Genomic DNA, 57671 nt, shown 5'->3' with positions numbered 1-57671 from the left:
GGGCTTGGATGTCTACCTCGCCCGAGGCTGTCTTGGGAATCTCGACCTCGTCGCCTACCGCGGTGCGCTCACCCACCGCGATCGGAAACCACAGGTCGAACAGCCCGTCGAAGGTCGTGCGATGCGTGGTGCGGCGCAGCAACGCACACGCCAGCCCCTCGCGCAGCACGTCACGGTCCATCAGGTCGAGCACGGTCACCGCCCGGCCCGCGTCCACGGTCTCCGACGGACCCACCGGAATACCGCGCGTCCGCAGCGCTTCGACGAATCCGACCAGGTGCCCGGGTAATCCGTGCGGCGCATCCATCAGCGCGGCGTCCGCAGGGATCGATCCCGTAGACATGGCTCAGGCCAGCTTCAGCTCGGCGACCGCACGCTGATGGTCGGCCTGATGCTTGAGCACGACGCCGAGCGTGGCGCGCACGGTCTTGTCGTCCAAGTCGGTCAGCCCGAGCGCGAGCAGCGTGCGACCCCAGTCGATCGATTCGGCGACCGAGGGCAGCTTCTTGAGCTGCATATCGCGCAGCACGTGCACGATTCGCACCAGCTGGGCAGCGACCGCGGCGGACAGCTCCGGCACCCGGCTGGCCAGGATGCGGCGCTCCAGCTCTTCGTCCGGGAAGTCCAGGTGCAGGTAGAGGCAGCGACGCTTGAGTGCCTCGGACAGTTCGCGGGTGGCGTTGGAAGTCAGCACCACGAACGGTTTACGCTCGGCGGTAATGGTCCCCAACTCCGGGACGGTGACCGCGAAATCGCTGAGCACCTCGAGCAGCAGACCCTCGATCTCGACGTCGGCCTTGTCGGTCTCGTCGATCAGCAGCACCGTAGGTTCGGTGCGCCGGATCGCGGTCAGCAGTGGCCGGGTGAGCAGGAACTCCTCGGTGAAAACGTCGGCTTTCGTTTCTTCCCAGTCGTTTTCGCTGGAGGCCTGGATACGCAAAATCTGCTTGGCGTGGTTCCACTCGTACAGTGCGCGGGCCTCGTCGACACCCTCATAGCATTGCAGGCGTACCAATTCGGCGCCTGCGGTCTGCGCGACCGCCCTGGCCAGCTCGGTCTTTCCGACACCGGCCGGACCCTCGATCAACAGCGGCTTGCCGAGCCGGTCGGCCAGGAAAACCGAAGTGGCGGTGGCCTTGTCGGCCAAGTAGCCGGTGGTCGCGAGCTGTTCGATCACATCGTCGACCGACGTAAAAATCGGCTGCTGCGGTGCTTCCGCCACGGGTTGTCCTTCCTCGGGTGAGCGGAACGAGCCGCCGCACTCCTTATCTACAGAGCTCTAAACCGGCCGGATCTGGCCGTCGCCCCACACGATCCACTTGGTGGAGGTCAGTTCCGGCAACGCCATCGGGCCGCGGGCATGCAACTTCTGGGTGGAGATGCCGATCTCCGCGCCGAAGCCGAACTGCTCGCCGTCGGTGAACGCGGTGGACGCGTTCACCATGACCGCGGCGGCGTCGACTCGGCTGGTGAACTCGCGGGCCGCGGCGACCTCGCCGGTGACGATGGCTTCGGTGTGGCCGGTGCCCCAGGTGTTGATGTGCTCGACGGCCGCGTCCAGGTCGTCGACCACCTTCAGCGCGATGTCGAGGGTCAGGTACTCCTCGCCCCAGTCCTTCTCGTTGGCGGGCACCAGACCGGGCAGGTCACCGTGGACGGTGACGCCGTGCCGTTCCAGCGCCTCGATCAGGCGTGGCACCGCGGTGGTGGCGATCGCGTCATCGATGAGCACCGTCTCGATGGCGTTGCACACGCTCGGGCGGCGGGTCTTGCCGTTGATCAGGATGTTCTCGGCCATCTCCAGGTCGGCGGCGGCGTGCACGTAGACGTGGCAGTTGCCGGTGCCGGTCTCGATGGTCGGCACCGTCGCGTCGCGGACCACGGCATTGATCAGACCGGCGCCGCCGCGCGGGATCACCACGTCGACCAGGCCTCGCGCCTGGATAAGGTGCGTCACGCTGGAGCGATCGGCGCTGGGCAGCAGCTGCACGGCGTATTCCGGAATGCCTTGCGTAGCAAGCGCTTCCCGCAGGACGGCGACAAGGGCGCTGTTCGAATGCGCCGCCGAGGACGAGCCGCGCAGCAGCACGGCATTGCCGGACTTCAGCGCCAGCCCGAACGCGTCGACGGTGACATTCGGCCGCGCCTCGTACACCATGCCGACCACGCCGAGCGGCACCCGCACCTGGCGGATCTCCAGCCCGTTGGGCAGCGTCGAACCACGCACCACTGTCCCGATCGGATCCGGCAGCCCGGCGACCTGCCGCAGCCCGGAGGCAATCCCGTCGATCCTGGCCTTGGTCAGCCGCAGCCGGTCCAGCAGCGACTCCTCCACACCCGACGACTTCGCGACCAGCAGATCTTCGAGATTGGCCTCGAGCACCCGGTCTGCGGTGGCGAGCAGCGCATCGGCCGCGGCATGCAGCGCGGCATCCTTCTGCGCAGTGGTCAGGCGAGCCAGCGCACGGGAGGCGACGCGAGCCTTGCGCGCGGCCTCGTGCACCACTTCGCGAGTATCCTGCTCGGTCGTCGTACCTGACGTCATGGGTACAGCCTACGCACCCGGTTTTGCACCGGTTTCACCCACTCGAAGCCCCGGTACAGCTGCGCTGCCACATGTTAGAGGGCGATACAAAGCCGGGGTAGCGCGCGAACGGCAACGCCGTGCTCACCACGTTGAACCCACTGGGACCTCACACCGGCCGGGTCGCCGGTGCCGAGGCTTACGCCGCACCCCCATGTGACACGTAGCTGCGCGGGCTGGGACTACCGTCGCGCGTATGACCGCCGACCCGAGCAAGCCCGCAATCGCCGTGCTTGGCAGCATCAATATGGACCTCGTCACCACCACCGAGCAGCGCCCCGCTCCTGGGGAGACCGTGCTCGGCACCGGGTTCGCCATGGTGCCCGGCGGGAAGGGCGCCAATCAGGCGATCGCGGCTCAGCGAGCAGGCGGGGCTGTCGAATTCCTCGGCGCGGTCGGTGACGATGTCTTCGCCGGAGCGCTGCAGGGCGTGCTGAACGATTCGGGCGTCGGCACCGGGCGATTGCGCACCGTCGCCGGTCCGAGCGGAATCGCCGCGATCGTGGTCGATGCGGGCGGCGAGAACAGCATCATCGTGGTCGGCGGGGCCAATGCCGCCATGACGGCACTCACCGACGCGGATCTGGCAGTGATCGCGGCCGCCGATATTCTGCTGTGCCAGTTGGAGATTCCGGTCGACACCGTGGCAGCCGCGGTCATGCATGCCAGCGCGAACGGGACCGTTGTGGTGCTGAATCCTTCTCCGGCACAACATCTGATGGCCGACCTGTGGGCACATGTCGATGTGGCGGTGGTGAATTCGGGCGAGGCCAAACACCTCGGCTCCGATCTCGAGCCCGTAGCGCATCTGGTGATCACCCACGGCGCGGACGGCGCCACTTACCGCGGACCCAACGGCAGGGAGCTGTCACAGCCCAGCCCCCGAGTCGAGGCGATCGACACCACCGGTGCGGGCGACACCTTCACCGGCGCTCTCGCCGCGGCCTGGCACCGTGGCCCCGAGGCCGCATTGGCATGGGCGAGCACTGCCGGTGCGCTGGCAACGACCACACTCGGCGCGAGTTCTTCGATACCGACACAGGAACGGATCGAGGCGGCGCTCCCGCCGCGGTAACACACCCGAGCTGCCCGATATTGAACACGCTGCCGCCGAGTCTGCGCCGACCGCGACCGTCGCCGACTATCGTTGCGGGTCATGCCAACCATGCCGGAACGCATACCCGCCGACGACGACGCGGAGGCCGTCATCAGCAGGCTGGGCGCCGATATGGTCGTGCTGTCGTTCGTGGACAACGCCGGTATCACCCGAGTCAAGACGGTGCCGAAATCCCAGCTCGCGCATGCGGCGCGTTATGGCGTCGGGGTGTCGCCGTGCTTCGAGACGTTCGCGTTCGACGATCTGATGGCCGTCGGGCGGTATCTCGGCGGCCCGGACGGCGATCTGCGTCTGGTTCCGGATTTGTCGAGGCTCACCGAGCTTGCCTGCCAGACCGGCTGGGCCTGGGCGCCTGTCGATAAGTTCACCCAGGATGGCATGCGGTTCACCGCCTGCCAGCGTGCCTTTGCGGCGCGGCAGACCGAGGCGGCGCAACGGGTGGGTATGCGGTTGTCGATGGCCTTCGAAACCGAGTGGTCGGTCGGACGGGACGATCCCGACGGCCACGGTTTCACTCCCGTCGTAACCGGCCCCGCCTACGGCATCATTCGGTTCGGCCAGGTCGGCGACTACGCAAGAGACCTGGTCAGCGCGCTGCAGCGGCAAGGGGTCATGGTCGAGCAGTTCCATCCCGAATATGCGCTGTCACAATTGGAATTATCGGTCGCGGCGAAGGATCCGGTCGCGGCCGCCGACGACGCGGTGCTGGTCCGGCACACCATCCGGCAGGTCAGCCTGCAACACGGTTGGCGCGCACTGCTCGCGCCCTGCATCGAACCGGGCGGCGCGGGTTCCGGTGCCCACCTCCACCTTTCGGCACACGACGAGGATGGTTCGCTGTTCGTCGGCGGCCATGGCCCGTACGGTATGCGCGGCGCGGGCGAATCGTTCCTGGCCGGTGTGCTGCGTGAACTACCCGCCCTGGTCGCCGTCGGCGCGGGCAATCCGGCGAGCTTCCTGCGTCTGGAACCGTCCCGGTGGGCCGGGGTGTGGCAATGCTGGGGCCGCGAGACACGGGAGGCGGCGCTGCGCTACGTCACCGGGGTGCGCGGCACCGAACCGTGGGCGGCCAACGCCGAGGTCAAATGCTTCGACGCGACCGGAAACCCCTACCTGATCGTCGGCTCGGTCATCGCCGCCGGCCTCGCCGGCATCGCTGACGAACTCCGACTGCCCGCCGAAATCACCGGCGACCCAGCGACATTCGATGCCGAAGCATTGATGATCTCCGGTGTGCGCCGACTGCCGACCGCGCCGTCGGAGGCCGCGGATCGACTTGCGGAGTCGGCCGTGCTCGCCGAGGCCATGGGACCCGAATTGCACGACGCGCTGCTCACCGTGCGCCGCGCCGAGGCCAAGCGCTATCGCGACACCTCCGCGGCAGAACTGGTCGAGCTCACACGCTGGCGGTTCTAGCGATGCTCACCGACGGTGTCCCGCTCACCGACCACCATTGCCACGGCGTGGTCACCGATGACCTGGACCTGCCGCACTTCGAGGAGTTGCTGGGCGAAGGGCAGCGCGGAACGTTCGAGTCATCGATCGGACTCGCGGTGCGGCGCTGGTGTGCGCCCGTGCTCGACCTGCCGCCGCACGCCGAACCGGACGACTATCTGACCCGTCGCGCCGAACTGGGCTGGCGCGAGGTCTCGGCGCGCTTATTGCGTGCGGCCGGCACGACTCGATGGTTCCTCGACACCGGTTTCGGGTCCGATGACCTGGCGGCCTTTGCCGAGCTCGCCGCGGGAGAGGTCGGCGAGGTTGTGCGTCTCGAGCAGGTCGCCGAACAGGTTATTGCCGAGATCGGCACGCCCGCAACACTATTCGATCATGTTGAAGCCGCACTGCGCGAGCGAGCCCGACAGGCTGTCGGCTTCAAGACGATAGTCGCCTACCGGTGCGGCTTGGATTTTCCACTCGTGCACACGGACCCGACTACGGTCACCTCTGAACAACGCCTTACCGATCCGCAGACACTGGGCCGCCTTATCGGACTCGGCGCGCGCCTCGGCGCCGAGCTGGGTCTCCCGCTACAGTTCCACACCGGATTCGGCGACACCGACCTGCGCTCGACACGCGCCGATCCCCTGTTGCTCACCGATTTCCTGCGTTCGACCGCGGATACCGGGCTCACCGTCGTGCTCTTGCACTGCTGGCCCTTCCACCGCAACGCCGCGTATCTCGCGCATGCGTATCCACATGTGCTGATGGACGTCGGACTGGCGATTCCCTATGTGGGACATCGCTCTTCGGCTGTGCTGGCCGAGACGCTCGAGCTCGCGCCGTTCCGATCGCTGTGCTACTCCTCCGACGGCTACGGACTGCCCGAACTGCACTATCTCGGTGCGAAACTCTGGCGCCGCGGTCTCGGCCTACTGCTCGACGAATGGCTGGCCGCGGACGCGATCACCGTCGCCGACGCCGAACGGCTGGTCGCCGCTGTCGCGCACGGCAATGCGAAGCAACACTACCCGCCCATCCCGCATCACGGACCGACGTCGAGCACTCATTCTGGATGAATTCGGCCGTGGTGTTCGACGCACCGGACGCGCGGATGACAACGGGCAATCCGACCGGCACCGACCCGCGCTGGTTCGAGCGGTCGACGAGCCTGCCGCCACCACCGACGCCGCGCGATGGCAGGAGTTCGGTGCGCTGGCACTTCCCGAGGCGTCGGCATCGGTCGACGCGCTGGTCATGCAGTACACAGCGCAATACGACGGGCGGATCGCCCCAGAGCTCGACGACACGGCTTTCACCTACACGATCACCGGACTCACCCGAACCGGCCCGGATCGGCGAGCTTCCTCGCGCACGAGGCATGCATTGATGTGCCGGCAAATACCGGCAGTCTTCAAGGACATCGACTACACCGGGACGAAGGCGCGCCGCGCGGCGGGGCCTGGAAATTATGTGGCCTTGCGCCCTACTTCATGGAGCACTGACGGCGGATAATGGAATGCGAGGCCGACGCAACGACCTCTAGCGTTGGGGGAACAGATCAATCGAGAGAAGGACGTTCCCCATGTTTCCCGTCGAGCTGCGCGGCACCAGGGCGCAGACGCTGATGTGGGCCCACGAGCACGACATCGACCAGGCCGCGCTGCGGCAACTGCGAAATATCGCGCAACTGCCCTGGGTGCACGGCGTCCGCGTGATGCCGGACGTTCATCTCGGTAAAGGCGCGACGGTCGGCTCGGTCATCGCGATGAAGGACGCGGTGGCGCCCGCCGCCGTCGGTGTCGACATCGGCTGCGGCATGGAGAGCGTGAAAACCGACCTCACCGCCGCCGACCTTCCGGACAATCTGCATTCGCTGCGCTCGCGCATCGAAGCGGCGGTGCCGGTCGGTTTCCAGGCGCACAAGGACGCGGTCGATGTCTCCCGGCTCGGCGGGGAGTTCGCCGCATCGCACGGCGACCTCGCGCGGTACAAGACGGGCTGGGATCGGTTCTGGTCGTCCTTCGGGTCGCTGAACCCCGGGGTGCAGGCGCTGGAGTCCAAGGCGCACAGGCAGATCGGTTCGCTCGGCGGCGGCAACCACTTCATCGAGGTATGCCTCGATGAGAACGACTCGGTGTGGATTCTGCTGCACTCCGGCAGCCGGAATATCGGCAAGGAACTCGCCGAGCGGCACATGACAGTCGCGCGGCGGCTGCCGCACAACGCCGACCTGCCGGATCGCGATCTGGCCGTATTCCTTTCCGGCACACCGGAGATGGATGCCTATCGGCGCGATCTGACCTGGGCGCAGGAGTACGCCGCACGTAACCGCGCGGTGATGCTGTCGCTGGTCTGCCGTACGGTCCGGGACGAGTTCGCCGGACGTGTGGTGGGTTTCGACGACCCGATTTCATGCCACCACAACTATGTGGCCGAGGAGACGATCGACGGCGTGCCGATGCTGGTGACCAGGAAGGGCGCGGTGCGCGCCGGGGCGGGCGACCTCGCGTTGATCCCCGGCTCGATGGGCACCCGCTCCTATGTGGTGCGCGGCAAGGGAAATCCCGCCTCGTTCCAGTCGGCCTCGCACGGTGCAGGACGGCGGATGAGCCGCAACGCGGCCAAGAAGCAGTTCACCGTCGCCGACCTGATCGCCCAGACCGAGGGCGTCGAGTCCCGCAAGGACGCGGGCGTGGTCGACGAGATCCCGGCCGCGTACAAGGACATCGACGAGGTCATCGCAGCGCAGCAGGACCTGGTCGATATTGTCGCCACGCTGCGTCAGGTGCTCTGCGTCAAGGGTTGACGGGCGGCCGCGCCCATCGAGTGTGGGCGCGGCCGGCCCGGCTCGCAGGGCAAGCGTGCCGGATTCCGATCGCCGGCTTCTCGTTTCGCCACCGGCAGCAGGCCCGGCTGTCCGAGGCAACCGCGAGGGCAGCCGCGAGCTGGGTGGTGCCGGGTTCAGCGACGTCTCATGGTGGCTGCGATGCCGGAGCCGACCAGCATCATGCCGGTGATGAGGGCGAAGCCGTTCATCAGCCAGGCGTGCAGCGCTTGGTGCATCTCGCCGGACAGACGGGGTAGGTCTTCGACGATTCGCCAGGTGTCGTCCGGGAAGGTCAAGTGTGCGACGCCCGGGATGAGGCCCCAGACGAGGCCGGCGATCACGGTGCCTGCCGGGGAATAGCCCGCCAAGGTTGCCACCAGGAACAGCAGTAGCGCCCCGCCGACCATTTGGAAGGTGGATCCCCACCGCGAGCCCACATCACCGAAGATGACCCATTGCCGGGTGTCCAGTGCCCCGTGTGCGGCAAGCCCGACCCCGATCGGCGTCACCACCAAGCCGATCACGGTGCCGACCACGGTCCGTGAGGCGTTGCCGCTGGTGCGGAACTGGGCGCCGGGCGGCGACCAACCGGGCGGTGGCTGATAGCTGCTCGACATGGTTGCCTCCTGCGCGGTCCCGCGGTGCCGAGGAAATCCTCTCACCCTATTGTCCGGTGTCCAGCGGGATTTCACGTTTCGTAACGGGATCGGCGCAGGACAAAGCAGTGCTCGCGCATGTCCTGACAACCATCCGACAGTCGCCCTGGTCGCCATCGGGCACGCGAGTGCCCGCCGGCACCGGGCAGAGGTGTTTCTTGCGTCGGCGTCGGCGCGCACCGGTTCGCGCGCAGCGACACATGTCGGCTCGGATCACATCCGCGGCGACTACCCCCGGAACGGCGGCCGACGACGCGGCCCGAACCGCTGTCGGTGCCATCCGGCACGATGGAGCCCATGACCACGGCCGCGCACAGCGAAGCGATCGACCTCACCTCGCCACTGCGCGAGCGTGCCGAGGAACTGCTGCGCGAACTCGCGGGGCCGCAAGCGCGGCTACGCGAGGACCAGTGGACGGCAATCGAGGCGCTGGTGGTGCAGCGGCGCCGGGCGCTGGTGGTGCAGCGCACCGGCTGGGGTAAGTCGGCGGTGTATTTCATCGCGGCCAAGCTGCTGCGCAGGGCGGGGCGCGGGCCGACGGTGATCGTGTCGCCGCTGCTCGCGCTGATGCGCAACCAGGTCGCGGCCGCGCAACGGGCCGGCGTGGTGGCGGCGACCATCAACTCGGGCAATGTCACCGAATGGGACGAGATCCACGATCAGGTGGCCTCGGGCGATGTCGACGTGCTGTTGGTCAGCCCCGAACGGCTGAACAACCCGGACTTTCGCGACCAAGTGTTGCCGAAACTCGCCGCCGACGCCGGACTCGTCGTCATCGACGAAGCACATTGCGTCTCCGACTGGGGGCACGACTTCCGGCCCGACTATCGGCGGATCCGCACACTGATCGCCGATCTCGGCTCCGACGTTCCGGTCCTGGCCACCACCGCGACGGCCAACGATCGGGTGGTGACCGATGTGGCCACCCAGATCGGTACCGACACGCTGGTGCTGCGCGGCACCCTGGACCGGGAATCGCTGCACCTGTCGGTGGTGCGTTTCGCCGACGCGGTCGAGCGCACCGCCTGGCTGAGCGGACACCTCGGCGAGCTTTCCGGCTCCGGCATCGTCTACACCCTCACCGTCGCCGCTGCACACGATCTCGCCGACGTCTTGAATTCGCACGGGCACAATGTGGCCGCCTATACCGGGCAGACCGATACCGCTGAACGCGAAGCGCTCGAGACCGCGCTGCTGAACAACGAGGTCAAGGCGCTTATCGCGACCTCCGCGCTCGGGATGGGCTTCGACAAACCGGATCTGGGTTTCGTCGTGCATGTGGGCGCGCCGTCCTCGCCTATCGCCTACTACCAGCAGGTGGGTCGTGCGGGTCGCGGAACCGAGCGCGCCGAGGTGGTGCTGCTGCCCGGCCCAGAGGACGCCAGGATCTGGAGCTACTTCGCCTCGGTCGCTTTTCCACGTGAGCACATCGTGCGTGCCGTGCTGGATGCGCTGGATTTCGATCGGGCCATGTCGACCGCGGCCCTGGAGCCGTTGGTCGAATTGAACCGCTCCAGGCTGGAGATGGTGCTCAAGGTGCTCGACGTGGACGGCGCGGTGCGCCGGGTCCGCGGCGGCTGGATCGCGACCGGTCAGGAATGGGCCTATGACACCGAACGCTACGAGCGCCTCGCCGCGGCTCGCGAGGTCGAGCAGCAGGCCATGATCGACTATCAGTCCACGTCAGGGTGCCGGATGCAGTTTCTGCGCCGTCAGCTCGACGATCCGGGACTCCCTGCTCTGGAAGGGAATTCTCCCGGCTGCGGCCGCTGCGACAACTGCACGGGCACCCGGCCGGACGTCACGGTCGACGCCGCGGCCATCGCCGCGACCCGAGCCCGACTCGACCGCCCCGGCCTCGATCTCGCGCCACGCAAACAGTGGCCGACAGGCATGGCGAAGCTCGGAATTCCGCTGTCCGGCAAGATCTCCGACGGCGCGGAAACCGGCCGCGTCCTGGGCAGGCTCACCGATCTCGGCTGGGGCCAGCGCCTTCGTGCCCTGCTCGACGCCCCCGACGACCCCATCCCCGACGCGGTCTTCGATGCCTGCATCGCCGTGCTGCGCGACTGGAACTGGACCACCCGTCCCACCTCGGTCATGGCCCTGGAATCCCCCCGCTACCCCGTACTGACCGCCACCCTCGCTGCCCGCCTCGCCGAAGTCGGCCGCCTCCGCGACCTCGGCACCCTGCAAACCCGGACCGACAGCCCACCTGTCTCGGCCGCGAACTCCGCCCACCGCGTCGCCGCCCTCTACGACTCCTGGTTGCTCCCCGACCTCAGCTCGGTAGACGGTCCGATCCTCCTGGTGGACACCCTCACCGACACCGGCTGGACCATGACCCTCGCCACCCATGCCCTCCGCACCGCAGGCGCACCCGCAGTACTCCCCTTCGCCCTGGCGACACCCACCTGACAGGCCCAGACGCAAGATCCGCACCTCATCTCAGGCATCCAGATCCTTTCAGCGCAGCCGCAACGAGTACGGGCCCCGACAAGGTGCCGCTGAACTCTGGCCGCTCGAGGACTGCTGGACACGGCCGGGCGAGCGGTGCGGGCTCGCTGTGGTCCAGCCCGAGACAGTTGATCCATGGTCAGCCCTGTCATGGCCGCGTACCGCAACGGCACCTGGTTCTCGTTCTCGGAGTTGGTCTTCGACACGCGATACGGTGGAGCTGTTACTCATTCAGGCCGCCGTATTCTGTGCCGACCCGTCCACGGCTGCGTATGCATTGGCGGAGTTGATTGCCGATCGGGTGCTGCCGTCGCGAGAGTGCTCCCCTGGTACACGCCCAGGTGTGGAACATCGGGCGGATGCAAGAGGAAGAGGGTTGAAATAAACACAGTGGACGCACAGCTGTCGCGGATCGCAGACAAGCTCACGCAGGCAGCAGCAGACCCGAGACTGCTGGAATCCTTCGGTGCACACAAACATGGCTTCCAACTGAACCCACCGCTGTCGGAGTCGACCGTTGCGGCGTTCGAAACCGAACACGGTGTTGCGCTACCCGAAGGCTATCGCCGGTTCCTGCTCGAGGTCGCAGATGGCGGTGCCGGGCCGAGCTATGGGTTGCTCACATTGGCCGATGCACACGATATGTTCGCGGACTGCTTCGCCGGACACCTCACCGAGCCGAGCCCATTCGTGCCCGGAATTGTGTATTCCGATGACTGGTGGGAACGGTTCCAGGGACCACAGGACCGCCCGGACCCGATACAGGGAACGCTGTCCATCGTTCATCACGGCTGCACCAGCTGCACCCAGCTCGTGATATCCGGACCTGGCCGCGGCCGACTGGTTGCCATCGATTTCAACGGTGTCCCGGCTCCCTATGTGCAGGAAGATCCCGACTTCTTGACCTGGTACGAGCGCTGGTTGGATGAACTGCTCGCTGGTTATGACGTGGCCGGGTTCGGATACAAACTTCCTGGAGACGAAGCCACACTGCTCGGGATCCTGGCCACCGATCCGTCGCCCGAGCGACGTGCGCGCGCAGCCACATCACTGCAATGTCTCCCCCAGCTCTCTCCAACAGCTGTTCAGGCCTTGGCGACTGCGGCTGGAGACCCTTCCGCACTGGTGCGGGCCACCGTGCTGGGATGCGCTTGGAGATCCGGGATCCCGATCGATGCGGCGGCGCGAGCGGCATTGAACGATCCGGACGCCTCGGTCCGCGCCGAGGCCATCAGTGTGTTGCGAGTTCTGAGCACACCCGATGTCGCCGAACGAGCCCGCGCCTTACTCGAGGACCACGACCGGGAGGTGACGTGGCGAGCGCTGTGGGCGCTGGCCGACAGCGGGGACCTGACGGTCGCGGACCTTGCCCCGTTGGCCGCACGACCTGATGCACGCGCCCGCGAATTGTCCCTGTACCGCCTTGCCGAAGCACGCGGTGACGCAACGGATCTGATCGCACGTACTCTGGCCGACGAACAACCGCAAGTACGCCGTCAAGCGATCCAGGCGGCAGAGAAACGCGACGACCGGGTACTGCTCCCGATCCTGCAACACATGATCCGGTCCGAAACCGACACCTATGTCCTGATCAACCTTCGCCGCGTCATCTCCGCGTGGACGGATACCCCGTCGATCAATCAGACCAGCTGACCACGCGGGCGACACTGCACGAACCCACTCAGCCTCGTTGTGCTGGCAGCCATCGAGGCAGACGACGAGGTCGCCGACCTTCGGACACCGCTATCCTGTCCGGCGCTGCGCTCGTCCCGGCGCCGATAAGCCACCATCCGACATGCCGCAGCCACCAGCCGCGCGAGCGCAGTGATATGGCGGCTCCCACCCCTCGAACCAACCTCCATTCGATCCAGTTTCGGCTGCCCTCCAAGGGTTTACCGGGCAGTGCTGGGCACGTCAGGTGAGGTACCCGGCTTTCTTTTCCGCAACTCGGGCAGGCAGGCCCACGGCTTCCAGCATGCGGACTGGCTGTGGATGCGTTCTTGGACTGTTCGGCATGACGCTGAGCTCACACCCGCCTTGAAGCCGACATCCGCTGTGCTGGATGGGTAGTTCGAGGACGAGGTGTCCGGTGCGGATTCACAGTGGTCGCGGGATGTCACTGTTGGGGTCCGGCAGGATGATGGTTTTGGGGTCGGGGTCTTGGGTGAAGGGGCGGGTCGCGCTCAATGGGTCTTCCGGTGGGATTGGTCGGCGTGGCTCTCTTACGCCTGCCGTGCCGCCGCTGTCGGGGCCGTCGCGGCCACCGGGGTTTCCGGCCGGTACCTTCCTGCCCATCAGTCTGCGGATCGCCCGCATCAGTTTTTGCTTCATTCCTCCAGTGTGCTCGCGCAACACCGCCGGGCCGAGAGTTTTCGCAGGTAGCGAAGCGGCCAGCAGCCATTGCGACCTGTGTGGGAACGATGGAGATGGGCTCGGCGGCGCGGGACGCGTGATCGCGGGCGACCGCTTCGATGCGGCGAGGCCGAGAGTGCGGCATATCGCGCCCTGATTTCGGGACTGCCGAGTCAGCGAGCCGAGTGTTCCGGCCTGCCCCTCGGCGGTTCAGAGGCTGAGTGTGGCGCGCAGGCGGGCGTCCAGGGAGTCGGTTTCCGTGGGCGTCAGCTCGCCGAGGTGCTCGGCCAACCAGGGGCGGTAGATGCGGTGTAGCTCCAACGCATCGGCCCAGCCGTGTGCGGTCTCGGCGGCCAGGACGTGGCCGGGATCGTCGTCCATCAGCGGGACGGCGCTCAGCCAGCGGTTGGGTGAGGTCATCACCGCGGTATCGGATACCAGCACAACTCTGGTTTGCCGCGGAAAAGGCGTGCCGTCACGCAACGTCGGTGCGTAGCGCCAGATTTCGCCGCGCCTCATGCCGCGCCGCGCGGGCCGCGGTCATCGGACTCGGCCGCCCTGGTGTGGTCCAGCTCGGCGTAGGCGGCCGCCAGCTCGGCGTCATCGTCGACCACCAGCTTCGCCAGGCTGTCGTGCACCAATGCGGTGCGCAGCGCGGAGTTGATCACCGACGACAGGCTGCGTTGCTGCCGGTCGGCCGCTTGTTCGGCCCATACGGCCACCTGCGGGTCCAACGTGACCGTCACGCGCTTCGCCTTGCTCATACCGAAATGCATACCAGTTCGACGCCAGGGTGGATCGGCTATGGTCGGACTCGTGGCCAGCAAATCTGCGACGCCCGCCATCGAGCTGGATGTCGGCGACCGCACGATTCGTATCTCCAACCCGGACCGGGTCTACTTCCCGGAGTCCGGCGCGACCAAGCTCGATTTGGTGCAGTACTACCTGAGTGTCGGGGACGGCATCGTCAACGCGCTGCGCGACCGGCCGTGCATGCTGCACCGGTTCCCGAAGGGGCTCGCGGGTGACAAGGTGCACCAGAAGCGGCTGCCCGCAGGCGCGCCGGACTGGATTCCGACCGTACGAGTCTTCTTCCCGCGTTATGGAAGACAGGCCGACGAGCTGTGCGTGCGCGAGCTCGCCGATGTCATTTGGGCAGTGCAGATGTCGACGGTCGAGTTCCATCCGTGGAATTCGCGGCGCGCCGACACCGAGCTCCCGGACGAATGGCGGATCGATCTCGATCCGATGCCGGATTGTCCGTGGTCGCGGGTCCAGCGCGTGGCGGGTGTCGTGCACGAGGTGCTCGACGAGCTCGGCGCGGTCGGCTGGCCGAAGACTTCCGGGGGCAAGGGTCTGCACGTATATGTCCGCATCGCACCCGAATTCGGTTTCAAGCAGGTGCGCCGGGCCGCGCTGGCGTTCGCGAAAGAGGTCGAGCGGCGGGCGCCCGACGACGTGACAACCACGTGGTGGCGCAAAGACCGCGATCCGAAACTGCTGTTCGTCGACTACAACCAGAATGCCCGCGACCACACCATCGCGGCCGCCTATTCGGTGCGCGGTGTGCCGGAGGCCACCGTGTCCACACCGATCCGCTGGGACGAAATCCCCGATGTCGATCCGCACGACTTCACCATGAAAACGGTGCCCGCCCGCTACGCCGAACTCGGCGATCTACATGCGGGCATCGACGATGCGATATTCCGCATCGAGCCGCTGCTGGACTGGGCGGAACGCGACGGCGTCGATGTCGACTTGGACGAGGAGTAGGGGACCGACCCAACCCGGGACGACCCCAGCGCCGGGACCATCACGATCACGCGGATTCTGTCGCTGAGGTCCGACGGCCTCGGGTGCTACCTTCGCTTCTGGACACCCGCGAATAGTCCGCGGGCCGCCACCCTCACCGCGAACGCACCGTCGTACCTACTGCAGGAGGTCTCGAGATGAGCCGACCCGAGTTCCCGGTGCCAGTCGCGATCGGCCCGGGCGCCCCCGCCCCGACACTGCTGCAGAAGGCAGTCGTCGAAGGCGGGGCCACCCTGACGGAACTGGCGCAGGCCCGAGGATTGATCTGGGTCGGCGGCCCCGGCGAATTCCCCGACGAACTGCCCGAGCGCATCGAATGGGTGCAGCTGCCCGCAGCCGGTATCGAGGACTGGTTCACCGCTGGCATCTTCGCCAGGCACCCGGATATTCGATTCACCTCCGCCGCAGGCGCTTTCGCCGCCAGCGTGGCCGAGCACGCGCTGATGCTGCTGCTGGCCGGCGTGCGCTACCTGCCCGAGCACCTGCATGCGGCGAGCTGGCGGCAGCAGGACTTCTTCCCACACGTCGGCACCTTGCGCGGCAAGACCGTCACCATTGTCGGCGCAGGCGGTATCGGCCGCGCCCTGATTCCCATGCTGGTGCCGCTCGGCGCGCACATCATCGCCGTCAACCGATCCGGCCGCCCGGTGACCGGCCCCGGGATCCCCGACACCATCGAGACTATCGCCGCCGGCCAACTCGGGAAGGTATGGTCGCGCACCGACCATGTCGTGATCGCCGCTCCGGCGACACCTGCCACCGAGCGCCTGGTCGGTGCGGAGGAACTGGCTCGGCTGAAGCCGTCGTCCTGGGTCATCAACGTGGCCCGCGGCAGCCTGATCGACACCGACGCGCTGGTCGCGGCGCTGGCATCGGGCGCGATCGCGGGCGCGGGCCTCGATGTCACCGACCCAGAACCGCTGCCCGACGGCCATCCGCTTTGGGTCCTGCCGAATGCCATTGTCACCCCGCATGATTCGAACCCGCCGCAACTGCGCTTGGCGGCCTTCGCCGACCATGTCGCCGCGAATGTCGCACGGTTCGTCGAGGGCAGAGATCTGCTCGCCCCGATCGATACCGAGCGCGGATACTGAGGCCTACCCGACGGATCGCCCATCACATGGGGATACGTGGTCCGGCCTGGCCGATGAGTGACGGCGACGACCAGGCCTGCTATTCGAGAAGCCGGCGGCCGAACTCTTTCGGCGGCCAACCCGCGGGCCTACGGCAGGTCGGCCGTGCTCGCGGCCTGTGGCCGGTTCGGGAGGGGGCGCACAGGCGGGTGCTGTCGAGCGCCGTCGCCATTGCGGCGGCGAGCCGACTCGACACGTTGATGCCCTGAAGCCGCGCCCAACCGAGGCCGGGCAGCCTCACAGTTGCGCCCCACCACAATCAGCCGTTTTCAAATGTACCATTGACAACTGGCACATTCATAGATGACTCTTAATGCATGACAAGGTCAATGAGGACCTCGGTCCCCGGCGTTCCCTCGGCGCCATCCGCGCGATCCCGGCTCGCTGCCACGGCAGCGGAGATCGGGATGCGGCCACTGAACAATGTGGTGCCGATGAACACCCCCGGCATCTGGTTCGCCCGGAAGCTGATCGCGACCGTCATGGCCGCGGCGGGGCCACCGCTGCGCGGCACCGCCGTCATCCAGGTCCGATCCGGTGCGGTCCGCGGCGAATGGGTGCGAGCGCCCGGCGTCGATTTCGGCAAGCGCGCCATCTACTACATTCACGGCAGCGGATACGTGCTGTGCTCGGCCCGCACCCATCGCGGACTTGCCTCGCAGCTGTCGAAGAAGACCGGGCTGCCGGTCTTCCTCACTGACTACCGGCTTGCGCCGGAGCATCGGTTTCCTGCCGCCGCCGACGATGTCGAGGCAGGATATCGGTGGCTGCTCGACCGCGGCATCGCCCCGCAAGATCTGGTGATCGCGTGCGATTCGGCGGGCGGGCATCTGGCACTCGATCTGCTGATCGAAAACGGCCGCCGGACCAGGCCACAGCCCGCTGCGGTCGCCATGTTCTCCCCACTGATCGATCTCACCCTCGGGCTGGCCGCCGAACAGGAACGGCGCCAACGGGATCCGATCATCTCGGCACGTGCGGCGAGCAGGCTGCCGCACGTCTACACCCGAGGCCTGCCCGCCGACGCACCCCGGCTGCGGTTGCGGGTGCCACCCGGCACGGCGCTGCCACCGATGTTGGTGCAGGCCGGCGGCACCGAAATGCTCAGTGCCGACGCGCAACACCTGCACGACATGGTGCGCGCCGCGGGCGGCAGCTGCGAACTCGAGATCTGGCCGGGCCAGGTGCACGTGTTCCAGGCTCTGCCGCTACTCGCTCCCGAGGCCGACCGTGCACTGGACCGGGTCGCCGACTTCCTGCGCGCTGCAATGGTTTTCCCCACCACCGTCTCGGAAAAGGTGAGCTGACATGTTCGGACTGGAGAGACTCATCCCCCTGGGTATCCGCTCGCGCCGCACCCACGGGGCACAAGCCGTGGTGACGGGCGCCGGCAGCGGCATCGGCCGCGCCTTCGCGCTCGAAATCGCCGACCGCGGTGGGCAAGTGATCTGTGCCGACATCGATGAGGCACGTGCGGAGGAGACCGTCGCCCTCATCGAACGCAAACACCCTGGTGTGGCGCATGCGTTCCGGTGCGATGTCGCCAGCAGGGAAGACGTGGAGATCCTTGCGCGCTTCGCCGAATCGCTCTTCGAGCGCCCTGTCACGCTGGTGATCAACAATGCCGGCGTCGGCATCGGCGGAAAGCACGTCGGCGATATCGGATTCGACGACTGGGAATGGGCGCTCGGCATCAACCTGTGGGGCGTCGTGCACGGCTGCGAGATCTTCGCGCCGCAACTGCGCGCGGCCGGACGCGGCGGCATCATCAACGTGGCCTCGGCGGCCGGGTTCGCTGCCGCCCCTTCGATGGCCGTCTACAACACGTCCAAGGCCGCGGTGATGTCACTGTCGGAGACGATGGCCGCCGAAATGAGCGGCACCGGCGTTGCGGTCACCGTACTGTGCCCGACCTTCGTCAAGACCAATGTCGCTCGCGACGGTCGCATTACGCAGGAGGCGACCCGACTGGCCGACACCCTCATGCGTTGGACCGGCTTCTCCCCCGAGCAGGTCGCGCGCACCACCCTCGACGCGCACGACCGCGGCCAGCTGTATGTGCTTCCGCAGCTGGACGCACACCTCGTGTGGCGGCTCAAGCGCTACTTCCCCGCCCAGTACACCTATGCCCTCGGTCTCCTGGATCGGCTACTGCCACAGGAGAACTCGACCAGCACCGACCGTGTCACGGTCACCGACAAGACAGGAGTCTGACATGGCGACCGCTATGGACTTCGACGATATGCTCCGCAAAATCAAGGATCGGCAGTGGGCGCTGGCCGATATCGACTGGGACGCCCCTGGCGCGGAGACGATCTCGCCTGAACTGCACGTTAAGCTCAAGCCCTTCATGGCCGACCTGATGTGGATCGAGAATGTCGGCGCGCGCGGCTTCGCGGCAATGGCGAAGAAGGCGCCCACCGAGACGCTGCGCGAGATCTACCGCTACTTCCACGCCGAGGAGCAGAAGCACGCCAATGCCGAGCTCGCGCTGATGCGGCGCTGGGGCATGCTCGACGGTGACGAGATCCCGCAGCCGAATGTGAACGTCAAGCTGGTCATCGACTTCCTCGACAAGTACTCCGACGACATGTCGTTGTCGTTCCTCGGCACCGTGATCCCGATGCTCGAGGTGACTCTGGACGGCGCGCTGGTCAAGTTCATCATGGACGAGATCGATGACCCGATCTGTCAGGAGGCGTTCAAGAAGATCAATGCCGACGAATCACGGCATCTCGCAGTGGATTTCGCGGTGATGGATCTGCTCGGCCACGCCACGCTGCGTAAACTGCTCGTCGATCTGGTCGGTGGTTGGGCCAAGCCTTCGCTGCTCATCGGAGTGTTGAGCTACGTGCCGCTGCTGAACAAGATGCGCGACAACATCGTGGAGATGGGTGTCGACGAGGAGAAGCTGTACGCCGCGCTCAAGCGTTACGCGAATGTCGGTGAGCGCAGCGAATTCGCACGACGGCTGCCGATGTACCAGCTGGTCAAGATGCACGGCGGTTGGGTGATCAACCGCGATCATCCCTACCATCTGGTGGCCGACGCGCTGGTCAAGATCACTGCCCGGGTCCCCAAGCGGCTGCTGCGGCCGCAGCCGACCTGGTCGAAGGAACTCACCTACGAGCCTGCGGCGTGAGCACGATGAGCACCAAGACCCTCGACGTCGCGGTGATAGGCGGCGGGTTCGCCGGCATCGGCACCGCAATTCGCTTGAAGCAGCACGGGATCAGCGATTTCGCGATCTTCGAACGCGGCACGACGATCGGCGGCACCTGGCGCGACAACACCTATCCCGGTGCGGCTTGCGACATTCCGTCGCGGCTGTACTCCTATAGTTTCGCACCGAACCCGAACTGGTCGCACACGTATTCCGGGAGCGACGAGATCCTCGGGTACATCGAGTCGATGGCCGCGGAGTTCGGGCTGCACAGCCATTTCCGGTTCGGCCACAACATCACCGGCATCGTGTTCGACGAAACGGCCGGGCGATGGGACATCACCGTCGAGGGCAGGCCGGATGCCGTCCATGCTCGCACGGTGGTGCTGGCCTCCGGACCACTGGCCAATGCCAGCTTTCCCGCCATTCCCGGGCTGGAGAACTATCAGGGCCACAAAATCCACAGTGCTCGTTGGGATCACGACTACGACTTCACCGGCAAGAAGGTCGCGGTGGTCGGCACCGGGGCCAGCGCGGTGCAGATCATTCCGGAACTCGTCGACAAGGCAGCCTCGGTGAAGGTGTTCCAGCGGACGCCGGGCTGGGTGCTGCCGCGAGTCAATCGGCGCACCAACGCACTGACCAAAGAGCTCTACCGGCGGGTGCCCGCCGCCGAGAACCTGGCCAGGCGGGCCTGGTTCTACGGGCACGAGTCGGTCGCGCTCGGCGTCGTCTGGAATACGCCGTTGACCAGGGCGGTCGAGCTCGTCGGCCGGGCCCAGCTGCATCGGCAGGTGAAGGATCCGTGGCTGCGACGACAACTCACCCCGGACTTCCGAGCGGGCTGCAAGCGGCTGCTGATGACCGATGACTACTACCCGGCGTTGCAGCAGGACAATTGCAAACTGATCACCTGGCCGATCGCCCGTATCGCCGAGCACGGCATTCGGACCGCGGAAGGTGTTGAGCACCGAGCGGATTGCATCGTCTTCGCCACCGGATTCGATGTCGCCAAAACCGGCACACCGATCCCGATCACCGGACGCGACGGCCGGGTGCTCGCCGAGGAATGGCAGCGCGGCGCTTACGCGTACAAGAGCATTGCGGTATCCGGGTATCCGAACCTCTTCTTCACCTTCGGCCCGAATTCCGGCCCCGGCCACAACTCGGCGCTGGTCTATATGGAAGCGCAGATCAATTACCTGGTCGGTGCGATCGAGACCATTCTCGACAGGAATCTGCGGATGCTCGATGTGCGGCGCGACCGACAGGACCGCTACAACGCGGGAATACAGCGGCGGCTCACCGGAACCACGTGGAACTCGGGCTGCCGCAGTTGGTATCTCACCGAGGACGGATTCAACGCAACCATGTACCCGGGCTTCGCGACGCAGTACATCAATCAGCTGCGGACGGTCGACCTCGACGACTACAACGTCGTGCCCGCCGATACACGGACGCCACGGATCGCGGCGGTCTCCTGAGGTGGCGGTCGCCGGCCGCCGGAACGTTAGACTCGGTCGATCGATGACTGTGTTGTTCGGCTGCCGGCAGACCGGCGCCGCTCTGGGCGAGGGAGGTGAGGTCGATGCCGGAGTACCGGATCGATGACCTTGCTCGCGCCGCAGGCACCACCACTCGCAACGTGCGCGCCTACCAGGAACGCGGCCTGCTGCCGCCGCCCGCGGGCAAAGACGGGCGGGCCAGCATCTACGACGACGCGCACCTGGAGCGGCTGCGCCTGATCGACGCGCTGCTGCAGCGCGGCTTCACCACCGCGCACATCGCCGACTTCATCACCAGCTGGGAGACCGGCAAAGACCTCACCGAGGTGCTCGGCCTGCAGCACGCGGTGGCGGCCCCCTGGGCCAAGGACGAGACCTTCGAGGTGTCACGCGAGCTCATCGGCACCATCCTCGGCACCGACACCGACGAACTCGTCGACCGGCTCGCGGAGATGAAACTGGTCCGGTTCGAGGGCGACACCGTGGTGTTCACCGACACCCAGCTGCTGGCCTCGTTCGCCGAACTGCACGAATACGGCATCGAACTGCGCACCCTCATCGAGATCTACGCCAAGGTGGCCGACCGGATCGACGACATCACCCAGCTCATGATCACCGCGGCCAAACAACACATCGTGGATGAACACGGCCCCGGCTGGCTCCCCGAGACCAGCAGCGAAATCGCCGACACCACAACAATGCTCAACAAAATGCGCGAGCTGGCTGTCGCCTCGGTGCACACCACTCTGGCCCGCTCCCTCGACGTCACCCTGCGCCGAGAACTCGGCGACTACCTCGCCACCGCCGCCGAGCGCGAACGCCAACGCCACGCCGACACCCGCTGAGTTTTTTTTGGCCGCGCCTGCGGCGCGGCGTGTTCGCGGCCCCCTTGGTCTCGCTTCCGAGCGGCCGAGACTCGCGCCTTCGGCGCATGCGCTTCGGCCGCTCGGAAGCGAGACGGGCCGCGAACTCTAGTGCTGGATCTCGCTGCGCTCGGAAGGTGTCATCGTGCCCAATGGGTGTGTTGGTCGCCGGGGCTTGCGACTTCGGTGGATCCACTTGGGCTGGTGTCGAAGCGAGACAAGCTGCGAACTCTAGTGCTCGGTCTCGCTGCGCTCGGAAGGTGTCATCGTGCCGAGTGGGGGCGCGGGTGTGCCACAGTCGAGTCCCGTTCGCTGGCCTTCAGAGGCTGGCAGCCCCAACCCCGACAACGACGAGTGATGCGGCCTGCGGGTTCGCAGGGATTGTGTCTGCCACGATGGACAGCGTGGGCGAGATCCGGATCGGCACATCGGGGTGGGTGTATCCGCCGTGGCGCGGCACCTTCTATCCCGAAGGGGTGACCCACAAGAACGAGCTCGCCTATCTATCGCAGCAACTCGACAGCGTCGAGATCAATGGTTCGTTCTATGCCTTGCAGCGTCCGTCGAGCTACCAGAAGTGGGCGAGCCAGACGCCGGAGGACTTCGTGTTCGCGGTGAAGGGCAGCAGGTTCATCACCCATATGAAGCGGCTGCGCGACGGTGACGCCCTGCTGGCGAACTTCCTCGCGTCCGGTCTGCTTGCACTCGGCCCCAAGCTGGGGCCGATCCTCTGGCAGCTGCCTCCCAACTTCGCCTTCGATCCGGTCCTACTAGCCGAATTCTTCGGCCACCTGCCCCGCACGACGACACGGGCGGCCGAGATCGCGGCACAGCACGACCATCGGGTCGACCCCGGATTCACCACGACCGACGCCGAACGGCCGATGCGGTACGCGCTCGAGATCCGACATCCGAGCTTCGTCACGCCGCAGTTCACCGAACTGTTGGCCGCACACGACATCGCACTGGTCGTCGCCGACGCGGCAGGCAAATACCCGCTCATCGAGGACCTCACCTCGAATTTCGTCTACATCCGGCTGCACGGCCACGACGAGCTCTACGTCAGCGGCTACTCCGACGATGGCCTCGACATGTGGGCGGAGAAGATCCGCTGGTGGGCCGCGGACCGCGATGTATTCGTCTACTTCGACAACGACGCGAAGGTCATGGCACCGCGCGACGCCCTCGCACTCCAGGCGCGCCTCGGCGGCTGACCCTGCAGTCGGCATCGCGGTGCGAGGCGGCTCACCTCCGATACCGCCCCGGGTACCGGTCGGCCGAAGCCGGGTAGCGTGCCCGTCTCGACAAGCAAGCTCACGTCATCAGCGGTGGTACGGCCAGTGCAGGGCGCACCAACCGCCCACGGCCGATGTTTGCTCGCGGGAGCCGCGATCTGGGTGGCAACGCCGCTGGCGGCGTTGCTGCTCATTTAGCCGCGCGAGCGGCGAATCGCCACGTAGCCTCCTGATAGAAAACTTCTCGATACCCGACGGGATGGAGGCACGATGGCATCCAACCGATCGAAAGTTCCACCGCAGGCGCTGTTGCGGGTGATCGAATTCGCCCGCAATTCGATGGCGGGGCTGCACCGGCGACTTGTGCCAGGGCATATCGCGCTGCTGGAAATGATCGTTGCCGGGTTCTTGACCCAGGCGATCCACGCGGCCGCCGCACTCGGTGTGGCAGACGCACTAGCCGATGGTCCGCGTAGCAGTGCGGAGTTGGCGCGCGCCACCGGCGCGAACGAGGACGCGCTACGTCGCCTGCTGCAGCTGCTGACGAGCCACGGCATCTTCGCTCGCCGATCGGACGGCAAATACACGCTCACCCCGATGGCACAGGCGCTGCGTCGGGATGCGAGCGTTTCGCTGCGCGATACCGTGCTCTTCTTCGGCTCGCCGATGCACCGCAATCATTGGACGCATCTGGTCGACGCGGTGCGCACCGGTGAAACCGTCGGCACGGATCTGGACGGCATGTCGTTCTTCGATTACGTGCAGAAAGACCGCGAGCTCGGCGAACTGTTCGACCGCGCCATGACCAGCATCGGCACCCTGGCGATAGAACCGCTGTTCGCCGCCTACGACTTCGGCCAGTACGGCACGATTGTCGACGTAGGTGGTGGACAGGGCACCCTGCTCACCGAAATCCTCTCCCGCACACCGACATCACGCGGCATCCTGTTCGATCTGCCGGAAGTGGTCGCGTCGGCGCCCGCCCGCCTCGCCGAACTCGGCCTCACCGACCGCTGCACGGTCGAAAGCGGCTCCTTCTTCGAGACGGTACCCAAGGGCGGCGACGCCTACATTCTCAAACACATCATCCACGACTGGTCCGACGACAAAGCCAAGCAGATCCTGAACACCCTGCGCGAGCAGATGCCCGAGGATGCGACGCTGCTGCTCATCGAACTCGTTCTCCCCGAAGACAATCGACCGCACCCGGGAAAATTCATCGACCTGGAAATGCTCATCAACGTAGGCGGCCGCGAACGCACCGAAGACCAATACCGAGACTTCCTGGCCGCCTCAGGATTCACCCTCGTGCGCCGTATCCCCACCGTAGCCCCCGACAATGTCCTCGAAGTGCGCCCCAGTTAGGTGCCGAGTGGCACCTGGCTGCGGCAAACGTCGAGAGAGGCACTCCACCATGTGCAAACGCGCCGAAAGGCGTTCGCAGCGGTGGGCTGCGCAGGAAAATAAGGCGATGACCACGGATCGGTCGGCGGAGTCCGGCGAGATGAATGACCCGCTACTGCTGGATGCGAGGCGGGCGCGGTTGCTCGAGCGGGTTCGCGAGTTACGAGGTGACCTCGAGGCACTCCGCGCGGAATACCAGGCGTTGCCGGGATCAGGGGTGCTGGTCGATACCGAAGGCATCGGAGCGTTGACCACGCCTGGGTACTGCATCGCGGGCGCGGTGGAAGTCTTCGAAGAGGCGCAGATCGAGTTGGATGCGGCCGCGGATGCGCTCGATCGGGCCGGAAGATTCACGACTCGACTGCGGCCTGTGGTGTTCGACTGACCTCGGTGATCAGGTCAGGACCAGCGCCTGAACGATCAGCACGAGGTAGAGGGCAAGAATGAACAGGACCGCGGGTAAGACCGGGTAGTCCGGTGTGCTCGCGCGTCGGAACTTCGATGCTGCCGTGGCTGGAATCAGTAAGAGCGCCACAGGAATCCAGGCGATCAGTGCTTGCGGCCCGGAGTAGGGCCACGGCCGAACCAGGGCGAGGTCGCCGAAAACCGCTACGGCGGCGCACACCAGCGCGGCAGTCGCGCTGCCGTCGGCACCCAAGGCATTCGAGTAGTACATCTCGCCGGGGCGCGGTGACTTGGATGTCTTGCGGGCGAATTCGAACTGGAGGAAAGCACCGGCGAAGATGATCGCGACGGCCGCTGCCTGCCAACGGGATCGGACTTCGCCGGTTCCGATCGCAGAAACGACGACGTACGCGGTGACGAGTAGCTGGACCGGGTAGGTGATGGCCAGGTTCAGCACGATGTCGGTGCGCACGGTTGTCGAAAGATTCTCCAGACCCCAGAGGACAAGGCCGTAGGCGAGTACGGCGGCGATCAACACCGCCGAACCGATCGAGAGTGTCAGGCTGGCGGCGATGGCGCCCACCGCGATGACCGCCATCGCGCTGCGCAGTTCGTTCGCGCTGATCGCGCCGGTTACCAGGGGGCGGTCGGGGTTGTGCACCCTGTCGTAGTCGAGGTCCTTCTGTTCGTCGACCATGCGCAGGTACAGCAGGACGAAGGCGACCACGACGATGCGGACAACAGTGGACGCGGTCGGATGCCATGACGAATCGGGCTGGGAGACAAGTGCTGCCGTGCCTTCGAGTGCGAGCACCCAGAGCACGCCGTACAGCAGGTAGTGCGGCTTGTACATCACCGCAGTGAATCGGGCGATGCGCGCGAGGGAGCCGAGCACGCGCGGAGTCGACGGTGTTGCTGCTGCACTGCTCATTCCGCGCCCCGATGCTCGCGGCTCGCCGCACCCACCGTTACGCCCCTCACTCCTCGCTCCAGCGGTTCCACATCGTCACCTCGGCGGCCGGAATGCGGCGCGGCCCTCGGCTTCTGGTACCAGGCAGCAGGTGGGCCACCGGGAGCATAGCGACCTGGGTTATCTGGTCGAAGGGGATGCCGAGGAGGTCGGCGATCTCTTGCTCATATACCAGGTGCGCGGTGGTCATGGTGGATCCGAGGCCGCGGTCGTGCAGGGCCAGCATGAAGTTCCAGACCGCCGGGTAGACGGAGCCGTAGAAGCTGGCGAGTTGGAGGGCTGCGGCGTTCGCGGGTGGGCGACCGAGCGAGCAGACGACCACCAGCGCCGGGACCTCGTGCAGGTGGGCGGCGAGGTAGCGGCCGGAGGCGAGGTCGCCGAGTTGATCGGGGCGTGGAGTGCGGGCGGACAGGTAGGCGGCAAAGCCTTTTCGGTAATACTCGGCGATCTGCTGTTTGGTACCGGGGTCCTCGACCACGAGGAAGCGCCACGGCTGCCGGTTGGTGCCGCTCGGGGCGTGCACCGCGACGTCGAGGCAGTCGAGCAGGTCCTGCCTGGCGACCGGCCTGGTGAGGTCGAGGCGGCGCCGGAAGGCCCTGGTGGTGGTCAGCAGATCGTTGCCCATCGGGCTCCTGTCCATCAGACGATTCCCGAGTCCGGTTCGGCCTCGGGATCCAGTGTGTCCTCCGCGAATTCGAGATCTACTTGGGCTGCGACGGCACCGGCCTGGTGGATCTCGCAGTGGATCACCACGGTGCCCGCACCCTGTTCGACGATCTCCGCCACGCATTCGGCCGGCAGGTCGAGTTCGACGAATCGATCGAAAGTACTTGCTACACACTCCAACCGCGGCAGTTCGTCGACGATCGTCGATAGTGCCGTCTGGCGGCACGCTTCGATGAGCAGACTACCGGGGACATGGTCGAGCTGATGATCGAACAAGAACGGGTGGCCGAGGTCGGCGACCAGCGCGGCCCGCGCGGTTGCGCCGTCCCGACGCGGCGGACCGATGACGACGTTGCGCCAGTTCTCCCGGCCCACCGCGGCAGGCACGGCGCGTTCGGTCAGTGCCGAGGCGCCGTGGAAAGGCCCGAGCCCCAGACTGTCCCGGAACGCGGAGCGCAGGCCCGACCACTGTCGCGAGGTGACCCAGGAGAAGGAACCGTCGACGGTAAGCATCGGCTCGCCCGCGCACTCGATATCCAGCACCATATCGAGGCCGTGCAGCACGCCACCGCGGCGGTGCTGCTGTGGCACCCGTACCCGCATCACGAGGTCGGCGGGCGCGGTGCGGACTTCCCAGGCCGTGGTATCGGAGCCGGTGCCGTTGAAAGTCCTGACGACGAACGCCATTTCGGGCGGTACACCGTAGAACTCATGGGTCAGCGCGATCGCCGCCTGCCTGCCCGCCTCCATCACCAGCAGCGGATCGTGTCGCATCGCGAGCGAACCGTGGTGGTCGCCGTAGTAGGCGTGCATTCTCGGTAGCTGTGCGCCCGCGACGAACTCGTCCGGTGCCGCGGTATCCAGCGAGGTCACGAAGACCTCGGAGACCGCGCAGCGATGCGCTAGTTCGCGGGAGATGGTGCGGACATGGCTTGCTGCCCGTACCGGTGCTGCGTCTGTGGTCACGATCGACCCTCCAACCAATCTGTCGCGGACACGGGCCGCAAGGTCTGCGGCTGAGTGCCGGTCCGCATGGGAAGAACGTATGCGCCGAGCACGATCACCGACCACGGATCCAGGTCCCGGTCAGCGGCCCATGCCGAGTACAGCAATTGCGCGCAGCCCGTGTCGGATTCGAGGTCGAGCTCGGGCGGGAGCGTGAAACCTGCGCGGTCGAGATCGCTCAACAGTCGTGCGAGTGCGTCGGCACGATCGAAGCTGCGGGCAGGAGCGTGGGTGTACAGGTCATGAGCGATCGCGACGGCATCGGCCGAGCGGTCGACACCCGCGCCTGCCTGAGCGATCACCGCCGCCCGCGTCCGCTCGTCGAAGTAGATGGCGAGCTCGCGCAGCACATCGGCGGGATCGTCCGGCGAGTGCACCAGATTGAGCAGATAGTTGTGCCTGCCCAGCAGATACCGCAATTCGCCGGGACGGCGTTTACGTGGATCGGTCGCGCCTTTGGTCTTGGTGAGCCGCACCGAGACCGGCAGCTCCCCGTCGGGACCGTGCACCACCAGAACAAGCACATCCGAGATGCCGACCAGCAGATCGGCGAGCCGCCTGCGTTCGGGTGAGGCGATATTCCATGCGAAGTACCACAGTGCACGGGCCAGGTGTCGATCTACCGGGACGCGGTAGGCGCCGACCACACGAAAACCGTTGTCGGCCAGCCATTGCAGCGTCGGTTCGACGGCGCGAGCGACGATCGCATCGGGTTTGAGCAGCAGCAGCGAATGTTGCATGGCGAATTTCGCCGCGTCGACACCCAACCGGTCGAGCTGGTCGACCGACTCCTGCACGTAGGTGTCGTCGAGGTAGACACCGGCTTTCTCCGCCGAGGGCGTCGAACCCGCCAGCAGCTCGCGCAGCGAATCGCCGACGATCCCGTCGCGCTCACCCGGTGATCCACTGCTCATCGCCCGCCTCCGAAGTCGTTGCTCGCCAATACATCTTCGATCGATGGCAGCGGAACGCCCAGGTATCCCGATTCCAGGCAGTAGTCGAGTAGGAGACGCAGGTAGTCCTTGCCGCTCGGTGGCGACGGCTTGCCCAGTAGTACCTCGGCATGGGCGGTGTCGAATATCAACCGCCGCTGGAAGTAACTGGTGTAGAGCGAGCCGATGCGCCGGTAGTACTCCCGTTCTACCGGGTCCAGGTCGTCCTCGGCAAAGGTCGCTTCCGGCACGAACGTGGCCACCTCGAAGGAGGGATACTCGGCGAGTACATCCGATACCTCGCGCAACGACAAAGCGTCTCGGCCGAGCGCGTGGAAGGTGCGGCCGTGCGCGGAGTCGAAATCCAGGACGGCCGCGGCGATGACGTCGGCGACGTGATCCACCGGGGCCAGCGACAGGGTCGCGTCGTAGCGGCCGGGCAGTGCCCGGAGTTTGCCCTCCACCATGAGTTTCACGACGGTGTAGAGGTTCTTGTATTCGCGGATCGCGCCCGAGTCGCCGACGCCGGTCACGATGCCGGGCCGTACGATCGCCCAGCGCAGGCCCTGCTCACCTGCCGCGTGCACCAACTGTTCGGCACGAAACTTGCTGTCCTCGTATCCATTCCCGAATGACTGGCCCGCGTCGAGCTCGTCCTCGGTGACCACGCCGCCGCGCCGCCCGCACACATACGCGGTACTGACGTGCACAAGCGGAACATCCCACTGCCTGGCCAGCGCGATGGCGTGCACGGTGCCGCGCACATTCAGTTCCTCGTAGTCGGAATCTCGCGCATCGAACGCGGTGGTCGCCGCACAGTGCACGATGGCGCCGACGCGCTCGGCCAGGTCGGCGGTATCGCGCTCCGACATGCCGAAACCGCGCGCCCGAATATCGCCCGCCACCGGCGTGCCCGCCTCCAGCACTGTGCCGTCGTTGCGGACAATGCTCGAATTGCTGTGCAGCACAGCAGCCACCGGTCGGCCGGCGGCGGCCAGCCGCGCCACGACTTCGGCGCCGACCAATCCGGTCGCGCCGGTGACCAGCACGGTGTCGCGCGCGCTCGTGATCGCACCGCGCTGCCGGTCAGCCCTGGCCTGCTCGCTCATGATGGGCCGCCTTCGGCCAGCGTCCCCGAGACGAGGGCGATCACTTGCCCGACGCGACGCACACCGATCAATTGCTCCGGGCGATAGCGCGGCAGGTCGAAGGAGCGCTCCAGCACCACCGTGAGTTCCATCAGGCGCAGAGAATCGAAGCCGAGGTCTTCGACCAGCCGCTTCTCGTCGTCGGTCGCCGATGGTCGTGGCGCCATCGCGAGGACGAGGCGGCGGACCTGCTCGGCGATCGCGGTATCGGCTACAGCGGTCATGCCGACTCTCCTTCCCGTAGATGAGGCTGGTGGCCACCGGAGGTCAGCAGATCGCGGGCCTCGTCGAGCGGCAGGTCGGTGTTCAGGTAACCGGCCAGGCGCAGCCAGTCGTAACCGATCGCCAGGGTCCGACGCCATTGCTCGCGCGAATCGAACGAGGCGGGGAAACCGGTCGCGGACTCCGAGCCGCCTGCGATCCGCCGCACCAGGGCGACGAAATCGTCGAGGACCGCAAGACCGGCGCTGATGTCACCGCTCGTGCGGAGGATGTCCGAGAAACACACCTGTTGCGCCGATTTCAGCTGTGTCAGTAGCTGATCGCGACCCGACGCGTGCGATGGAAGTATGCGCAGCACGGTTTCGGCGGGTGCCACGTCGGCGGGCAGTGGATGAATACCGAAGGCGGACAGCACGACCCGAACCGCCATCGCGATCAGACGGTGGGCGGCTATGTCGGCGACTGCGCCCTGGGAGTTCTTCACCGCACCGGCCAGGTCCTCCCTGGCATTCTCCAGAACGATGTTGGACCACACCAGATTCAGTGCGCATTCGGTGAATCTGGTCGCGGGCAGTGCAGAAAGGGTGACGATCGGATCGTCTCCCGCGGCTCCGGTCACGCCGAGCGCAGGGGCGCTCGTACTCGGTACCGGCGTGTAGGGCTGCACCGGCTTGCACATTGCCAAGGCGGGTTCGATGAGTTCGCCGCCGCGCCATTGCAATCCGACGAAACCGAGCCGGATGAACTCGGACAGCTCGGCAGCGATGTCCGACTGGGCGCGGGCGAGCACGTCGCGTACCGAATGCCGGAACACCACCGACCGCCAGGCCCGCGCGGCCGGGTCCGAGAGCACGAAGACATCCCGATCGTCGCGCACGACATGCACGCGCCCACCGATCGTCCAGGTGGTGACGCGGGGGCGGCGCGCGAACAAAATCTCATGCGGATCGTCCGCCACCGCGGGCACGCCGAGTCCGGCGGCCAGTTCCCACACCTTTTGCCAGGTCAGCTGTTCGGTCGCTGCTCCGGCTTGCGCGTCGCCGGGCCGATCGGCTTCAGCTACCGACACTGGGACGGCATGGTGCTCAGCTCCGGAACCTGGTTCCGCGTCGCCGACCTTCCGCGCCTGGTGGTCGAACGCCCAGCGGGCGGGATCACTGGTGTCCCGGTAGCGATCGATGAGGTCGTCGCGCCCGATCCGGTCCAGCTGCTGCGGCAGCCATTTGGTCTCCAGATAGCTTTCGCCGTGCCGCGCCGCCCACCCCTTCATCGCCTGCAAAAGACCATCGCGCGCCCAACCACCCGCTTCGGCGTGCGCTCCCAGCGCGCGCAGTGCGACAGCGAATCGCAATGCCTGGGTGGCCCGCGCGGTCCACCAGTGCGCCATCAGCTCCGTGAAGCCGGAATAGGGCAGCAGCGAGCGCAATTCGGCTACGTCGGGAGTGCCCGACCGGACCACGGTTGCCCGCAGGAATCGCTGACACCGGTTGAGCAGGTCCTCGTCGAGTTCTGTGGGGTTTCCCGCCGCCGCGACCTGCGCCAACTGTCTGCGCAGCTGTGCCTGCGACCGGGTGCGCACCTCGACTCGACGCCCATCGATGAACAGCACCGTCGGCAGTGTCGGCATCTCCTCGTCACCGGGCGCGAGGACGAGGAAGTCCACATCGGATCCCTCGTTGCCGAACCCCTCGGCCAGCGAACCTTCGAACAGCACCACCGAATCCCGTGGTACCACTACGGTTTCCAAGGCTCGTTCGAGCAGCTGACGCACCCGCTCCGCAGCCAGCGTGGGCTCCGGTGCGATGTCCTGAGCGGCTCGGCCATCGCCGGCTTGGATGTTGTCCGCCCCGCCGGCGCCGGTGGTTTCTGTCTCGTGGGCGATGGCGCCGTCGAGGACTCCATCGCGAAACAGCTGCCACATATGGCGGCGGCGTGGTTTGCCGCTGGAGGTGCGGCGAATGGTGCCGCGCGGTCCGGTGACGATGGTGACGGACTGCGCGGGGCCGAGCTCACCGCGAATAATGCTGCGTGCCTCGGAGATCCAGTCACCCGGCGCAGATTCGGCAAACAAGGCGATGCCCTGCGCACCCGCCTCGGTGATGGTGACCGCGGCAAGTTTGCCTTTGGTGATCCCGGTCTCCTGAGCGACCCGGGATTCGATGTCCTCCATGAACACCGACCGACCGCGCACCTTCAGGCTCGATCCCATCCGGCCGAGCACGAAAACTTCACCGCGATACAGGAATCCCGCGTCACCGGTGTAGAGCCTGCCGTCGGTGATCCGGGTGGACGAACCCGCTGCGGGCTCGCCGGAATCCGTCACCGAATACCCGAGCGCCACCGAATCGCCGACTACGACCATCTCGCCCAGGGTGCCGTCGGGGAGCTCGCGACCGTCCTCGTCGACCACCGTGACCGTCGACTCCGGCGTCGAATAGCCGAGGCCGGTAATCCATCCCGCGCCTTCGACCCGACGGGTGTCGTCGAGCAGTTGCTCGTCCAGGATCGCGATGCTGGACCCGAAGCGCAGACTCGGGTTGTCGAGGCGCAGCGCGGTGACAGGGCGGTTGCGTGCCGACGAGGTCACCATCAGCGTTGCCTCCGCGAGCCCATAGGCCAGCGTGTACGCCTTGGTCGAGAAGCCTTGTTTGCCTGCGAGATTCGCAAACGACTGTAGATCGGCGACCTCGACGGGTTCGGAGCCGACGGCGAGCGTGCGCCAGCCGGAGAGGTCGAGCTCGGCGATGTCCTCCTGGGGCACCCGATGCGCCACATAGCCGAGCGCGAACGAGGGTGACGGCGAGTGCTGGGCATGGGTCATCGCACGCAGCCACCGCACCGGGTCGCGGACGAACTGGTCGGGTCGCATCAGGTATAGGTCACCCTGATTGGTCACGGTGGTGAGGAAGGCGCCGACCAGGCCCATGTCGTGATAGAGCGGCAACCACGAGACCATGGCCTCGCCGGGCCGCCAGTCGACGAGGGTGGAGATCATCGCGATGTTGTTGGCCAGGTTCTGCCAGCTGACGCGCACGCCGCGCGGCGTGCCGGTGGAGCCGGAGGTGAATTGCAGCAGCGCGCACTCGTCCGGCTCGCCGAACTCACGCACCGCGGGTGGTGGCCCGAGGGTCTGAGCATTGATCACCAGTGGCTCGTCGATGCGGCCCGCTTCGATCGCCGCCCTGCGGACGAGTTGCTCGAACTCCGTCGAGGTGACCACCAGTCGCGGGCGGGCCTGTGCCAGGATCGCCGCGATGTGGGCGACGATCTGGTCGAGGTCACCGAACATCGGCGGGGCGACCGGCGTGAAGACCCCGCCGCAGGCCCACACGGCGTAGAACGCTGCGGCACAAGGGAATCCGGTCGGCATGATCACACACGCGCCGTCGCCGCTGCCCATGCCGTGTGCCCGCATCAGGGCGGCGATGGACCAGGTCGTGTCGGCGAGGTCGCGATAGCTGCGATAGGTCCAGCCGTCGGCCTCGTCGGCCAGGTATACCCCGGCGTCCACTGCGGGCTCGGCAAGCCAATTACGCACTGCCGCAACATATTTGTCATGCTCGATCACGGAGGTCTCCTTCGGACAGCACGGTAACCGTCCCATTGGTTCCATCGACCCGAATCCGCATACTGGACCGTATCTTTTTCGTGAGGTCCTTGACTTGCACCACGGTGGGGACTCCTAATTCCCGCGCCACGATCGCGACGTGCGTGAGGGGGCTGCCGCGCTCGATCACCAGCGCCGACGCCGAAGGCAGCGCAGCCACCCAGCCGGGGTCGGTTCGATAGGCCACCAGGATGCCGCCTGCGACGTCGCGGGGCTCGTCGACCACGATAGCCGTGCCCTCGACAATTCCCGACGCCGACGGCGTTCCGGGCAGCACTGTTCCGACCGTTGCGGCCGGAGTGTCGGTGACCGGCACCCAGCCCTGAGCCGCAAGCTCGGCCCGCCCGAAGGTCGGACCCGCTGTGACGAAGCGAGCCGGCGCGACCAACTCACCGTCCCTGGCGCGCTGAGCTTTTCGCGCCGCCACCAGATCGCGCAGCGTCTCGGTCTGCGCGCCTTCATAGCAGCCGCGCAATTCCTGCATGGTCAGAAAGAACACGTCGCCGAACTCGTCGATGACCTCGCGCTCGACCAGGTCGCGGCCCATCACCCGGATCATCCGCTTCACCATGCCGAAGGCTCGCGTCCGGCAAAAGCGCAGCCGTTCGCGGTGCGCGGCGCAACGATTCACCTTGGCGCGCAACCGTTCATAGATCCGACGGCGCGAGCCGTGCAGGTGCGCGTCGAGATAGTCGTCGGCCTCGGCGCTGCGGCTGTGCTGTGCGGCGTCTCCTACCCGCCCGATGGCGCTGCGCAGCATGACGAACAGGCTGGCCGGGTCTTCCCGCAGATCGGGCGTCTCCAGTTTCAGCTCGTCGAGACTGCGATAGCCGTAGCGATCGATGTAGGCATCGACGCGGACCAGGAATTCGGTGTACTCCGATCCGCGCAGTGCCGGGTAGATCTGTTCCGGCGGAGTCGAATTGACCAATGCCACGAGTTCCGGCTCGGCGCGCACGAACTGGGCCAGCTCGGTCATCGCGCGCGCGGGCTCGGCCGATTCGACATCGGCACCCGGGCCCACCACGGCGTACAGGAACCACTCCGGCGCCTTGGGCAGCAGCAGCTTCGTCAGCAGGAACATCAATCCGGTGCAGGTCAGCAGGATCGCGTCCAGCACCATCAGCGGGCCCCAGCGCTGCACCAGGTCACGGTCGACGGTGCGGTAGGACGCGTAGGCCTGTTCACCGGACAGGGTCGTGTAGTCCATGGCGTCGTATTCGTCGTAGACGCGATAGAACTCGGTCATGAATTGCTCGACCATATCGTCGATTCCCAACAGCCGCCGCAGATAGGTCACCGTGGTGACGGTCCTGGAGCGAAGCCGGGCGACTTGCGTTCGGAAAGTGAACGGCCGCAGCGTCTTCGCGAGCTCGTCGGCGAGCGGTTCGTCGACGCCGAGCGCCGCCTCCAGCACCTTCCTGTTCAACGGGTAGCCGGGCGCGATGCCAACCATCCGGTACCAGTGCAGGAGGTTGTAGTAGACGCGGCCGTGAAAGTAGCCCAGCAGCACCGGAGTCCAGCGATCGGTCTGGCGCAATTGCTCATCGGGCACCCGCAACGATTTCGCGTAACCGTGATAGACCCGGCCGTAGATGTCGGCCGCCGTGGTGAACGTCAACGGCGAGGTGATGCCACTGAAACTCTCGATGATGTTGGAGTTGTCCCAGATCCGCTGCTCGTCGTCTTCGAGGACCTCACCGGCGCCGCGCAACAGCGCGTCACCGGACCGGGAGGTGTCGCGCACGGCGGTGGTGATCGGTCGTGTCTGCAGCAACCAGAGCCCGTCGTCGTCGATCGCCCACTCGACGTCCTGCGGCGTGCCGAGGTCGGCCTCCAGCTTGCGCCCCAGTTCGACCACCTCGATGAGCTCGGCATCCGACAGCGCGGCACGGCTGCGACGCTCCTGATCCACCTCATCGACCGCGACGCCCTGGTCACCGGTGGGTGTGTAGGACCGCTCCTTGTCCCCCAGCACCGTTTCCAGCACCGCGCCGGAGGATTTGTCGACGATCACCGAGTCGGCGTCCACCGCGCCCGATACGAGGCCTTCACCGAGCCCGTACACCGCACTGATCACCAACTCCTCCGCCGCGCCGGTGATCGGGTTCGCGGTGAACATCACGCCGCTGGTCCGCGCGGAGATCAATCGCTGCAGGACGACGGCAGCAGCGCCGGTAGGCGGCAGCTCGTGCGCGAAGGCGTAGCGGATGGACCGCTCGGAGAACGCCGACGCCCAGCACGCCCGCACCCGGGATGTCACCGCGTCGAGGCCGTTGACGTTCAGGAACGAGTCGAATTGGCCCGCGTAGGAGTGGCCGGGGCCGTCTTCAGCGGCCACCGAGGAGCGCACGGCGATCGAGCCGCCGCCGAGCCGGTCGTAGGCGTCGGTGATCAACGCGAGGACCGCCGGCGGCAGCGCCGCGGCGGCGACCTGTGTGCGCAGCGCTGCCCCCGCCGCCAACGCCCTTTCCAGGTCGTCGATGGCGAGAAAAGCCGTCAGCTCCTCGGTGAGGTCGCCCGCGTGCAGCACCTGCTCGAACGCGTCGATACCCAGCACGACCCATTCCGGAACGCGGAAACCACTGGTGTGCAAGCTGTGCAATCCGCGCGCTTTACCTCCCGCTAGCGCGGCGATCGTCGCTGTATCGGTCCACGGTCCAAGTACCTGCAAGGTGTCTCCCATCGCCCCCTCGGCACCGGGCAGGAGCCGGATGCTCCGGCACAAGGCACGCCGAACAAAACAAAGGGGACTGTTTGGATATATCCGAGAATTCACCTCGACGTTAGCCCGCAATCCTGCGGGCTCGCTTGGCGAAGAGTTGGTCGCAACCCTCGACCCGCCGCTAAGCTTCAGGCTGATTCGGTGGGTTCGGTGAGGATGTGAGTCGGCGTGGGTTGGACATTCACCCCGGATGAGTTCGCTTATGTCTGGCAGGAAACCAAGGTAGATCGCCATCCCTACCCCATCCGGATCCTCGAGACACCGCGCACGGAGCGTGACGCCGATGCGTTGCGCGCGCAGCTGGACGAGCGGCTGCCGGCCGGCAGCGATCCGGACCTGACCGCGTGTCTGCGGATCCTGGCCCAACCGCACACGCGGATAGTGGCGATCGGCGGGGCGCACCGCCCCGGCACCGAGATCCGATTGTTGGCGGGTGCGATCTTCGACCATGCCGTGCTCGCTCTGCAGGAGCCGGGCACCAGCCCGGATTTCGGTGGCCGAGTGCGCATCTCGATCGGGCACAGCGCCAAACTCGGCGCCAGGATCGCGGCGCTGCTGCCGAAGACCCCGCCGGGGCGGGAACCGGCCAGAGCCGCACCTGCCGACACCATCCGCGACGAAGAGTTAGTCGCGCGCCGACCGGCCGCGCCGCCGATCCGCAGGCTGTTGCTGAAGCCGCACACCGCGGAGGGACACATCCGGATCGAGGCACGGCTGGATCGGGCGGAACCGGCGCCCCCGATCCACTACACCTGGATCGATGTCGAAGGCGACGGGCGCTACCTGATCAGGGCGGGTTCGACCGTGCATGTTGTGCCCGCTTCGGCCGACCAACTCGCCGCTCAGCTGCAGAAACGCGTTCCAGCGCAGGCCGGATGACTAGCGCCGACGGGTAACTATTACTGACCGGGGACTTGGCTTCCGGTTAGTCTGGGTCGGACCGACCGATCTCAGGGGTGCGCATGACGATCGAGACCAGCCGAGCCGAAATCGCCCGGTTCAAGCAGCAGGCGAAGGCAGGAACAGTCAAGTTCGATCCGGCCGCGGCACGGCGCTGTGCCGAGATGTACGACGATCAGGCCGATCGACTGATCTATCTGCAACAACGCCTCGAAGCCGCGTCCGAAGCACAGGGCTTCGGCGGGTTCGTCTCCGCTCAGCAGCTCCAGGCCGGTTTCAGCCACAAGGCCCGCGACGCCGCCGCACTACTCGACCACTACATCGAGGCCGCCTACCGGATGAAGGAGGCGTTCCTGATCAGCGGCGGACTGCTCGAGGAGGCCGACGCCGCGAATGCCGCCGCGTTGCGGGCCATCGAAACGAGGGTGCCGCGGTGAACGGGAACGACCCCGACTACATCAGCTCGATGGAGCATTTCGAGTCGATGCGGCACGAGGAGATCTACGCCAAGACTCAGCAAATCGACGCCGCGCAGATCCTGAGCGCCTCGGTCACCTGGCTGGAAGTGGCAGGCACACTTGCTACTTCGTTCCCGCTGACCCGCGCGAGCTCGGATCGAGTGATGAACTCCATGGAGTGGGAGGGCGCCACGGCCGACGCGGCATACGCAAGTGCCCGCAGCTACGCCGAGTCGGTCGACGAGCTCGCCGCCATCATGGGCCAGGTGGGCGCGCGGCTGGGTGGGGTCGCCGCGGCCGCCGAGGCAGTAAAGATTGCCGTGGTTCCCCCCGATAGCTCGGGCCCGGTCGGCGCGATCGCGAAACTGCTCGAGGCCGGCGGCATCATCGACGCACAGATGGCGGCGGAAGCACTGCGCCAGGAAGCCGTCCTCGCGATGAACATGGTGTACAAACCGGCCTACAACATGGCAGGCACCGGCGTTCCCGCCCTTCCCGAACCCCCACAGCTGCCCGGCGAGATAGCACCGCGGCCGAGCAGCCCACGACAGATCACGCCGGAATACTCCGAACCCCCACTGCAGCAACAGGATCAGCAGCCAACCACCCCGGTTCCATCCACCCCCGCCCCGACGCCACCCGGCACCACTGCGCCGACGGCCGCGCCGTCGACACCGGAACAGCAAGGCCCCCAGCCCGTTCCGACACCACCGTCCACCCCGACACCGACGCCGGCTGCTCCAGCACCGTCGACGCCCGCACCTGCGCCCGACCCGCAGCAAACCCCCAGCCCCACGCCGGAACCGACCCCTCCGCCGACCCAGCAAACCCCGCCGCCCGTACCAGCACCGGCTCCACAGCCGGAATCACCCTCTCCCGCACCGGAGCCCATTCCACCGACGCAGCAAGCACCGGAACCACCACCAGCCCCACAGCCCGAACCACCGCTCCCCACAGTCGAACCAACTCCGCAACCCGCCCCGCCGACACAACAAGCACCACCGGAACCACCACCAGCCCCACAGCCCGAACCACCGGTCCCCACAGTCGAACCAACTCCGCAACCCGCCCCGCCGACACAACAAGCACCACCACCAGCCTCACAGCAGGAACCACCAGCTCCTACACCCATACCCGCCCCGCCGACACAACAAGCACCACCACCGGAGCCACCCCCCGCCGCCCCGCAACCGGAACCACCGGCCCCCCAGCCGGGAGAACCCACTCCCCCACTTGTCGACCCCGGCGGCCAGCCCGGCGTCACCGGCCCCATCACAGAAGACCAAGACCAGTCACCTTCGACCACCAACCAGCCCGGCGTCATCCCCACACCCCACAAGTAGGCCACCGACAGCACTCCCCCACGCACGCGTACCTAGCCGAACCGCGGAGGGCCGATGCACTCGAACCTCCATCCCGACGACGCGTTCGATCAGGTGTCGGGCACACCCACACTTCAACCCACAGCAACCGCAAAGCAGGTGCCGAACGGAGTCGCGGTCGCAATCTCCTCGGCAACCGCCCTTCGACTCCGCCCGACCCATAGCCCGCGTCACGGGGCACCCACTTAACGGGGTGCCCAGCGGATCACGAGGCAAGGTGCGGATCTTGCGGAGTGCGGGTCAGACGTTGACGAGGTCGTCGGCGTGGATTACCGGGCGCTGCATGGTGTCCGGGAGTTCGGCGGTGGAGCGGCCCAGCATGCCGGCGAGTTCGGAGCTGTCGTATTCGATTACGCCGCGGGCTATTACGTGGTTGTCGGGGGCTACGAGGTCGACTACGTCGCCGCCGTGGAAGCGGCCGCGGACGCCGGTGATGCCTGCGGCCAGCAGGGAGCGGCGGCGGTGGGCCACGGCTTGGACCGCGCCTTCGTCGATGAGGACGGCGCCGCGGCTGTCGGCGGCGTGGCGGACCCAGAACTTGCGGGCGGACAGGCGGACCGGGCGGGCGGCGAAGGCCGTGCCGACGGTGCCAGTGGTCAGTGCGGTGGCGGCTTCGGTGGCGGCCGCGAGCAGTACGGGCACGCCCGCGTCGGCGGCAAGGCGGGCCGCGGACAACTTCGAGGCCATCCCGCCGGTGCCCAGTGCGCCACCACTGCCTGCGATGACGCCGTCGAGATCGGCGCTGCTGCGGACCTCTGGAATGAAGTTCGCCGCACCCTTGCGCGGGTCGCCGTCATAGAGGCCTTCGACGTCGGAGAGCAGGATCAGCGCGTCGGCGCCGACCAGGTGGGCCACCAGCGCTGCGAGCCGGTCGTTGTCGCCGAAGCGGATCTCTTCCGTTGCGACAGTATCGTTTTCGTTCACCACGGCGACCGCACCGAGCGAGCGCAACCGGTCCAGGGTGCGTTGGGCGTTGCGGTGGTGCTCGCGGCGGGAGAAGTCGTCGGCGCTGAGCAGCACCTGCCCGACGGTGCGTCCGTACCTGGTGAAGGAGGTGCCCCACGCATGTGCGAGCGCCAGCTGGCCGACACTGGCGGCAGCCTGCTTGGTGGCCAGATCACGCGGGCGGCGGGTCAGCCCGAGCGGCGCGATCCCCGCGCCGATCGCGCCCGAAGACACTACGACCACTTCGGATCCCGCGCGCATGCGCGCCTCCACCGCATCGGCAAGCCGATCGAGACGCGCGGTATCCAGCCCGCCCTTCAGGCTGGTGAGCGCGGACGAACCGATCTTCACCACCACACTTCGCGCCGAAGCGATCGCCTGCCGAGCCTCGCTCAGCCCATCCTGCGACATCGCCTCGGCCATACCAGAACTCACCTGCATAGCAACCGAACTCCCTGCACCACACCAGAACACACCGTTGCCCCGCCGCACACCGGGGCTCGAACGACACCGACGGCACCGCAAGACTCCAGCTTCCGCCCTGACGACCAGACGGCTCGCAAACGCACGACGCCTGCACTGGAACCCCGACACGTACCGGGTAATCCCGTCATACCCCGCCACGCCACAACAGCGCGCGACCGCACCGCATCCACACCGGAAGCACCGGAACCCCCACACACACCGTCGAATTCCGGCGTGCGCCGCACCGACAAGGTGGCAGTTCCCGCGCCCCCGGGCAACATCACTGGTCCTCGTCCTCTTTCACCAGACCACGGCGCACTCGGGACGCGTGCTTGCGTTCGGCGGCGCCGATCCGGTCGTTCTGTTCCAGCCGCAGGTCGGTGCCGCGGCCGGTCGGCACCATATCGATGCCCGCCGAGATCTGCGGCTCCCATTCGAAGGTCACATCGCCGATGGTGACCGGCGCTCCGGGCTCGGCGCCCTGTTTCACCAGGGCATCTTCGACACCGAGGCGGGCGAGCCGGTCGGCGAGGTAGCCCACCGCTTCGTCGTTGTCGAACTGGGTCTGGCGCACCCAGCGCTCGGGCTGGCTGCCACGCACGATGAAACCGCCCGGCTCGTCGGGATCGGCGATCACACTGAAACCTGTCTCGTTCGCCGCGATCGGCCTGATCACCGGGCGTGCGGGCGCTGCCTTCGGATGCGCCTCACGGTACTTCAGCACCAGGTCCGCGAGGGCAAAGGTCAAGGGCCGCAGGCCTGCTCGGCTCACCGCGGAGATCTCGAACACAGGCCAGCCGCGCGCGGTGAACTCCGCCGTCACCATCTCCGCCAGCTCGGCGGCATCGGGCACGTCGATCTTGTTCAGGATGACCACACGGGGCCGATCGGCAAGGTCGCCGAGGCCGGTGTCGGCGTTGAGCATGGACTTATAGGCCGCCAGCTCCGCCTCCAGCGCGTCCACGTCGGACACCGGATCGCGACCTGGCTCCAACGTGGCGCAGTCGACGACATGCGCGAGCACCGCGCACCGCTCCAGATGGCGCAGGAATTCCAGCCCGAGCCCGCGGCCCTCGCTGGCTCCCGGAATCAGTCCCGGCACGTCGGCGATGACGAACGTGGTGTCGCCACTGGCGACCACGCCGAGGTTGGGCACCAGCGTGGTGAAGGGGTAGTCCGCGATCTTCGGCTTGGCCGCCGACAGCACCGACACCAGCGAGGACTTGCCCGCCGACGGGAACCCGACCAGACCGACGTCGGCGAGCGACTTGAGTTCGAGAACGAGGTCGCCTTCTTCACCGTCCTCGCCGAGCAGAGCGAAGCCGGGAGCCTTGCGTGCCTTGGACGCGAGTGCCGCATTGCCGAGGCCGCCACGGCCACCGCGGGCCACGATGAACTTGTTACCCGCGCCGACCAGGTCGATGAGAACCTTGCCGTCGTTGTCGAGCACCACGGTGCCGTCAGGCACCTTCAGCAGCAGATCACTGCCTTGCTTACCGTCACGGTTGCTGCCCTCGCCCGGCTTGCCGTTGCCCGCCTTGGCGTGCGGATGGAAATGGAAGTCCAGCAGGGTGTGCACATTTGGGTCGACCTCGAGGACCACATCCCCACCGCGACCGCCGTTACCGCCGTCGGGTCCGCCGAGCGGCATGAACTTTTCGCGGCGCACGGAGGCACAACCGTGACCACCCTTGCCCGCATGCACGTGCAATACGACACGGTCGATGAATTTGGACATAAGCCGAATCATCCTCCTCGGTGGTTGTGGTTGTCGGCGCCGACGCGATCGTTCGAAAACGCGAAAACGGGCCAGGGTGTGTCACCCTGACCCGCTCGGCTGTTGTCTGGAGTAGCAGGCGGCTGCCTCGCCTGCGCTCGGTCGGCGCAGTCGGTGGACGGACGCCTATCAGGCGGTCAGGCCTGAACCGGCTCCGGGACGACGATGTTGACGGTCTTGCGGCCACGCTTGCTGCCGAACTCGACCGCGCCCGCCGCGAGGGCGAACAGGGTGTCGTCACCGCCACGACCGACGTTGACGCCGGGGTGGAAGTGGGTACCGCGCTGACGAACCAGGATCTCGCCGGCCTTGACGGCCTGGCCGCCGAAGCGCTTGACGCCGAGTCGCTGGGCGTTCGAATCGCGACCGTTGCGGGAGCTGGACGCACCCTTCTTATGTGCCATTTCTGAACTCCTGTGAAGTAACTCGAAATCGAGGAGGCTTACTTGATGCCGGTGACCTTGATGACCGTCAGCGGCTGACGGTGGCCCTGCCGCTTGTGGTAGCCGGTCTTGTTCTTGAACTTGTGGATGCGGATCTTCGGGCCCTTGGTCTGCTCGACGACCTCGGCGGCCACGGAGACCTTGGCCAGCTTGGCCGCATCGGTGGTCAGCTCGGCGCCATCGACGACAAGAACCGGAGCAAGCGCCACGGAAGTACCCGGCGCACCCTCGATCTTCTCGACCTTCACCAGGTCACCGACCGCGACCTTGTACTGCTTTCCGCCGGTCTTGACGATCGCGTACGTTGCCATCGGTCGGCTGCCCTTCTTCCTGTAATGCGCGCGGCTGATGCTCACGCGGCTGCATGCTCCCGCCCGGACGATTCCGCTTGGAAACCACAGCACTCTGGTCTGGTAGTCACCGCCGCCTCAGTAAACCTGAAGGCCCTCGGCCTCGGGGCCGAGTCACAAACACAGCGCAGTAGAGCGCTGTCGCCGGGCAGCGACTGTTCGAGATTACAGGACGCCTACCACCGGGTCCAAACCGGCGTCTCCCGAACAGGCGTACCTCCACCTTCGCTCCGGCCATGCGCGGTAGTCCGGCACGCCCGAAATACGAGACCCCCGCCACCATCGTGACGGGGGTCTCGGTCGTTGGGCACGATCCGATCAGCTCGGACCGGTCAGTTCGCCTCGTCCACGGGCGGCCCCGCGGGACGTCCCGCGGCCCGGCGGCGCGTCTTGCGCACGGGCACCGCTACCGGAGCCTCGGCCGTAAAGTCCACGACCGGCGCTGCGGGTGGCTGATCCGCCGACAGCACGAACACCGCACCACTGCTGTCGGCTGCGGGCGCCGCGGCCGAACGGGCCACCCTGCGCCTGCGACCGGCCGTCTGCGGTGCGGCAGGCTCGGGAACACCGTTTCGGGCAGCAGGCTCCCGCACGGCGACCGGCTCCGGTGCAGCAGGGGCTGAGGCTGGGGCTTCCGGCTCCACCACGGCTGCAACAGGCTCGGCGGCCACCTCGACCGCCTCGACCTCGGTCGCCACGGCCTCCTCGATCACTGCCGCAGCTGTTTCGGTCGGCTCCTCGGCTAGGGCCTCGGTCACCACAGCATCGATGTCAACAGCTTCTGCCTCGACCACGTCGACCGCTTGGGCGTCGGCCTCGGTCGCGTCACCGTGATGCGCTGCCATTGCCAACGCGACCGGATGCGCCCGCTTGACGGCGGCATCCTCCTCGACGGCCTCGGTCACCGGCGCAGTGCCGTTGGTCGCAGCGGGTGCGGCGGCCGCACCCTTGTCCCGGCCCCTGCGTCGACGCGAACCGGTCTCCCGACTCTTCGCTCCGCCGTCCTCGCCGGCGGACGACGACTCCACCGGGTAGGCGTGCACCAGGATGCCGCGGCCATGGCAGTGCTCACAGGTGGTGGAGAAGGCCTCCACCAGTCCGGTGCCCAGCTTCTTGCGGGTCATCTGCACCAGGCCGAGCGAAGTCACTTCGGAGACCTGGTGGCGAGTCCGGTCGCGGCCGAGCGCCTCGGTCAGTCGACGCAGCACCAGGTCGCGGTTGGACTCGAGGACCATGTCGATGAAGTCGACGACAATCATGCCGCCGATATCGCGCAGCCGCATCTGGCGCACGATCTCCTCGGCCGCCTCCAGATTGTTGCGGGTGACCGTCTCTTCGAGGTTGCTGCCGCCCGCGCCGGTGAACTTGCCGGTGTTGACGTCGACCACTGTCATCGCTTCGGTGCGGTCGATCACCAGGGTGCCGCCCGAGGGCAGCCACACCTTGCGATCGAGCGCCTTGGCGAGCTGCTCGTCGATCCGGTGGGTCTCGAACACGTCGATACCGTTGTTCTCGTGCCGGGCGACCCTGGCGAGCAGGTCCGGTGCGACGGTGCCGATGTACTTCTCGACGGTGCTCCATGCCCGGTCACCTTCGATGACGAGCTTGGAGAAGTCCTCGTTGAACAGATCGCGGATGACCTTGACCAACAGGTCGGGCTCTTCGTACAGGGTCCTCGGCCCGCCGGAGTCCTTACCGTCGGCAGCCTTCTCGATGGTGCGCCAGGTCGCCTGTAGCCGCTCGACGTCGCGGGCGAGCTCGTCCTCGTCGACGCCCTCCGACGCAGTGCGGATGATCACGCCGGCGTCGGCGGGCACGATGTCGCGCAGGATCTCCTTGAGGCGTTTGCGCTCGGTGTCGGGCAGCTTGCGGCTGATGCCGGTGGACGAACCGCCCGGTACGTACACCAGGAAGCGGCCGGCCAGGCTGATCTGCGTGGTCAGCCGGGCACCCTTATGCCCGACCGGGTCCTTGCTCACCTGGACGAGCACCTGATCGCCTGGCTTGAGCGCCTGCTCGATCTTGCGCTCCTTGCCGCCCAGTCCGGCGGCCTCCCAGTTCACCTCACCGGCGTACAGCACACCGTTGCGGCCACGGCCGATATCGACGAACGCCGCCTCCATGCTGGGCAGGACGTTCTGCACCTTGCCGAGGTAGACGTTGCCGACCATCGACGCGGAACCGGTGCTGGTGACGAAATGCTCGACCAGGATGTTGTCCTCGAGCACTGCGACCTGGGTGGCGGTGGGGAGATCGGGGAACGCCTTCTCGCGCACCACCATTACCCGGTCCACCGCCTCGCGGCGGGCCAGGAACTCCGATTCGGTCAGGATCGGCGGCCGACGGCGACCGGCCTCGCGGCCGTCCCGCCTGCGCTGCCGCTTGGCCTCGAGCCGGGTGGAACCGGTGATGCCCTGCACCTCGTCGGATGCGGCGGCGCGGTTGCGGCTCTTGTTCCGCGGTTCACGTTCGTGCACGACGGTGTTCGGCGGGTCGTCCTCGGAGACGGCTTCGGACTCGGCGCCCTCCCCGGCCACCTTGCGGCGCCGGCGGCGACGGCGACGGCGGGTCGAGCCCTCCGGCAGGTCGGCCTCGTCGTCATCGGACTCGGCGGTCTCGTCGGCATCGGCAGGCTCGGCGACGGCGTCACGCGATTCGGCGGGCTGCTCGTCCTCGGTGTCGGCATCGGAGTCCGCGGTGTCGTTCTCGTCACCTTCGGCATCGCTGTGCTGCTCGCCCCGACCACGACCACGACCACGACGACCACGACGCCTGCGACGCGGCTGGCCGTCGACATCACCCTGCTGGTCGGATGAGTCCTGATCGTCTTCGGTGGTGTCGACCTCGACCTCGTCCTCGACCACCTCGGCCGGCGGCTCTTCGGTGCGACGAGTATCGCGCTCGACGCGACGCTTACGCCGCGTCTGTTCGGCGGCGGCAGCGTCCGGTGGCAGGAACAACGGCGCCTGCACCGTGACGGCGGCCTCGAACACCACGGGCGCCGCGACTTGCGGCTCCTCCCGGTCCAGGTGTGTGAACAGCTGCACCGACGGCTGGTGGGCGGGCTGGACCGCACCGGTAGCCGCCGAACCGGACTGATCGATCACCGGGTCCGGTGCCGAGAACAGCAGCCCTGGCTCTCGGGCCGGGGCAGCAGGCTCGGGCTCCGGCGCGGGACGCGCTGCCTCGGGCACGGTGACGGTGGCGTCGGGCTCGACCAACGCGTCGCGGACAGTCTCCGCAACCGCTCTGTCGACGTTCGACTGCGCACTGCGCGCATCGGACCCCAACTCGGTGAGCTTGGCCAGGATGCGCTTACTCGTCACTCCCAGCAGCTTGGCAAGCGCGTGAACTCGGATTCGCTCCGGCAATTGTTCGGCATCCTGTGATGTTGTTTCCAGCGGCTCTTGATCGGCCACGAAGTCTCCTCGGGACCCCCGGGCGCGTCCCTCCTGGCAGAAGTGACGCGGCCGACGCGGGGGCACTAATCGTTCGCCTCACGTGGTTGACGCAAGGTCATCTGGTCTCGCCCCGCATGCCCGGTTATCACCTGGTTGTTCGTCGGGCTAACTGGTCACGCGGCGCCTGGCTGTTGGCTGAACTCCACGAAGCGAGCGCTCATCCAGCGTGCCGACGCGAACAATCAACCCCCAACAACCGGGCTGTTTGTCCGTGGCAGCGATGATCGGCATCGAACCGCGGTGTCATCCGGCTGCTTCCGTCACCGATCGCTCACGTACCAGCGCGAACAGTCGATATCGGTTGCACCCGATGCCAGTATCCCACACCGTGCGCCAACAGTTCGCCATCGGCGCACGACTAGACCCCGCATTCGCGTGGTTTCGTCGTACGCCGAGGGCGCTGTGCCCACCGGTGCGCTCGCTACGCTCCCGCACGACTCGACCCCGCATTCGCGCGGTTTCGTCGCAGGCCGAGGGCGCTGTGCTCATGGTGCGCGCACTGCGGACGTGACGCGTGGAGGAATTGGGTCAGGCCGGGAACTCGGGGAACCAGAGGGTAATCTCGCGCTTGGCCGATTCCGGCGAATCGGAGCCGTGGACCAGGTTCTCCTGGGTCTCCAGGGCAAGGTCACCGCGAATGCTGCCCGGCACGGCCTTCTCGACCGGATCGGTGCCGCCGGCGATCTGCCGGAATGCCGCGATGGCGCGTGGGCCCTCCAGGATGGCCGCGACGACCGGGCCGGAGGTGATGAACTCGATCAAGGAGCCGAAGAACGGCTTCTCGGCGTGCTCGGCGTAGTGGCCGCGGGCCACCTCTTCGGAAACCTGCTTCAGCTCCAGGGCGGCGATCTTCAGCCCCTTGCGCTCGATCCGGGCCAGCACCTCGCCGACCAGGCCACGGGCCACGCCGTCCGGCTTGATGAGTACCAACGTCTGCTCAGTCACGGCGCACAGCCTAACCGGCGCTCGGGCGAAGTATTCAACGGGCAACTGCGCAGCGGGCCGGACGGGCGGCTAGGCGGAGCGCCGAGTGCGCTGACTCGGCAGTAATCCCTGCTCCATGCGGCGCTTTACATCGTGACGCAAGACCAGGATGAAGCCCCACACCACGGCGAACAGAATCCCCATCACCCCGATGGAGACGTGCACGAATACTCCGAGTATCAACAGCACCTGGAGGGCGAGGTTGAACGGTATCGCCCACGGGCGGCGCTGGAGTCCCGCGCCGAGAATCATGACCAGCGCCAAGATCACGAGGTAGCTGCCGGAGAACCAGCCCACCCCGCCGCCGACGGACCCGACGACGGGCAACGCGAGCAGAACCGTGATCGCCTCGAGAATCAGCGTGCCCGCCATGACACCGCGCAGCCCCTTCCATGGGTCGGGGGCAGAGGGCGCAGCGGCCTGGTCGCCGTCGGTCGACTCACTCATGCTGTCTCCTTTGCGGCGGATCGATCCCTCACGCCGGATCCTTTCCGAACAGCGCGCGGGCCGCGCCCGCCGTGACCACCGAACCGGTCACCACGACACCGGCGCCGGAGACCATCTCACCGGGCTCGCCGACCTCCTCGGCCAGTGCGATAGCCGTTTCGAGGGCGTCGGGCAGCGTTTCAGCGGTGACGACCCGCTCGTCGCCGAAACGCTGCACGGCCAAGTTGGCGAGGGTGTCGACGTCCATGGCGCGCGGCGACCCATTGCTGGTGACGACGATTTCGTCGAGGACCGGCTCCAACGCCTCCAAGATGCCCGCGGCGTCCTTGTCGCTGAACACCCCGACCACGCCGACCAGTTTGCGGAAGTCGAACTCCGTGGTGAGCGTCGCGGCCAGGGCTTTTGCGCCTGCGGGGTTGTGCGCAGCGTCGATGAAGATGGTCGGCGCGCTGCGCATGCGCTCGAGCCTGCCCGGGCTGGTGACGCTCGCGAAACCGGCTCGGATCGCGTCGATGTCGAGCTGGCGGTCCGCGCCCGCGCCGAAGAACGCCTCGACTGCGGCGAGGGCGAGCACGGCATTGCGCGCTTGATGCTCGCCGTGCAGCGGCAGGAAGATCTCGTCGTATACCCCGCCGAGACCTTGCAATTCGAGCTGCTGACCGCCGACCGCAATCTGCCTGGCCAGCACTCGGAACTCCGAGCCCTCGCGGGCCACCGCGGCGTCGACCTCGACGGCGCGCCGCAGCAGCACCTCCATGGCCTCCGGCTCCTGTTCGGCGATCACCGCCACGGTGTCGCGCGGAATCAGGCTGTCGGGCGCACGCTTGATGATCCCGGCCTTCTCCCCTGCGATGGCGGTGAGATCGGGGCCGAGGTAGTCGGTGTGGTCGAGGCCGATCGGGGTGATCACCGCGACCTGCCCGTCGATCACATTGGTCGCATCCCAGGTGCCGCCCAAGCCGGTCTCGACGATCGCGACATCGACCGGCGCCTCGGCGAAGGCCGCGAAGGCCATGCCGGTGAGCACCTCGAACTTGCTCATCGCCGGGCCGTCCGCGGCGGCGGACTGCTTGTCGATCATCTCGATGTAGGGCAGCAGCTCACGGTAGGTCGCCACGTACTGGGCGGGCGTGATCGGCTTGTTGTCGATGCTGATCCGCTCGGTCGCCAATTGCAGGTGCGGACTGGTGATCCGGCCGGTCCGCCGGTGCAGCGCGGTGAGCAGTGCATCGATCATCCTGGTCACCGAGGTCTTGCCGTTGGTGCCCGCGACGTGGATCGCCGGATAGTGCTGCTGCGGTGAGGCGAGCAGATCCATCAGGGTGGCGATGCGGGTGAGCGACGGCTCGATCTTGGTTTCCGGCCAGCGGCGATCGAGTTCTGCCTCGACCAGAGCCATTTCGGCCAGGTCGACAGGAGAGGGCCCGGCACCGAGCCGGGTGGCGGGGATCGGTGACCCGTCGTCGTCGTACTGCGGTTCCGGCTCGGTGTTCATTTGCCGCTCAATTCCGCAAGCCGGGCGCTGATGCGGGTGACTTCGGACGCAGCGACATCGCGCCTGCCCTTGATCTTGTCGACCACCGGTTCCGGCGCCTTGGCGAGGAAGGCCTCGTTGCCGAGTTTGGCCGTGGTGGCTGCCAATTCCTTCTCGGCGGCGGCCAGGTCCTTCTCCAGACGACGGCGTTCGGCATCAAGGTCGACCGCACCGGAGGTGTCCAGTTCCACAGTGACGGTTGCCGCGCTGAGCCGGATCTCCAGGGATGCGGTCGCCGCGAAATCCACGCCCGGCTCGGTGAGCCTGGCCAGGTTGGCCACCGACGACTGCTGCTCGGTGAGGCCCGCCGCGTCGAGGCCGATCAGCTTGGCTGCGACCTTCTGCTTGTCGGCGAGGCCCTGATCGCTGCGGAACCGGCGGATCTCGGTGATCAACCGCTGCGCGTCCGAAATACGCTGCGCCGCAGCCACATCGGTCGGCACACCGCTGGCCTGCGGCCACGCGGCGATAACGACCGACTCGCCGCCGGTCAGTGCCTGCCACAGCGACTCGGTCACGAATGGGATTACCGGGTGCAGCAGTCGCAACACCGCGTCGAGGACGTTGCCGAGCACTACGGCGGTCGACTCGGCGCGCGAGCCCGCCGCGGCGAACTGCACCTTCGCCAATTCCAGGTACCAGTCGCACAGTTCGTCCCACGCGAAGTGGTAGAGCGCCTCGCAGGCCTTGCCGAACTCGTAGGCGTCGAACGCTGAATCCACCTCGGCGCGAACCTCTTCGAGCCGGTCGACGATCCAGCAATCGGCATCGGTGAGCTTGTCGCGTGCCGGCAGCTCACCGGTGTGCGCGCCGTTCATCAGCGCGAACTTGGTGGCGTTGAACAGCTTTGTCACGAAGCTGCGCGAGGCCAGCGCGTGCGCTTCGCCGACCGAAAGGTCACCGCCGGGCTGTGCGCCGCGCGCCAGGGTGAAGCGCAGCGCGTCCGCACCGTAGGACGTGATCCAGTCCAGCGGGTCGATGCCGTTGCCGCGCGACTTGGACATCTTCTTACCGAACTGATCACGAATCAGACCGTGCAGGAACACATCCTTGAACGGCACCTGCTTCGCGCCGTCCTTACCCGCCGTGAGCACCGGGTCGTCGGAAACGAACGTGCCGAACATCATCATCCTGGCCACCCAGAAGAACAGGATGTCGTAGCCGGTGACGAGCACGCTGGTCGGATAGAACTTCTGGAGTTCTGTGGTGGAGTCGGGCCAGCCCATGGTGGAGAACGGCCACAGCCCCGAGGAGAACCAGGTGTCGAGCACGTCGGGGTCCTGCACCCAGCCTTCCGGCGCGGTCTCGTCGGGCCCGACGCACACCACTTCGCCGTCGGGGCCGTACCAGATCGGGATGCGGTGGCCCCACCACAGCTGTCGCGAGATGGTCCAGTCGTGCATGTTGTCGACCCAGTCGAACCAACGCGGCTCCTGGCTGGCCGGGTGAATGACGGTGTCGCCGTTGCGAACTGCGTCACCGGCGGCCTTGGCCAGCGCCTCGACCTTGACCCACCATTGCATCGAAAGGCGCGGCTCGATCGGCTCGCCACTGCGCTCGGAGTGCCCGACGCTGTGCAGGTAGGGCCGCTTCTCGGCGGCGATGCGGCCCTCGGCGGCCAAGCGCTCGCGCACCTTGACCCTGGCCTCGAACCGGTCCATGCCGTCGAATTCGGTGCCGGTGTTGGCGATCCGGCCGCGCTCATCCATGATGGTCGGCATCGGCAGGTTGTGCCGCAGCCCCATCTCGAAGTCGTTCGGATCGTGCGCGGGGGTGATCTTCACTGCGCCGGAACCGAATTCGGGGTCGACGTAGTCGTCGGCAACGATCGGGATCTGACGTCCGGTGATCGGGTGGTACAGCGTGGTGCCGATCAAGGACTGGTACCGGGGGTCGTCCGGGTGCACCGCGACGGCGGTGTCGCCGAGCATTGTCTCCACGCGGGTGGTCGCCACGATCACGTGCGGCTCGTTGTCGTCGAGGGAGCCATAGCGCAGCGAGATCAGCTCTCCCGGCACCTCCTCGTGCTTGACCTCGATATCGGAGATGGCGGTGCGCAGTTCCGGCGACCAGTTGACCAGCCGCTCCGCGCGATAGATCAGGCCCGCATCGAAGAGCCGCTTGAAGATGGTCTGCACGGCCCTGGACAGGCCGTCATCCATGGTGAACCGGTCGCGACTCCAGTCGACGCCGTCGCCGAGCGCGCGCATCTGCCACTGGATGGCGCCGCCGGACTCGCGCTTCCAGTCCCAGACCTTGTCGATGAACAGTTCACGGCCGAAGTCTTCTTTGGTCTTGCCGTCCACCGCGAGCTGTTTTTCCACGATGGTCTGGGTGGCGATGCCCGCGTGGTCCATGCCGGGCAGCCATAGCACCTCGTAGCCCTGCATGCGCTTGCGGCGGGAGAGGGTGTCCATCAGGGTGTGGTCGAGGGCGTGGCCCATGTGCAGGCTGCCGGTGACGTTCGGCGGCGGCAGCACGATCGAGTAACCGGGCTTGTCGTTCGCGACATCGGCGGTGAAATAACCGGCGGCTACCCAGCGCTCGTACATTTCGGCCTCCACCTCGCTGGGGTTCCAGCTTTTGGGGAGGGCATCGGCACGATTACGCGAGTTGTCAGAGGCTGCGCTGGTCACTCGACGATTCTAGTGGCCGAGTTCGGCGCGCTCACACCGCCCACCAGGCATAGAAAAAAGGCGGAGTCTTCGGTGGATGAGGGACACCGAACACTCCGCCTACAGGTGAGAGCTTACCGTCGATCCGGGGCAGGCCCCGGAATCCATAAGTAATTCTCAGCTTCTTTGCGCATTCAATGCGTGGCTGCCAAAACGCTGGTGTCCTGCTCCACCAGATCGGCGTTTATCGCGATAGCGGCGGCCGATCCCGCGCCCGCGGCAGAGATCACCTGCGCTGTCGGGTCGGCCACATTGCCCGCAGCCCAGACGCCGGGCACGCTGGTCCGGCCCGACTTGTCGGTGTGCACCCAGCCGTTGCCGTCGACGTCACAGCCGAGCGCGAGCAGCACATCGGCATTGGGCACGACGGTCGGCGCGACGAACATCGCCGCTCGCGGCACCGCGCGCCCGTCGACCAGTGCCACACCCCGCAGCCGGTCCGCCACGACCAGCCGCGCGACCTGTCCGTCCACGACACGCACGCCACGACCGGCGAGCCTGGCCCGGTCGGCCTCCGACAGCGCCATGGTGTGCGCGAAGAAGATCACGTCGGCCGACCATTGGGGCAACAGCAACGCGACATGCAGGGCTCTGACACTCGCACCGGGCTCCGTTCCGCCCAGGATCCCGAGCGGCTGGTCACGCACCTCGTAGCCGTGGCAGTACGGGCAGTGCAGCACGTCGGCACCCCAGCGCTCCCTGATGCCGGGCAGTTCGGGCAGCACGTCGCGCAGACCCGTCGCCACCAGCACCCTGCGCGCACGCAGTTCCCGCCCGCTCGCCAGTCGCACCGTGAAATCACCTGGCTCGCCGGTCTTTTCGGCGCTGGTGACCATATCGTCGATCAGCTCACCGCCGTATCCCGCGACCTCGGCCGAGCCGCTGGCAATCAACTCACCGGGGGGCATGCCGTCCCTGGAAAGAAACCCGTGCATGTGCTCGGCCGGTGCATTGCGCGGCGTACCACCGCGCACCACGGCAACCCGCCGCCGCGCCCTGGTGAGCACCAGGGCAGCGGACAGCCCCGCCGCACCGCCACCAACGATCACTACGTCATATGTTTCGCTCATCTGCGATCACCTCCGCGGTCACCATGCCGCTGTCCGCGCGATTTCGGCAACAAATATTGCTGATTCCGGGAATCAGCGGTGCACTGGTGGGATGAAGATTCAGCCGGGAATCACCCAGGCCATCGCCGACATCGGTCCGCGACTCAAGGCGTTGCGCACGCACCGCAACGTCACGCTGACGGCGCTGTCGGAGGCCACCGGGATCTCCAAGAGCACCCTGTCGCGCCTGGAGTCGGGCCAGCGCAAGGCCAGCCTGGAGCTGCTGCTGCCGATCGCGCTCGCCCATCAGGTGCCGCTGGACGAGCTCGTCGCCGCACCGAAGATCGCCGACCCGCGCGTGCACTCCAGTCCGCGGAAGATCAACGGCACCACGATCATTCCGCTCACCCGGCAGCCGGGTCCGCTACAGGCGTTCAAGATGGTCATCCCGGCCGAGCGCACCGAGCCCGATCCCCGGGTCCACGAGGGCTTCGAGTGGCTCTACGTACTGTCGGGCCGATTGCGCCTGGTCCTCGCCGAACACGATGTCGTCCTCGGCCCCGGCGAAGCCGCCGAATTCGACACCAGACAGCCGCACTGGTTCGGCAGTGCCGGGCGCGGGCCGGTGGAGATACTGAGCCTGTTCGGTAGTCAAGGCGAGCGCATGCATCTGCGGGCGCGCTCCCGCGGCCGCGCGACGACCTAGCATCATCAGGGAATTCTCAGCCGAAATCAGGGTTTTCCCTGTTGCCGAATCGAATTCGGCCCGCGACGCTGGAAAGGGTGAACCCTCCGCTCGACGGGCCGCCCTTCGCCGCTGCGCAATCGCGGCCGCCACTCGCCGAATTACCTTTCATCGCACCGGATTCCGTCCACGATCTGCGCGGACTGATCGTCGATGAGTTGCGGTATCCGGCGACGGCCGCGCTGATCGTCGCGGGGGTACCCGGCGCGGGCAAGAGCACCGCGCTGCGAATGTTCTTCGGTGCGACAGCGGATGCCGATCAGGCGACGAAGGGACCGCAGGGTTCGGTCGTGCTCGATTCGAACCAGACCCGCAACTGGTGGCGACGCCGGGTCGGCTGGCTGCCCTATCTCCTGTGGCGACCGGTGGTGCACATCGCACATTTCGCCCGGATCCGAAATGCGCTGCGCGACAATGCAGGACCGGTGGTAATCCACGATTGCGCGACCTTCGGATGGACGCGCCGACTACTCACACGGTGGGCCACCGGGTACCACCGGGAAGTGCACGTGATCCTGCTCGATGTGCCTGCCACCGCGGCGCGCGCAGGCCAGTTCGCACGCGGGCGCCGGATCAACGGGCCCGCGTTCTCCCTGCACTGCCATCGATGGCGACGACTGATCCGCGAACTCGGTGCAGGCCGCGTGCCACAGCCCGCACCGGCCTCGACGGTGATCATCGATCGAACCAATGTCGACCGGATCAGCCGAGTCGGCTTCGCCGCCTGGAGATCCGACGACTAACGACGAACCAGCACGGTGAGCGCGCCGGGTACGGCACTGATCGTGACCGGCAGCGTGCCCGCTGGTTCACCGTCGGCGGTGGCCGGGGCGCCTGCGGCTGTCAACGTCACCTGCGCGGTTCGATACTGCTTGGTCGCCGGATGGTCGATCCGCTTGCCCGCCGACAGGGCGGGAAGCAGCCGGAGCATGTCCAGTCGCGATACCGCGCCGACCACGGTCAGGTCGAGCAGGCCATCGTCCATGATCGCGTCCGGGCAGATCAACATGCCGCCGCCGTAGGTGCGGGTGTTGCCCACCGCGACCATGACCGCCGCCGTCTCCACGACCGTGTCCATCGCCGGATTGTCCAATGCACCCGGCGCGACCCCGGTCAGCTCGATCCGATAGGGCACGGTGAAGCGACCGGAGATCTCGGCCAGCGCCGCGAATGTGTACCGCAGTGGCCCCTTCGGCCAGCGCATGCCGTTGGCGCGCAGGGTGACTCGGGCATCGAACCCCGTGCCGGCCACGGTGGCGAACCACATCGGCTCCGACCCGGGCGATTCGATCCGGCCGAGATCGATGGTGCGAGTGTGGCCGTCGAGTACGAGATCTGCGGCGGCCACCGGATCATCGGTGGGGACACCGAGTTCCCTGGCGAGGTCGTTGCCGGTGCCCGCGGGGACGAGCCCGAGCGGCACTCCGGTCTGTGCCAATGCCTCGAGGACGACGTTGACAAGCCCGTCCCCGCCGATGCACACCACCGCGTCCGGTACCTGATCCACGCGGGAGATCGAATCCCGCACCAGGCGAACAGATTCGGCGGCAGATGGTGCGCGCACCTCGGTGACCGCGACACCACGCTCGGCGAATCGGGCCAGCGTGGCAGCCGCGACGTCGTGCCCACGGCCGACCCCGGACATGGGGTTGGTCACCACGGTGACCGCACCGATGGTGCGTGTCGAGTCCTGCGTCACGGGACCAGCTTTCCAGGATTGAGGATTCCTGCGGGGTCCAATTCCTGTTTCACCGCGCGCAATACCCGCACACCCAGGTCCCCGACCTCGGCGGACATCCAGGGGCGGTGGTCGGTGCCGACCGCATGATGGTGGGTGATGGTGCCGCCTGCGGCCACGATAGCGTCGCTGACCGCGTTCTTCGCGAGGCCCCACTGCGAGATCGGATCGTCCAATTGCTTGGCGATGATCGTGAAGTACAGCGAGGCGCCCGTCGGGTAGGTGTGCGAGATGTGGCACATCACCAGTGGCGGCGTGCCCTGTCCGCCCATTGAATCCGTCAGTGCCGCAGTGACCTTGGCCTTGAGGTTGTCGAGATTCGACCAGGTGGTGGCGGTCTCCAGCGTCTCGCACAGCACTCCGACGTCGAGCAGCGAGTCGCGCATGTAGGGCGCGGCGAAGCGGCCGTGCTCCCACTCCTCGGCAGGAGTCGCACCCAAGTCCGTGCCGCCCGCCGCCGCCAAGAGCGCACCCGCCTCGGCGCTGCGCGAGGCGACATGGGCTCCGGTGCCTTCGAACGTGGTGATGGCCAGGCATCCCGAGACCGGGGTGCCGCCGACATCACCGGAGCGGGCCAGGTTGATGCCGGTCTCGACCTCGTCGGACAAGCGCAGCACCGTCGGCGCCGCGCCCGTCTGCACCACCGAGCGCAGTGCGGCTGCGCCCGTGGCGAAGTCGGGGAACGACCAGGCCCGGTAGGCAATGGTTTCCGGCACCGGATGCACCCGCAGGGTGACCTCGGTGATCACGCCGAGAGCGCCTTCCGAACCGACGAACAGTTCGCGCAGGTCCGGACCTGCGGCCGAAGCGGGGGCACGGCCGAGCTCCAGCGTGCCGCTCGGCGTGGCGATCTTCAGGTGCTGGACCATATCGTCGAAGCGACCGTAGCCCGCGGACGCCTGTCCGGAGGACCGGGTGGCCGCGAAGCCACCGATGCTCGCGAATTCGAAGCTCTGCGGGAAGTGGCCGAGCGAAAGTCCCCGGTCGGCGAGCAATGCCTCGGCGCGCGGGCCGGTGAGACCGGCGCCCAGCGTGGCGGTTGCGCTCACCGGATCGATGTCCGAGACGGTGTCGAGGCGACGCAGGTCCAGCGCGATGACCGCCTCGAAGCGGCCGCGCACCGGGTCGACGCCGCCGACCACGCTGGTGCCGCCACCGAAGGGAACCACCGCGATGGCGTGTTCGGCGCAATAGGCCAGGACCGCGAGCACCTGCTCGTGGCCGGCGGGGAACACGACCGCATCCGGTGCTTCCTGTGGCTCGGCAGCACGGCGGCGCAGCAGGTCCGGGGTGCTTTTTCCGCCTGCGTGCAGCAACCGATCGCGGTGGGCGAGCGACACGTTGTCCGCGCCGACCACCTCGACCAACCCGTCTCGTCGGGCCGGGGGCAGCACCGACTCGCGCAGCGGTACATCGCCCTCATCGCGGCGCGCCACCGGGTCGCCGGACACTCCGAAAACCTGCGCCAGCAGGCCCCGGATCTGTGCCGAAAGCGGCTTGTGTCCGGCTGGAATACCCCAGGCGTCCCACACCATACTTGCTGCGTGCTCCGGTACGCCCGGCTTTGCCAGTTGGGCGTCCGAGCGGGGCGCCGAATCCTCGTCGGCATGCTGTTGCGTCTCGACCATGCGTTACAGTTTGACATATACTGTCAAGGAGTAACGATGCTTGCCCACTTCGACACCCGGCGGTGACACCCGAATGCCTGCCCCCGAAGAGCCCGACACCGCACTGTCGGCGACCGACCTTGCGATTCTCGACGCCGCGCGAGACTGCGTCGAGGAATTCGGCGTGCGCCGGACCACCCTCACCGAGGTGGCACGGCGAGCCCGGGTAAGCAGGCCCACTGTCTACCGCCGCTGGCCCGATACCGGCGCCCTGGTGGCCGAACTGCTGGTACGCGAATTGCGTGCGATCGTCACCGCGACCATGCCTGCCGGGGGGCCTGCGCGCACCCGCCTGGTCCGAGGCATTGTCACCGGCGCAGCGGCGATCCGGGAAAACCCCTTGTTCGGCAAGATCTTCCGCACCGACACCGACCTGATGCTCACCTACGTGTTCGGCCGCCTCGGCCGCAACCAACGCCA

At 67.0% G+C, this 57671-nt stretch carries 49 protein-coding genes and 1 pseudogene (2 of these 50 only partly in view); 23 read left to right on the top strand and 27 right to left on the bottom strand.

What is annotated here, in order from left to right; all coding sequences use genetic code 11:
* The 3 genes in view from ACLMAL_RS14905 to ACLMAL_RS14895 are tightly spaced (at most 57 nt apart) and all read right to left on the bottom strand, a layout consistent with a single transcriptional unit that may run on beyond the window.
* A protein-coding gene (locus tag ACLMAL_RS14905) for a vWA domain-containing protein (protein WP_411999605.1) crosses the window boundary here: on the bottom strand, window positions 1–343 show its beginning. It extends 1085 nt beyond the left edge of the window; only the first 343 of its 1428 coding nucleotides appear in the window; the start codon lies at window positions 341–343; its stop codon lies beyond the left edge, outside the window.
* Window positions 344–346: 3 nt separating this feature from the next.
* On the bottom strand, window positions 347–1222 hold the full coding sequence (locus ACLMAL_RS14900; RefSeq protein ID WP_411999604.1) for an AAA family ATPase: 876 nt from the start codon (window positions 1220–1222) through the stop codon (window positions 347–349).
* Window positions 1223–1279: 57 nt separating this feature from the next.
* On the bottom strand, window positions 1280–2545 hold the full coding sequence (locus ACLMAL_RS14895; protein WP_411999603.1) for a glutamate-5-semialdehyde dehydrogenase: 1266 nt from the start codon (window positions 2543–2545) through the stop codon (window positions 1280–1282).
* Window positions 2546–2780: 235 nt separating this feature from the next.
* On the opposite strand from ACLMAL_RS14895, the gene ACLMAL_RS14890 reads away from it, so the two are divergent.
* From ACLMAL_RS14890 to ACLMAL_RS14870, 5 genes are all read left to right on the top strand, one after another.
* Complete coding sequence (locus tag ACLMAL_RS14890; RefSeq protein ID WP_411999602.1) at window positions 2781–3659, top strand: ribokinase; 879 nt, start codon at window positions 2781–2783, stop codon at window positions 3657–3659.
* Between the two features lie 81 nt (window positions 3660–3740).
* Window positions 3741–5117, top strand: coding sequence for a glutamine synthetase (locus ACLMAL_RS14885; protein ID WP_411999601.1), 1377 nt, complete (start codon window positions 3741–3743; stop codon window positions 5115–5117).
* A gap of 2 nt (window positions 5118–5119) precedes the next feature.
* The gene (locus ACLMAL_RS14880) at window positions 5120–6220 is read left to right on the top strand and encodes an amidohydrolase family protein (protein ID WP_411999600.1); all 1101 of its coding nucleotides are present in this window, start codon (window positions 5120–5122) and stop codon (window positions 6218–6220) included.
* Window positions 6156–6656: a hypothetical protein gene (locus ACLMAL_RS14875; RefSeq protein ID WP_411999599.1), complete on the top strand. Its 501-nt coding sequence runs from the start codon at window positions 6156–6158 to the stop codon at window positions 6654–6656. Before ACLMAL_RS14880 ends, ACLMAL_RS14875 begins: the two co-directional genes overlap by 65 nt.
* A 70-nt stretch (window positions 6657–6726) precedes the next feature.
* Window positions 6727–7950 carry an RtcB family protein gene (locus tag ACLMAL_RS14870; RefSeq protein WP_411999598.1) on the top strand — a complete coding sequence of 408 codons (1224 nt, stop codon included), beginning with the start codon at window positions 6727–6729 and terminating at the stop codon, window positions 7948–7950.
* 155 nt (window positions 7951–8105) lie between these two features.
* Here ACLMAL_RS14870 and ACLMAL_RS14865 read toward each other — a convergent pair whose 3' ends face one another.
* Window positions 8106–8588, bottom strand: coding sequence for a hypothetical protein (locus ACLMAL_RS14865; protein WP_411999597.1), 483 nt, complete (start codon window positions 8586–8588; stop codon window positions 8106–8108).
* Between the two features lie 336 nt (window positions 8589–8924).
* On the opposite strand from ACLMAL_RS14865, the gene ACLMAL_RS14860 reads away from it, so the two are divergent.
* Both ACLMAL_RS14860 and ACLMAL_RS14855 read left to right on the top strand, forming a co-directional pair.
* Window positions 8925–11045 (top strand): RecQ family ATP-dependent DNA helicase, encoded by a 2121-nt coding sequence (locus ACLMAL_RS14860; protein ID WP_411999596.1) that lies wholly within the window; start codon window positions 8925–8927, stop codon window positions 11043–11045.
* A gap of 429 nt (window positions 11046–11474) precedes the next feature.
* Entirely contained in the window at window positions 11475–12737 is a 1263-nt protein-coding gene (locus tag ACLMAL_RS14855; RefSeq protein WP_411999595.1) for a HEAT repeat domain-containing protein, read from the top strand.
* 444 nt (window positions 12738–13181) lie between these two features.
* Here ACLMAL_RS14855 and ACLMAL_RS14850 read toward each other — a convergent pair whose 3' ends face one another.
* The 3 genes from ACLMAL_RS14850 to ACLMAL_RS14840 form a co-directional block, all read right to left on the bottom strand.
* Window positions 13182–13415 (bottom strand): hypothetical protein, encoded by a 234-nt coding sequence (locus ACLMAL_RS14850; RefSeq protein ID WP_411999594.1) that lies wholly within the window; start codon window positions 13413–13415, stop codon window positions 13182–13184.
* A 231-nt stretch (window positions 13416–13646) separates the two neighbouring features.
* Window positions 13647–13955, bottom strand: a complete 309-nt coding sequence (locus ACLMAL_RS14845; RefSeq protein WP_328410517.1) for a hypothetical protein — start codon at window positions 13953–13955, stop codon at window positions 13647–13649.
* Window positions 13952–14200 (bottom strand): hypothetical protein, encoded by a 249-nt coding sequence (locus ACLMAL_RS14840; RefSeq protein WP_328410516.1) that lies wholly within the window; start codon window positions 14198–14200, stop codon window positions 13952–13954. Before ACLMAL_RS14840 ends, ACLMAL_RS14845 begins: the two co-directional genes overlap by 4 nt.
* 40 nt (window positions 14201–14240) lie before the next feature.
* On the opposite strand from ACLMAL_RS14840, the gene ligD reads away from it, so the two are divergent.
* From ligD to ACLMAL_RS14790, 10 genes are all read left to right on the top strand, one after another.
* Window positions 14241–15209, top strand: a complete 969-nt coding sequence (gene ligD, locus ACLMAL_RS14835) for a non-homologous end-joining DNA ligase (protein ID WP_411999593.1) — start codon at window positions 14241–14243, stop codon at window positions 15207–15209.
* Window positions 15210–15385: 176 nt separating this feature from the next.
* The gene (locus tag ACLMAL_RS14830; RefSeq protein ID WP_411999592.1) at window positions 15386–16342 is read left to right on the top strand and encodes a D-isomer specific 2-hydroxyacid dehydrogenase family protein; all 957 of its coding nucleotides are present in this window, start codon (window positions 15386–15388) and stop codon (window positions 16340–16342) included.
* A 356-nt stretch (window positions 16343–16698) separates the two neighbouring features.
* On the top strand, window positions 16699–17688 hold the full coding sequence (locus ACLMAL_RS14825) for an alpha/beta hydrolase (RefSeq protein ID WP_411999591.1): 990 nt from the start codon (window positions 16699–16701) through the stop codon (window positions 17686–17688).
* A 1-nt stretch (window position 17689) separates the two neighbouring features.
* Complete coding sequence (locus ACLMAL_RS14820) at window positions 17690–18595, top strand: SDR family NAD(P)-dependent oxidoreductase (protein WP_411999590.1); 906 nt, start codon at window positions 17690–17692, stop codon at window positions 18593–18595.
* Window position 18596: 1 nt separating this feature from the next.
* A complete protein-coding gene (locus ACLMAL_RS14815) occupies window positions 18597–19523 on the top strand; it encodes a ferritin-like domain-containing protein (protein ID WP_411999589.1) in 927 nt (308 codons plus the stop codon).
* A 5-nt stretch (window positions 19524–19528) separates the two neighbouring features.
* The gene (locus ACLMAL_RS14810; protein ID WP_411999588.1) at window positions 19529–21028 is read left to right on the top strand and encodes a flavin-containing monooxygenase; all 1500 of its coding nucleotides are present in this window, start codon (window positions 19529–19531) and stop codon (window positions 21026–21028) included.
* A 104-nt stretch (window positions 21029–21132) separates the two neighbouring features.
* Complete coding sequence (locus tag ACLMAL_RS14805; RefSeq protein ID WP_411999587.1) at window positions 21133–21894, top strand: MerR family transcriptional regulator; 762 nt, start codon at window positions 21133–21135, stop codon at window positions 21892–21894.
* Between the two features lie 422 nt (window positions 21895–22316).
* Window positions 22317–23126: a DUF72 domain-containing protein gene (locus ACLMAL_RS14800; RefSeq protein WP_411999586.1), complete on the top strand. Its 810-nt coding sequence runs from the start codon at window positions 22317–22319 to the stop codon at window positions 23124–23126.
* A gap of 291 nt (window positions 23127–23417) precedes the next feature.
* Window positions 23418–24512, top strand: a complete 1095-nt coding sequence (locus tag ACLMAL_RS14795; RefSeq protein WP_411999585.1) for a methyltransferase — start codon at window positions 23418–23420, stop codon at window positions 24510–24512.
* A 106-nt stretch (window positions 24513–24618) separates the two neighbouring features.
* Entirely contained in the window at window positions 24619–24936 is a 318-nt protein-coding gene (locus ACLMAL_RS14790; RefSeq protein ID WP_411999584.1) for a hypothetical protein, read from the top strand.
* 9 nt (window positions 24937–24945) lie between these two features.
* Here ACLMAL_RS14790 and ACLMAL_RS14785 read toward each other — a convergent pair whose 3' ends face one another.
* From ACLMAL_RS14785 to ACLMAL_RS14750, 8 genes are read right to left on the bottom strand one after another with little or no spacing between them, the layout of a single operon-like run.
* The gene (locus ACLMAL_RS14785; RefSeq protein ID WP_411999583.1) at window positions 24946–25887 is read right to left on the bottom strand and encodes a hypothetical protein; all 942 of its coding nucleotides are present in this window, start codon (window positions 25885–25887) and stop codon (window positions 24946–24948) included.
* A 46-nt stretch (window positions 25888–25933) separates the two neighbouring features.
* Window positions 25934–26551, bottom strand: coding sequence for a nitroreductase family protein (locus ACLMAL_RS14780; protein WP_411999582.1), 618 nt, complete (start codon window positions 26549–26551; stop codon window positions 25934–25936).
* A gap of 14 nt (window positions 26552–26565) precedes the next feature.
* Window positions 26566–27558, bottom strand: coding sequence for a ScbA/BarX family gamma-butyrolactone biosynthesis protein (locus ACLMAL_RS14775; RefSeq protein ID WP_411999581.1), 993 nt, complete (start codon window positions 27556–27558; stop codon window positions 26566–26568).
* Window positions 27555–28511 (bottom strand): nucleoside-diphosphate kinase, encoded by a 957-nt coding sequence (locus ACLMAL_RS14770; protein ID WP_411999580.1) that lies wholly within the window; start codon window positions 28509–28511, stop codon window positions 27555–27557. Before ACLMAL_RS14770 ends, ACLMAL_RS14775 begins: the two co-directional genes overlap by 4 nt.
* A complete protein-coding gene (locus tag ACLMAL_RS14765) occupies window positions 28508–29638 on the bottom strand; it encodes an SDR family oxidoreductase (RefSeq protein ID WP_411999579.1) in 1131 nt (376 codons plus the stop codon). The genes ACLMAL_RS14770 and ACLMAL_RS14765 overlap by 4 nt, the downstream gene beginning before the upstream one ends.
* A complete protein-coding gene (locus ACLMAL_RS14760) occupies window positions 29635–29901 on the bottom strand; it encodes an acyl carrier protein (protein WP_406237097.1) in 267 nt (88 codons plus the stop codon). Before ACLMAL_RS14760 ends, ACLMAL_RS14765 begins: the two co-directional genes overlap by 4 nt.
* On the bottom strand, window positions 29898–33467 hold the full coding sequence (locus ACLMAL_RS14755; RefSeq protein WP_411999578.1) for an AMP-binding protein: 3570 nt from the start codon (window positions 33465–33467) through the stop codon (window positions 29898–29900). Before ACLMAL_RS14755 ends, ACLMAL_RS14760 begins: the two co-directional genes overlap by 4 nt.
* Window positions 33454–36180 carry a phosphoenolpyruvate synthase gene (locus ACLMAL_RS14750; RefSeq protein WP_411999577.1) on the bottom strand — a complete coding sequence of 909 codons (2727 nt, stop codon included), beginning with the start codon at window positions 36178–36180 and terminating at the stop codon, window positions 33454–33456. Before ACLMAL_RS14750 ends, ACLMAL_RS14755 begins: the two co-directional genes overlap by 14 nt.
* Before the next feature lie 219 nt (window positions 36181–36399).
* Here ACLMAL_RS14750 and ACLMAL_RS14745 point away from each other — a divergent pair, with 219 nt between their 5' ends.
* The 3 genes from ACLMAL_RS14745 (at window position 36400) to ACLMAL_RS14735 (ending at window position 38932) form a co-directional block, all read left to right on the top strand.
* Window positions 36400–37110 (top strand): ESX secretion-associated protein EspG, encoded by a 711-nt coding sequence (locus ACLMAL_RS14745; RefSeq protein ID WP_411999576.1) that lies wholly within the window; start codon window positions 36400–36402, stop codon window positions 37108–37110.
* A gap of 83 nt (window positions 37111–37193) precedes the next feature.
* Entirely contained in the window at window positions 37194–37568 is a 375-nt protein-coding gene (locus ACLMAL_RS14740) for a hypothetical protein (protein WP_411999575.1), read from the top strand.
* The gene (locus ACLMAL_RS14735) at window positions 37565–38932 is read left to right on the top strand and encodes a hypothetical protein (protein ID WP_411999574.1); all 1368 of its coding nucleotides are present in this window, start codon (window positions 37565–37567) and stop codon (window positions 38930–38932) included. Before ACLMAL_RS14740 ends, ACLMAL_RS14735 begins: the two co-directional genes overlap by 4 nt.
* 279 nt (window positions 38933–39211) lie before the next feature.
* Here the strand turns inward: ACLMAL_RS14735 and proB are convergent, their stop codons facing one another.
* The 10 genes from proB to ACLMAL_RS14685 form a co-directional block, all read right to left on the bottom strand.
* Window positions 39212–40327 (bottom strand): glutamate 5-kinase, encoded by a 1116-nt coding sequence (gene proB, locus ACLMAL_RS14730; RefSeq protein ID WP_411999711.1) that lies wholly within the window; start codon window positions 40325–40327, stop codon window positions 39212–39214.
* Window positions 40328–40661: 334 nt separating this feature from the next.
* Entirely contained in the window at window positions 40662–42119 is a 1458-nt protein-coding gene (obgE, locus tag ACLMAL_RS14725; protein WP_328410471.1) for a GTPase ObgE, read from the bottom strand.
* A gap of 176 nt (window positions 42120–42295) precedes the next feature.
* Window positions 42296–42562: a 50S ribosomal protein L27 gene (rpmA, locus tag ACLMAL_RS14720; protein ID WP_328410470.1), complete on the bottom strand. Its 267-nt coding sequence runs from the start codon at window positions 42560–42562 to the stop codon at window positions 42296–42298.
* A gap of 38 nt (window positions 42563–42600) precedes the next feature.
* Complete coding sequence (gene rplU, locus ACLMAL_RS14715; RefSeq protein ID WP_228002256.1) at window positions 42601–42912, bottom strand: 50S ribosomal protein L21; 312 nt, start codon at window positions 42910–42912, stop codon at window positions 42601–42603.
* Between the two features lie 371 nt (window positions 42913–43283).
* Window positions 43284–46370 carry a translation initiation factor IF-2 N-terminal domain-containing protein gene (locus tag ACLMAL_RS14710; protein ID WP_411999573.1) on the bottom strand — a complete coding sequence of 1029 codons (3087 nt, stop codon included), beginning with the start codon at window positions 46368–46370 and terminating at the stop codon, window positions 43284–43286.
* 570 nt (window positions 46371–46940) lie between these two features.
* The gene (gene ndk, locus ACLMAL_RS14705; RefSeq protein ID WP_411999572.1) at window positions 46941–47357 is read right to left on the bottom strand and encodes a nucleoside-diphosphate kinase; all 417 of its coding nucleotides are present in this window, start codon (window positions 47355–47357) and stop codon (window positions 46941–46943) included.
* Between the two features lie 69 nt (window positions 47358–47426).
* Window positions 47427–47843 (bottom strand): DUF4233 domain-containing protein, encoded by a 417-nt coding sequence (locus ACLMAL_RS14700; RefSeq protein WP_328410462.1) that lies wholly within the window; start codon window positions 47841–47843, stop codon window positions 47427–47429.
* A 28-nt stretch (window positions 47844–47871) separates the two neighbouring features.
* On the bottom strand, window positions 47872–49338 hold the full coding sequence (gene folC / locus ACLMAL_RS14695) for a bifunctional tetrahydrofolate synthase/dihydrofolate synthase (RefSeq protein ID WP_411999571.1): 1467 nt from the start codon (window positions 49336–49338) through the stop codon (window positions 47872–47874).
* Complete coding sequence (locus ACLMAL_RS14690; RefSeq protein WP_411999570.1) at window positions 49335–52013, bottom strand: valine--tRNA ligase; 2679 nt, start codon at window positions 52011–52013, stop codon at window positions 49335–49337. The genes folC and ACLMAL_RS14690 overlap by 4 nt, the downstream gene beginning before the upstream one ends.
* Before the next feature lie 173 nt (window positions 52014–52186).
* A complete protein-coding gene (locus ACLMAL_RS14685; protein ID WP_411999569.1) occupies window positions 52187–53122 on the bottom strand; it encodes an NAD(P)/FAD-dependent oxidoreductase in 936 nt (311 codons plus the stop codon).
* A 91-nt stretch (window positions 53123–53213) separates the two neighbouring features.
* Between ACLMAL_RS14685 and ACLMAL_RS14680 the strand changes: the two genes are divergently transcribed.
* Both ACLMAL_RS14680 and ACLMAL_RS14675 read left to right on the top strand, forming a co-directional pair.
* Window positions 53214–53807 carry a helix-turn-helix domain-containing protein gene (locus ACLMAL_RS14680; RefSeq protein WP_406237070.1) on the top strand — a complete coding sequence of 198 codons (594 nt, stop codon included), beginning with the start codon at window positions 53214–53216 and terminating at the stop codon, window positions 53805–53807.
* Between the two features lie 77 nt (window positions 53808–53884).
* Entirely contained in the window at window positions 53885–54589 is a 705-nt protein-coding gene (locus ACLMAL_RS14675; protein ID WP_411999568.1) for an AAA family ATPase, read from the top strand.
* On the opposite strand, the gene ACLMAL_RS14670 is transcribed toward ACLMAL_RS14675, so the two are convergent.
* Both ACLMAL_RS14670 and ACLMAL_RS14665 read right to left on the bottom strand, forming a co-directional pair.
* Window positions 54586–55545: a diacylglycerol kinase gene (locus ACLMAL_RS14670; RefSeq protein ID WP_411999567.1), complete on the bottom strand. Its 960-nt coding sequence runs from the start codon at window positions 55543–55545 to the stop codon at window positions 54586–54588. The genes ACLMAL_RS14675 and ACLMAL_RS14670 overlap by 4 nt on opposite strands.
* Window positions 55542–57119: an FAD-binding oxidoreductase gene (locus ACLMAL_RS14665; protein ID WP_411999710.1), complete on the bottom strand. Its 1578-nt coding sequence runs from the start codon at window positions 57117–57119 to the stop codon at window positions 55542–55544. Before ACLMAL_RS14665 ends, ACLMAL_RS14670 begins: the two co-directional genes overlap by 4 nt.
* Before the next feature lie 166 nt (window positions 57120–57285).
* Here ACLMAL_RS14665 and ACLMAL_RS14660 point away from each other — a divergent pair.
* Window positions 57286–57671 (top strand): annotated as a pseudogene (locus ACLMAL_RS14660) (TetR/AcrR family transcriptional regulator); its annotated part runs 196 nt beyond the window's last position; the annotation flags it as partial.

Origin of the sequence: Nocardia sp. CWNU-33, assembly GCF_046764895.1 — a bacterium.
Taxonomy (GTDB): domain Bacteria; phylum Actinomycetota; class Actinomycetes; order Mycobacteriales; family Mycobacteriaceae; genus Nocardia.
The sequence above is the reverse complement of the archived record's forward strand: the minus strand, read 5'-3'. Positions and strand labels throughout refer to the sequence as shown.

Coding starts and splice junctions, on each gene's coding strand:
- ACLMAL_RS14895 (WP_411999603.1), bottom strand. CDS start 2,545: ATGACGTCAGGTACGACGACCGAGCAGGATACTCGCGAAGTGGTGCAC.
- ACLMAL_RS14890 (WP_411999602.1), top strand. CDS start 2,781: ATGACCGCCGACCCGAGCAAGCCCGCAATCGCCGTGCTTGGCAGCATC.
- ACLMAL_RS14885 (WP_411999601.1), top strand. CDS start 3,741: ATGCCAACCATGCCGGAACGCATACCCGCCGACGACGACGCGGAGGCC.
- ACLMAL_RS14880 (WP_411999600.1), top strand. CDS start 5,120: ATGCTCACCGACGGTGTCCCGCTCACCGACCACCATTGCCACGGCGTG.
- ACLMAL_RS14875 (WP_411999599.1), top strand. CDS start 6,156: ATGCGAAGCAACACTACCCGCCCATCCCGCATCACGGACCGACGTCGA.
- ACLMAL_RS14870 (WP_411999598.1), top strand. CDS start 6,727: ATGTTTCCCGTCGAGCTGCGCGGCACCAGGGCGCAGACGCTGATGTGG.
- ACLMAL_RS14865 (WP_411999597.1), bottom strand. CDS start 8,588: ATGTCGAGCAGCTATCAGCCACCGCCCGGTTGGTCGCCGCCCGGCGCC.
- ACLMAL_RS14860 (WP_411999596.1), top strand. CDS start 8,925: ATGACCACGGCCGCGCACAGCGAAGCGATCGACCTCACCTCGCCACTG.
- ACLMAL_RS14850 (WP_411999594.1), bottom strand. CDS start 13,415: ATGAAGCAAAAACTGATGCGGGCGATCCGCAGACTGATGGGCAGGAAG.
- ACLMAL_RS14845 (WP_328410517.1), bottom strand. CDS start 13,955: ATGAGGCGCGGCGAAATCTGGCGCTACGCACCGACGTTGCGTGACGGC.
- ACLMAL_RS14840 (WP_328410516.1), bottom strand. CDS start 14,200: ATGAGCAAGGCGAAGCGCGTGACGGTCACGTTGGACCCGCAGGTGGCC.
- ligD (WP_411999593.1), top strand. CDS start 14,241: ATGGTCGGACTCGTGGCCAGCAAATCTGCGACGCCCGCCATCGAGCTG.
- ACLMAL_RS14830 (WP_411999592.1), top strand. CDS start 15,386: ATGAGCCGACCCGAGTTCCCGGTGCCAGTCGCGATCGGCCCGGGCGCC.
- ACLMAL_RS14825 (WP_411999591.1), top strand. CDS start 16,699: ATGACAAGGTCAATGAGGACCTCGGTCCCCGGCGTTCCCTCGGCGCCA.
- ACLMAL_RS14820 (WP_411999590.1), top strand. CDS start 17,690: ATGTTCGGACTGGAGAGACTCATCCCCCTGGGTATCCGCTCGCGCCGC.
- ACLMAL_RS14815 (WP_411999589.1), top strand. CDS start 18,597: ATGGCGACCGCTATGGACTTCGACGATATGCTCCGCAAAATCAAGGAT.
- ACLMAL_RS14810 (WP_411999588.1), top strand. CDS start 19,529: ATGAGCACCAAGACCCTCGACGTCGCGGTGATAGGCGGCGGGTTCGCC.
- ACLMAL_RS14805 (WP_411999587.1), top strand. CDS start 21,133: ATGCCGGAGTACCGGATCGATGACCTTGCTCGCGCCGCAGGCACCACC.
- ACLMAL_RS14795 (WP_411999585.1), top strand. CDS start 23,418: ATGGCATCCAACCGATCGAAAGTTCCACCGCAGGCGCTGTTGCGGGTG.
- ACLMAL_RS14790 (WP_411999584.1), top strand. CDS start 24,619: ATGACCACGGATCGGTCGGCGGAGTCCGGCGAGATGAATGACCCGCTA.
- ACLMAL_RS14785 (WP_411999583.1), bottom strand. CDS start 25,887: ATGAGCAGTGCAGCAGCAACACCGTCGACTCCGCGCGTGCTCGGCTCC.
- ACLMAL_RS14780 (WP_411999582.1), bottom strand. CDS start 26,551: ATGGGCAACGATCTGCTGACCACCACCAGGGCCTTCCGGCGCCGCCTC.
- ACLMAL_RS14770 (WP_411999580.1), bottom strand. CDS start 28,511: ATGAGCAGTGGATCACCGGGTGAGCGCGACGGGATCGTCGGCGATTCG.
- ACLMAL_RS14765 (WP_411999579.1), bottom strand. CDS start 29,638: ATGAGCGAGCAGGCCAGGGCTGACCGGCAGCGCGGTGCGATCACGAGC.
- ACLMAL_RS14760 (WP_406237097.1), bottom strand. CDS start 29,901: ATGACCGCTGTAGCCGATACCGCGATCGCCGAGCAGGTCCGCCGCCTC.
- ACLMAL_RS14740 (WP_411999575.1), top strand. CDS start 37,194: ATGACGATCGAGACCAGCCGAGCCGAAATCGCCCGGTTCAAGCAGCAG.
- proB (WP_411999711.1), bottom strand. CDS start 40,327: ATGTCGCAGGATGGGCTGAGCGAGGCTCGGCAGGCGATCGCTTCGGCG.
- obgE (WP_328410471.1), bottom strand. CDS start 42,119: ATGTCCAAATTCATCGACCGTGTCGTATTGCACGTGCATGCGGGCAAG.
- rpmA (WP_328410470.1), bottom strand. CDS start 42,562: ATGGCACATAAGAAGGGTGCGTCCAGCTCCCGCAACGGTCGCGATTCG.
- rplU (WP_228002256.1), bottom strand. CDS start 42,912: ATGGCAACGTACGCGATCGTCAAGACCGGCGGAAAGCAGTACAAGGTC.
- ACLMAL_RS14700 (WP_328410462.1), bottom strand. CDS start 47,843: ATGAGTGAGTCGACCGACGGCGACCAGGCCGCTGCGCCCTCTGCCCCC.
- folC (WP_411999571.1), bottom strand. CDS start 49,338: ATGAACACCGAGCCGGAACCGCAGTACGACGACGACGGGTCACCGATC.
- ACLMAL_RS14685 (WP_411999569.1), bottom strand. CDS start 53,122: ATGAGCGAAACATATGACGTAGTGATCGTTGGTGGCGGTGCGGCGGGG.
- ACLMAL_RS14680 (WP_406237070.1), top strand. CDS start 53,214: ATGAAGATTCAGCCGGGAATCACCCAGGCCATCGCCGACATCGGTCCG.
- ACLMAL_RS14665 (WP_411999710.1), bottom strand. CDS start 57,119: ATGGTGTGGGACGCCTGGGGTATTCCAGCCGGACACAAGCCGCTTTCG.